This window comes from Chryseobacterium bernardetii, from assembly GCF_003815975.1.
GTDB lineage: Bacteria > Bacteroidota > Bacteroidia > Flavobacteriales > Weeksellaceae > Chryseobacterium > Chryseobacterium bernardetii.
Genome location: NZ_CP033932.1, coordinates 4585633 through 4643303, shown reverse-complemented (window position 1 = coordinate 4643303; position 57671 = coordinate 4585633). Strand labels below are relative to the sequence as shown.

53 protein-coding genes and 1 pseudogene (2 of these 54 only partly in view) are annotated in these 57671 nt (G+C 36.9%); 37 read left to right on the top strand and 17 right to left on the bottom strand.

Going from position 1 to position 57671, the window contains the following annotated elements; all coding sequences use genetic code 11:
* The 4 genes from EG339_RS21190 to EG339_RS21175 form a co-directional block, all read left to right on the top strand.
* A protein-coding gene (locus tag EG339_RS21190) for a phosphatase PAP2 family protein (protein WP_228459662.1) crosses the window boundary here: on the top strand, positions 1–257 show its 3' end. Its footprint begins 778 nt before the window's first position; only the last 257 of its 1035 coding nucleotides appear in the window; its start codon lies off the left edge, out of view; the stop codon is at positions 255–257.
* 102 nt (positions 258–359) lie between these two features.
* Positions 360–2864, top strand: coding sequence for a PIG-L family deacetylase (locus EG339_RS21185; RefSeq protein ID WP_123871867.1), 2505 nt, complete (start codon positions 360–362; stop codon positions 2862–2864).
* Positions 2865–2964: 100 nt separating this feature from the next.
* Positions 2965–4656, top strand: a complete 1692-nt coding sequence (locus EG339_RS21180; RefSeq protein ID WP_123871865.1) for a sodium:solute symporter family protein — start codon at positions 2965–2967, stop codon at positions 4654–4656.
* A 34-nt stretch (positions 4657–4690) separates the two neighbouring features.
* The gene (locus EG339_RS21175; protein WP_123871864.1) at positions 4691–5209 is read left to right on the top strand and encodes a DUF2911 domain-containing protein; all 519 of its coding nucleotides are present in this window, start codon (positions 4691–4693) and stop codon (positions 5207–5209) included.
* A gap of 181 nt (positions 5210–5390) precedes the next feature.
* On the opposite strand, the gene EG339_RS21170 is transcribed toward EG339_RS21175, so the two are convergent.
* The 4 genes from EG339_RS21170 to EG339_RS21155 all read right to left on the bottom strand — a co-directional run bounded on the left by EG339_RS21170 (position 5391) and on the right by EG339_RS21155 (position 11113).
* On the bottom strand, positions 5391–6809 hold the full coding sequence (locus EG339_RS21170) for an MFS transporter (protein ID WP_123871862.1): 1419 nt from the start codon (positions 6807–6809) through the stop codon (positions 5391–5393).
* Entirely contained in the window at positions 6806–7456 is a 651-nt protein-coding gene (locus EG339_RS21165; RefSeq protein ID WP_123871860.1) for a hypothetical protein, read from the bottom strand. The genes EG339_RS21170 and EG339_RS21165 overlap by 4 nt, the downstream gene beginning before the upstream one ends.
* A 40-nt stretch (positions 7457–7496) precedes the next feature.
* A complete protein-coding gene (locus tag EG339_RS21160; RefSeq protein WP_123871858.1) occupies positions 7497–8624 on the bottom strand; it encodes a glycoside hydrolase 100 family protein in 1128 nt (375 codons plus the stop codon).
* 65 nt (positions 8625–8689) lie between these two features.
* Entirely contained in the window at positions 8690–11113 is a 2424-nt protein-coding gene (locus EG339_RS21155; protein WP_123871856.1) for a TonB-dependent siderophore receptor, read from the bottom strand.
* A gap of 242 nt (positions 11114–11355) precedes the next feature.
* On the opposite strand from EG339_RS21155, the gene EG339_RS21150 reads away from it, so the two are divergent.
* The gene (locus EG339_RS21150) at positions 11356–12291 is read left to right on the top strand and encodes a LacI family DNA-binding transcriptional regulator (protein ID WP_123871855.1); all 936 of its coding nucleotides are present in this window, start codon (positions 11356–11358) and stop codon (positions 12289–12291) included.
* 610 nt (positions 12292–12901) lie between these two features.
* On the opposite strand, the gene EG339_RS21140 is transcribed toward EG339_RS21150, so the two are convergent.
* The 6 genes from EG339_RS21140 to EG339_RS21115 form a co-directional block, all read right to left on the bottom strand.
* Positions 12902–13336: a Crp/Fnr family transcriptional regulator gene (locus tag EG339_RS21140; RefSeq protein ID WP_123871853.1), complete on the bottom strand. Its 435-nt coding sequence runs from the start codon at positions 13334–13336 to the stop codon at positions 12902–12904.
* Positions 13337–14101: 765 nt separating this feature from the next.
* Positions 14102–14365 (bottom strand): hypothetical protein, encoded by a 264-nt coding sequence (locus EG339_RS21135; RefSeq protein WP_047430076.1) that lies wholly within the window; start codon positions 14363–14365, stop codon positions 14102–14104.
* A 43-nt stretch (positions 14366–14408) separates the two neighbouring features.
* Positions 14409–15206: a hypothetical protein gene (locus EG339_RS21130; RefSeq protein ID WP_123871851.1), complete on the bottom strand. Its 798-nt coding sequence runs from the start codon at positions 15204–15206 to the stop codon at positions 14409–14411.
* Positions 15207–15213: 7 nt separating this feature from the next.
* Positions 15214–15444, bottom strand: coding sequence for a hypothetical protein (locus EG339_RS21125; protein WP_123871849.1), 231 nt, complete (start codon positions 15442–15444; stop codon positions 15214–15216).
* Positions 15437–15775: a cupin domain-containing protein gene (locus EG339_RS21120; RefSeq protein WP_123871847.1), complete on the bottom strand. Its 339-nt coding sequence runs from the start codon at positions 15773–15775 to the stop codon at positions 15437–15439. The genes EG339_RS21125 and EG339_RS21120 overlap by 8 nt, the downstream gene beginning before the upstream one ends.
* 138 nt (positions 15776–15913) lie before the next feature.
* Positions 15914–16132, bottom strand: coding sequence for a hypothetical protein (locus EG339_RS21115; protein ID WP_047430084.1), 219 nt, complete (start codon positions 16130–16132; stop codon positions 15914–15916).
* Positions 16133–16601: 469 nt separating this feature from the next.
* On the opposite strand from EG339_RS21115, the gene EG339_RS21110 reads away from it, so the two are divergent.
* Entirely contained in the window at positions 16602–17699 is a 1098-nt protein-coding gene (locus EG339_RS21110; RefSeq protein WP_047430088.1) for a calcium:cation antiporter, read from the top strand.
* 1404 nt (positions 17700–19103) lie between these two features.
* Here the strand turns inward: EG339_RS21110 and EG339_RS21105 are convergent.
* From EG339_RS21105 to EG339_RS24675, 3 genes are read right to left on the bottom strand one after another with little or no spacing between them, the layout of a single operon-like run.
* Positions 19104–21371: a glycosyltransferase gene (locus EG339_RS21105; protein ID WP_123871845.1), complete on the bottom strand. Its 2268-nt coding sequence runs from the start codon at positions 21369–21371 to the stop codon at positions 19104–19106.
* Positions 21372–21415: 44 nt separating this feature from the next.
* A complete protein-coding gene (locus tag EG339_RS21100) occupies positions 21416–22444 on the bottom strand; it encodes a glycoside hydrolase family 130 protein (RefSeq protein ID WP_123871843.1) in 1029 nt (342 codons plus the stop codon).
* Positions 22445–22576, bottom strand: coding sequence for a hypothetical protein (locus tag EG339_RS24675; protein ID WP_262484585.1), 132 nt, complete (start codon positions 22574–22576; stop codon positions 22445–22447).
* A 166-nt stretch (positions 22577–22742) separates the two neighbouring features.
* Between EG339_RS24675 and EG339_RS21095 the strand changes: the two genes are divergently transcribed.
* From EG339_RS21095 to EG339_RS21040, 12 genes are all read left to right on the top strand, one after another.
* The gene (locus EG339_RS21095) at positions 22743–23303 is read left to right on the top strand and encodes a helix-turn-helix domain-containing protein (RefSeq protein WP_225718514.1); all 561 of its coding nucleotides are present in this window, start codon (positions 22743–22745) and stop codon (positions 23301–23303) included.
* Between the two features lie 508 nt (positions 23304–23811).
* Complete coding sequence (locus EG339_RS21090) at positions 23812–24081, top strand: hypothetical protein (RefSeq protein ID WP_052187039.1); 270 nt, start codon at positions 23812–23814, stop codon at positions 24079–24081.
* 53 nt (positions 24082–24134) lie between these two features.
* Positions 24135–24629: a CinA family protein gene (locus EG339_RS21085; RefSeq protein ID WP_123871841.1), complete on the top strand. Its 495-nt coding sequence runs from the start codon at positions 24135–24137 to the stop codon at positions 24627–24629.
* Positions 24630–24858: 229 nt separating this feature from the next.
* Complete coding sequence (locus tag EG339_RS24585) at positions 24859–25203, top strand: ISAon1 family transposase N-terminal region protein (protein ID WP_123871140.1); 345 nt, start codon at positions 24859–24861, stop codon at positions 25201–25203.
* The gene (locus EG339_RS21075) at positions 25137–26171 is read left to right on the top strand and encodes an ISAon1 family transposase (protein WP_449384914.1); all 1035 of its coding nucleotides are present in this window, start codon (positions 25137–25139) and stop codon (positions 26169–26171) included. Before EG339_RS24585 ends, EG339_RS21075 begins: the two co-directional genes overlap by 67 nt.
* 695 nt (positions 26172–26866) lie before the next feature.
* A complete protein-coding gene (locus EG339_RS21070; protein ID WP_076394191.1) occupies positions 26867–27070 on the top strand; it encodes a hypothetical protein in 204 nt (67 codons plus the stop codon).
* Positions 27071–27511: 441 nt separating this feature from the next.
* Positions 27512–28354: an RteC domain-containing protein gene (locus EG339_RS21065; RefSeq protein WP_076352060.1), complete on the top strand. Its 843-nt coding sequence runs from the start codon at positions 27512–27514 to the stop codon at positions 28352–28354.
* A gap of 317 nt (positions 28355–28671) precedes the next feature.
* A complete protein-coding gene (locus EG339_RS21060; RefSeq protein WP_076350974.1) occupies positions 28672–28971 on the top strand; it encodes a helix-turn-helix domain-containing protein in 300 nt (99 codons plus the stop codon).
* Positions 28972–29043: 72 nt separating this feature from the next.
* The gene (locus EG339_RS21055; RefSeq protein ID WP_123871839.1) at positions 29044–30456 is read left to right on the top strand and encodes a DUF3945 domain-containing protein; all 1413 of its coding nucleotides are present in this window, start codon (positions 29044–29046) and stop codon (positions 30454–30456) included.
* Between the two features lie 11 nt (positions 30457–30467).
* A complete protein-coding gene (locus EG339_RS21050) occupies positions 30468–32552 on the top strand; it encodes a type IA DNA topoisomerase (RefSeq protein ID WP_123871837.1) in 2085 nt (694 codons plus the stop codon).
* 175 nt (positions 32553–32727) lie between these two features.
* Positions 32728–33165 (top strand): DUF1896 domain-containing protein, encoded by a 438-nt coding sequence (locus EG339_RS21045; RefSeq protein ID WP_123871835.1) that lies wholly within the window; start codon positions 32728–32730, stop codon positions 33163–33165.
* Entirely contained in the window at positions 33152–38485 is a 5334-nt protein-coding gene (locus EG339_RS21040; RefSeq protein WP_123871833.1) for an N-6 DNA methylase, read from the top strand. The genes EG339_RS21045 and EG339_RS21040 overlap by 14 nt, the downstream gene beginning before the upstream one ends.
* Before the next feature lie 50 nt (positions 38486–38535).
* On the opposite strand, the gene EG339_RS21035 is transcribed toward EG339_RS21040, so the two are convergent.
* Together EG339_RS21035 and mobC are read right to left on the bottom strand one after the other, a co-directional pair.
* On the bottom strand, positions 38536–39378 hold the full coding sequence (locus EG339_RS21035; protein ID WP_123871831.1) for an ADP-ribosyltransferase-containing protein: 843 nt from the start codon (positions 39376–39378) through the stop codon (positions 38536–38538).
* Positions 39379–39494: 116 nt separating this feature from the next.
* Positions 39495–41480, bottom strand: a complete 1986-nt coding sequence (mobC, locus tag EG339_RS21030; RefSeq protein ID WP_123871829.1) for a conjugal transfer protein MobC — start codon at positions 41478–41480, stop codon at positions 39495–39497.
* Between the two features lie 231 nt (positions 41481–41711).
* Here mobC and EG339_RS21025 point away from each other — a divergent pair, with 231 nt between their 5' ends.
* Both EG339_RS21025 and EG339_RS21020 read left to right on the top strand, forming a co-directional pair.
* A complete protein-coding gene (locus EG339_RS21025) occupies positions 41712–41966 on the top strand; it encodes a hypothetical protein (RefSeq protein ID WP_076350988.1) in 255 nt (84 codons plus the stop codon).
* Positions 41967–42030: 64 nt separating this feature from the next.
* On the top strand, positions 42031–42318 hold the full coding sequence (locus EG339_RS21020) for a hypothetical protein (protein WP_123871827.1): 288 nt from the start codon (positions 42031–42033) through the stop codon (positions 42316–42318).
* Positions 42319–42354: 36 nt separating this feature from the next.
* Here EG339_RS21020 and mobB read toward each other — a convergent pair whose 3' ends face one another.
* Positions 42355–43632, bottom strand: a complete 1278-nt coding sequence (gene mobB / locus EG339_RS21015; RefSeq protein WP_123871825.1) for a conjugal transfer protein MobB — start codon at positions 43630–43632, stop codon at positions 42355–42357.
* Positions 43632–44057, bottom strand: coding sequence for a conjugal transfer protein MobA (mobA, locus tag EG339_RS21010; RefSeq protein WP_076350994.1), 426 nt, complete (start codon positions 44055–44057; stop codon positions 43632–43634). Before mobA ends, mobB begins: the two co-directional genes overlap by 1 nt.
* A gap of 705 nt (positions 44058–44762) precedes the next feature.
* Here mobA and EG339_RS21005 point away from each other — a divergent pair.
* From EG339_RS21005 to EG339_RS20925, 17 genes and pseudogenes are all read left to right on the top strand, one after another.
* The gene (locus EG339_RS21005; RefSeq protein WP_123871823.1) at positions 44763–45530 is read left to right on the top strand and encodes a ParA family protein; all 768 of its coding nucleotides are present in this window, start codon (positions 44763–44765) and stop codon (positions 45528–45530) included.
* Between the two features lie 11 nt (positions 45531–45541).
* A complete protein-coding gene (locus EG339_RS21000) occupies positions 45542–45943 on the top strand; it encodes a DUF3408 domain-containing protein (protein ID WP_123871822.1) in 402 nt (133 codons plus the stop codon).
* 6 nt (positions 45944–45949) lie between these two features.
* On the top strand, positions 45950–46246 hold the full coding sequence (locus EG339_RS20995) for a DUF3408 domain-containing protein (protein WP_076351002.1): 297 nt from the start codon (positions 45950–45952) through the stop codon (positions 46244–46246).
* Positions 46247–46252: 6 nt separating this feature from the next.
* Positions 46253–46870, top strand: coding sequence for a conjugal transfer protein TraD (locus EG339_RS20990; protein WP_123871821.1), 618 nt, complete (start codon positions 46253–46255; stop codon positions 46868–46870).
* A 161-nt stretch (positions 46871–47031) separates the two neighbouring features.
* On the top strand, positions 47032–47823 hold the full coding sequence (locus EG339_RS20985; RefSeq protein ID WP_123871820.1) for a hypothetical protein: 792 nt from the start codon (positions 47032–47034) through the stop codon (positions 47821–47823).
* A 202-nt stretch (positions 47824–48025) separates the two neighbouring features.
* Positions 48026–48334: a DUF4134 domain-containing protein gene (locus tag EG339_RS20980; RefSeq protein ID WP_076351006.1), complete on the top strand. Its 309-nt coding sequence runs from the start codon at positions 48026–48028 to the stop codon at positions 48332–48334.
* Positions 48335–48341: 7 nt separating this feature from the next.
* Positions 48342–48668, top strand: coding sequence for a DUF4133 domain-containing protein (locus EG339_RS20975; RefSeq protein WP_076351008.1), 327 nt, complete (start codon positions 48342–48344; stop codon positions 48666–48668).
* A gap of 7 nt (positions 48669–48675) precedes the next feature.
* On the top strand, positions 48676–49317 hold the full coding sequence (locus EG339_RS20970; RefSeq protein ID WP_123871819.1) for a hypothetical protein: 642 nt from the start codon (positions 48676–48678) through the stop codon (positions 49315–49317).
* Between the two features lie 22 nt (positions 49318–49339).
* Positions 49340–51906, top strand: a pseudogene (locus EG339_RS20965) (TraG family conjugative transposon ATPase).
* Positions 51907–51964: 58 nt separating this feature from the next.
* Entirely contained in the window at positions 51965–52570 is a 606-nt protein-coding gene (locus EG339_RS20960) for a DUF4141 domain-containing protein (RefSeq protein ID WP_378114386.1), read from the top strand.
* Between the two features lie 15 nt (positions 52571–52585).
* Positions 52586–53605, top strand: a complete 1020-nt coding sequence (traJ, locus tag EG339_RS20955) for a conjugative transposon protein TraJ (RefSeq protein ID WP_076351014.1) — start codon at positions 52586–52588, stop codon at positions 53603–53605.
* A gap of 2 nt (positions 53606–53607) precedes the next feature.
* Entirely contained in the window at positions 53608–54231 is a 624-nt protein-coding gene (gene traK / locus EG339_RS20950; protein WP_123871817.1) for a conjugative transposon protein TraK, read from the top strand.
* Positions 54232–54295: 64 nt separating this feature from the next.
* Entirely contained in the window at positions 54296–54583 is a 288-nt protein-coding gene (locus EG339_RS20945; RefSeq protein WP_123871816.1) for a TraL conjugative transposon family protein, read from the top strand.
* The gene (traM, locus tag EG339_RS20940; RefSeq protein WP_123871815.1) at positions 54564–55916 is read left to right on the top strand and encodes a conjugative transposon protein TraM; all 1353 of its coding nucleotides are present in this window, start codon (positions 54564–54566) and stop codon (positions 55914–55916) included. Before EG339_RS20945 ends, traM begins: the two co-directional genes overlap by 20 nt.
* Before the next feature lie 14 nt (positions 55917–55930).
* Positions 55931–56818: a conjugative transposon protein TraN gene (gene traN, locus EG339_RS20935; protein ID WP_076351020.1), complete on the top strand. Its 888-nt coding sequence runs from the start codon at positions 55931–55933 to the stop codon at positions 56816–56818.
* A gap of 11 nt (positions 56819–56829) precedes the next feature.
* The gene (locus EG339_RS20930; protein ID WP_123871814.1) at positions 56830–57387 is read left to right on the top strand and encodes a conjugal transfer protein TraO; all 558 of its coding nucleotides are present in this window, start codon (positions 56830–56832) and stop codon (positions 57385–57387) included.
* A gap of 39 nt (positions 57388–57426) precedes the next feature.
* Positions 57427–57671, top strand: partial view of a DUF3872 domain-containing protein gene (locus tag EG339_RS20925; protein WP_394343411.1) — the 5' portion only. 205 nt of this gene lie beyond the right edge of the window; 245 of the gene's 450 nt are visible here — the first part of the coding sequence; its start codon is at positions 57427–57429; its stop codon lies off the right edge, out of view.

Sequence of the window (57671 nt, the reverse complement as noted above, 5' to 3'; positions counted from 1 at the left end):
ATGAGAATTTTTGGCTTGCTATTTCAGGCTATCCGATTGCCATTTTTACAGGGGTTTACAGGATGTTGAATGACAAGCATTGGCTTGGAGACATTATAGGGGGAGCAGGATTTGGGATTCTGAGTACGGAAATAGCTTATTGGTTATTTCCTACAATCAATAAAATGCTTAATAAAAAAGATTCCAAAAGTATTGCTTTTATTTATCCTGTTTTACAACCTAAGAACAGTGGAGTGGGATTAGTTTTCAATTTTTAAGTATGGTAAGACCCCTCTTAATGTTTTTGAATTTGCTAAGTGCTTTTTTGAGAGGTTGAAAGAAAGATGATTTACTTATATTTGCCTGCAAAGCAAATTCAAATGTTCAAAAAAGTAAGCACTGTATTTATTCTTGGCTTTTATACGGTTTTTTGTTCGGCCCAGCAGGTCCGGCCTTCCAAATCATCTGAAATTTACCGCGAACTCAAAACGCTTAAACATCTTCCTAAAGTTTTATACCTTGCGGCCCATCCCGATGATGAAAATACGGGATTGCTCTCCTGGTTAATCAACGAACAGAATGTAGAAACAGGCTATCTGTCTTTAACCAGAGGTGATGGTGGTCAGAACTTATTAGGTACAGAGCAGGGTGCTGCATTGGGCTTAATTAGAACACATGAGCTTTTGGAGGCAAGAAAATTAGACGGTGCCCAACAGTTTTTTACCCGTGCAATTGATTTCGGGTTTTCCAAAAACACGACAGATACCTTTAAACAATGGAATGCAGACAGCATTACAGCGGATGTGGTTTGGGTAATCCGTCAATTCCGTCCGGATGTTATCATCTGCCGTTTTCCTCCTAATGCTGCGGCAGGCCACGGGCAGCATGCGGCTTCAGCGGTGATTGCGGAAAAAGCTTTTAAGCTGGCAGGAGATAAAACCGCTTTCCCGGATCAACTGAAATATGTTAATGTATGGCAGCCAAAACGTGTATTATGGAATACTTTCCGCTTTGGTGGGGTTAATACAACTGCTGAAAATCAGCTGAAAGTTACCGTTGGACAATATGATGCGCAACTGGGGATGGGCTATGGTGAACTGGCAGGATTAAGCAGGAGTTTGCATAAAAGCCAGGGTGCAGGAACACAGTCTGTAGCCGGCATCAGAACAGAATATTTTGCCCATGTTGCCGGTGAGCCTGCAAAAACAACACTTTTTGACGGAGTGGTTAAAACATGGACTTCACAGGGAAATGCTGATATCGACCAGGCATTGGATAAAATCATTTCGGCTTTCAATTTTAATGAACCAGCCCAGAGCTTACCTGCATTGCTTGCTTTGCGAAAAAAGGTCATGGTGCTAAATGATTCAGACCAGAAAAAGGATAAAATTAAATCTCTTGACAACATTATTTTAAGTTGTGCAGGGTTTATGGGTGAGGTGGTTACCCATCAGGCTGAAGCGGTTGCCGGAGATCATTATAATTTAAGGTTAAATCTGATTTCAAGAGCTGCCAATCCTGTCGTTTTAGATGAGGTTAAATGGTTAAATCAATCAGAAAATTTCAACAGAGTGTTATCAAAAGATTCTTTAATTACCATTCAGCATGACATTCAGATTCCTACGGAGGCAGCCCTTACAGAACCTTACTGGCTGGCAAAACCACCTGTGAACGCAGCTACTTTCTCTGTTCCGGATAAAACTCTAATCGGTTTGCCTGAGGCAGAATCCCCACTGAATGTTTGGGTTGGTTTAAAAATCGGTACGGAAAAGTTTCAGGTTAAGCTTCCTTTATCATTCAAGAAATTAGATCCGGTGCGCGGTGATGTGGTTGAGGCCTTGCGTATTGTTCCTGCTTTGGAACTGAAATTCACGCAACCGCTTTATCTGGTTAAAGAAAATGAAGATTTACATCTGAGCTTAAATCTTAAGGTTAATTCCAGCAAACAGTTCAATAAAGGTGTTCTGAACCTTATGTATAACGGAGAAAGGGTAGGAGGCACTGATGTCAATTCGTTCAATGGAAAAGATTTTACCATTGATTATATTATTCCAAAAACTAAGCTTGCCTCAATAAACTCATCCCGTTTGCAATTGGATGCCAATTTTGTTGCAGATGGAGTAATTTATAATAAGAAGCAAGTATTAATCCAGTATCCGCATTTACCTTCCTTACAATATTTCACCCCTGCCACGGTAACCGTAATGAAAGGGGATATTCAGGCGAAGGTTAAAAAAGTTGGATATATAGAAGGTGCAGGAGATTTTATTCCTGAATTCCTGCGCATTGCAGGCGTTCAGGTAGATGTTTTGAAAGACGGAGATTTTTATGGCAGCATAGATGAATCCGGGGAGAATGGTACTCAAAACAAACTGTTGCAATATGATGCTATCGTGCTTGGTGTTCGTGCCAATAATACAGAGAAAAAGTTAGGTCGTTGGATGCCTTTTTTATGGTCTTATGTGAAAGCAGGAGGTAATCTGGTGATGCAGTACAATACCAATCAGGATACTACCGTTGACCAATTGGGAATGTATAATTTCAGTATTGCCAATAAACGCGTTACTGAAGAAAATGCTGCGGTTACATTTTTAAATCCCAATCATAAATTACTGAACTTCCCGAACAAAATTACTGCGGATGATTTCAAAGGCTGGGTACAGGAGCGTGGTGCCTATTTCCCTGCCCAATGGGATACAGCGTATGAACCGCTTTTTGAAATGCATGATACGGATGAAGAGCCGCTGAAAGGATCCACTTTATATGCCAAATACGGGAAAGGTAATTTTATTTATACCCCGTTGGCATTTTTCAGGCAGCTGCCTGCGGGAAATGTTGGGGCGGCACGTTTATTTTTTAACTTTTTATCCGCACAGAAAAACTGATGAACAAGAAACTTAAAAATTGGAATACCTGGTACGTCTTATTAGCCGTTGCATTGGTAGTTCAGATCGCATTTTATTATTGGTTTACTAAATTCTGGGCATGAGTAGTATAGATTGGACAGTTCTCATTATTACACTGGTTGCAGTGGTGGTTTACGGTGTATTTATCGGCCGTGGCCAGAAAAGCAACGAATCTTATCTGAAAGCAGACAACAAAATGCCGTGGTATATTGTACTTATCGGGATTATGGCTACACAGGCAAGTGCCATTACATTTCTTTCAGCACCGGGCCAGGCTTATACAGACGGCATGCGTTTCGTTCAGTATTATTTTGGTCTGCCTCTGGCGATGATTGTGATCTGTATTACTTTCATCCCGATTTTTCAGCGCTTGAATGTTTACACGGCTTATGAGTATCTGGAAAACCGTTTTGATAAAAAAACAAGGGTACTCACTTCACTGCTATTTCTTTTTTCGAGAGGCTTGTCAACAGGAATCAGTATTTACGCTCCGAGTATCATCTTATCAAGCGTTTTAAACTGGAATATTTATGTAACCAATGTTTTAACAGGCGGTATCCTGATGATTTATACCTATGTTGGCGGGGCAAAAGCGATTGCTCATACCCAGAAATTACAGTTTCTCATTATCCTGGGAACAATGGCTTTTGCGGGGTATCTGCTGATTCAGAATATGCCGGATGGAATTGGTTTTAATGATGCACTGTATCTGGCGGGAAAATCTGGAAAGCTCAATGTTATCACCACAGAATTCGACTGGAAAGACAAATACAATATCTGGAGCGGATTGATTGGGGGTTTTTTTCTGGCACTTTCTTATTTCGGTACAGATCAGAGCCAGGTGGGAAGATATATCACGGCGAAAGATAATACCAACGCAAAAATGGGTCTGCTGTTGAACGGTTTGGTTAAAATTCCGATGCAGTTTGCTATTCTTCTGATTGGTGCTTTGCTTTTCGCTTTCTTTTCTCTGAAGCCGGCTCCGATTTATTTTAACGAACGCTCTTATCAGTATTTAAAGGAAAGTCAACCTGAACAGGCTGCGGTTTTTGAAAAAGAGCATCAGGATTTACAAATAAAATTTAATGCAGAATCGAAAGAAATCCTAAAGCTGAAAGAAACTCATTCTCCGCAACTCCCAAAAACAATTCAGGATTTTAAAAATACACAAACGCAGGTAAAAGCATTACATGGAAGAGTAGAGGAAGCGATCAATAATTCAAACTATAATGCAGAGAAAACGGATACCAATTATATTTTCCTGTATTTCGTAAAAAATACCTTGCCTGCAGGGATGATCGGTTTACTGTTTGCCGTCATTTTTCTGGCCAGCTGGGGTTCCATTTCGGCAGCGCTGAATTCCCTTGCCGCCTGCTCGTTAAAAGATGTTCATTTAATATTCAGCAAAGAAATTCCTGATGAGAAAACTGAATTGAAATACAGCCGCCTGCACACTTTAGCCTGGGGGATTTTCTCCATCGGCGTAGCTATGTTTGCTACTCAGATGGGTTCCCTTATTGAGGCGGTTAATGTATTGGGTTCTCTTTTCTACGGTCCGATATTGGGGATCTTTCTTGTGGCATTTTACTATAAAAAAATTACCGGCTCAAATGTATTTATTGCTGCAATACTATCAGAAATTGTGGTTATTGCCGTGTATCAGTTCGATATCGTTTCTTTTCTTTGGCTTAACGTAATCGGGGCTGCAGCGGTCATTATATTTTCTGCAATTGGTTTACTGTTTTATAAACAGAAAACAGTAAATTCGTAAACAAACAATAATAAAAACAAATAAATAAAATATTATGAAAACGATTATTAAATCTGCAACTGTACTTCTTGCTACCATGACGCTTTCAGTAAATGCCTTTGCACAGGACACTAAAAAACCTGCCAGCCCTCCGGCTACTGCTACAGGAAAAATTAAAGATGCCACCATTACAATAAACTATAGTAGTCCTTCTGTGAAAGGACGTACTATCTGGGGAGGTTTGGAAGCTTATGATAAAGTTTGGCGTGCGGGGGCCAATGAAGCAACAACTTTTGAAACGGATAAAGACATTACCGTTCAGGGTAAAAAACTGCCTGCAGGAAAATACAGCTTTTTCTTAATCCCTAAACAGTCCGGAACATGGACTGCGATTTTTAACAAAGAGCCCAAACAATGGGGTGCCTATAAATATGAACAGGCAAAAGATGCTTTACGTGTTGATGTAAAAACAAAAGCTTTACCAGCTACGCAGGAAAATTTAGTGTATAAGATAAACAGTAATGGATTCACAATGGATTGGGACAAAATCTCGGTTCCTGTAGAGATAAAATAATTTGAATGAGCAATGAAATCCCGGTTTATCCGGGATTTTTTGTTTAAAGTTTCGGCTTTGTGTAATACACTGGTATTGAGGCAATTTCAGTCTGTTTATCCAATAGAGTAAGAATTTCGTGAATGATGTATTGAATACCAGATTATTGATAATGAATCTTAAAATAAATGAAGGGTGAATTTTATAATAAGGTATGATTCGCTTTAGGGATATCAGGTTTAATAAAAAATACACATCCTCCTGCAGTCAAAAATAATATTCCGGAAACCATAATTGCTGTGGAAGGGTTATTATTCAAAAGAAAATTAAAAATAGGCCCAAAAGACAAAGTCTGGATAAGCATCGGAATGACGATCATCATATTGATCACGCCCATATAAATCCCTCTTTTGCTGTGCGGAATTGATGGAGAAACCATAGAATACGGCAACCCCATCATTGAAGCCCAGCCAATTCCCAATGCGATCATAGGAAGCAGGATCAAATATTCATTTTTAATAAAAGGCAGGGTGATAATGCCTAAGCCTGTGAGTAAAAGACAGAATATGTACGTGTTTTTAGAACCGAATTTTTTCGCAAAAGGAACCAGAAGCAAAGCAGAAAGCATCGTAACAATATTGTATGAACCATTCATTAATCCTGTTTGCCCTACCGCAACTTCCACCTGGTGAAGAATTCCTTTAGCCCAACTTAAGTCGGAAACGGCAATAGAAGCTCCTTTTTTAGCACTTTCGAGTAAATTATTGGCTTTTGTTTCTTCGGCTTCGGAAATTCCGTACAGTGACCATTTGAGCATTGGCGTAATGAACTGCCAATACACAAAAAGTGCATACCATTGGAAAAGATACACCAAAGCAAGCTGCCAAAGAACTTTCGGCATTTCTCTGATTGCGACAATGATTTCTATAAAAGGTGTAAAAAATGTACTTTTTTCTTTTGCTATTCTTAGTTCTTCAATTTCCTCTTCCGTTGGTGGAATTTCAGGCGTTTTATACACAGACCACGCTACAGATGCAATTGAACAGAAAGAACCCAGAAAAAAAGAATAATAAACCCATACAGGAATTCCTCCGTTTGCAGAATTACCGCCTAAATATTTCTGAAAAACAAATAAGGAAAGATTTGCAAGCGTGATTCCCGCACCTACAAATAAACTCTGCATCTGAAAACCAAAAGTCTGCTGATCTTCGGGAAGTTTGTCTCCGATAAAAGCGCGGTAAGGCTCCATTGCTGTATTGTTTGCCGCATCCAGAATCCATAAAAGTCCTGCGGCCATCCAGATTGTAGAACTGAAAGGAAATAAAAACAGGGCAATACTGCAAAATAATGCTCCTAATAAAAAGAACGGTTTTCTACGTCCCCATTTTGGGCTCCAGGTCTTATCGCTGATTGCTCCAATTAAAGGCTGGATCAGCAAACCCGTAATAGGGCCCGCCAGATTGAGGATGGGAAGCTGCTCTGCGTGGGCTCCCAGAAAAGAATAGATAGGATTAACCGCAGTCTGCTGAAGTCCAAAACTGTACTGAATCCCAAAAAATCCGACGTTCATATTCCAGATCTGCCAGAAACTCAGCCGCGGAATGATTCTTTTTACGTTCATAAATCTGTGTTTACAAGTTCATAGTTTTTTCCAAGAATAAGGTCTGCATTATTTTTGAAACTACGGATAATCTGATGTTCAATTTCCAGAACTTTTTCTACAAACTCGCTTTGCTCATCACGATTGCGCTTCATACGGTTTTCGTGGGTATCTTTATAATTGCGGTCTATGAAGATTTTAAAATCAAATTTTTCGATCTCAAGAATATAGGTTCCCTCTACAATAATAACTTCGTACTCCGAAACATTAATTTTTTCATTGCTGATTATATTATCGCTGTAATACACCAATGGTTTTTCAATTTCCGAAACTCCTGTTTTAAAATCTTTTATATTCTGAGACAGCTTTTCAAGATCCACTTCCTGGATGCCCACATTTTCAAGAGATTTTAAACGGTTTTCATGGTTGGTTTTCGGGGGCAGCTTAAAATAATCGTCCATCTGTAAAACCAGACTTTTTATATTCTCCTGCTCCAGAATTTTTTGTATTGCAAAAGCTGTTACAGACTTTCCGCTTCCGCTTTCTCCCGCAATTCCTATTGCAATTTTCTGTTTTCCGTTGAATGAAAAACGCTTCTTCAATATTGCTGTTATCTCTTTGGCTGTTGCCAGATGTTTTTCTTCTAATTGTATAATATCGCCAACCATTTTTGCTTTTTTAAGATGAAAAAAATTGAAAGTAATTCTTTTAATAAGTCATTAAAAGATATCCTGATGCAGAAAAGCAAAGCTGTTCTGTTCCCAATGGCAATAACTGATCTGTGGAATAATATTCCCTGAAATGCTCACCTTTTTCAGCCATTAATTCTTCGTATTGTTTGAGAATCATTTGAGGAATATCTTTTACTCCTTTATGTTTCAGCCCGAGACAGAGCCAGCCTAAAAATATTGGCCATGAACCACCGTTATGGAAATGGTACGGTTCGTTTTTGAAACTGTAGCTGTAGTTGTTTTCCAGCAGACGCCAGTCATCATCTCCGGGGAAAATTACCGGATAAAATGCGGGAAGCATCCAATGTCTGAATTCATTCTTTACTTCATTTAGAAATTCCGAAAAAGCATTTACATCAAGGTCAAAGCCAAGCAAAAGAGCGAGCGCATTTCCTGCCAGATCGAAACGTACGTCATATCCGTTTGCATTCAGTGAAGCGCAGAAATAGGGTTTTGCTGCAACTTTTGCATAAGCTGTTTCATGATATTTAGCTGAATCTGAGCTGTTTTTAGTTTTATAAAAATTCTCCTGAATCAGATTTTTTGTGTTTTCGGCTAAAGTTTTTAATGTTCTATCATCATACATTTCAGCGGCATTTTTTAGAGCCCAATATCTGAGAACGTTGTCATACAAAGTATATCCGGAAGTTACATATTCGTCTGCCCAGTTTCCGCCCAACGGACTGTAAACCAATCCTCTCTGATTATATTCCCAGCTTTTAAGGCAGGAAAGGGCTTTATAAATATTTTCTTTCAGCCCTTTTTTAAGCTCCTGGTTTCGTGTTATTTTAAGGTATTCACACGTTGTAACGACCCACCAGGTGGTGGCATCGGTTCTTCCTACGTGTGTTCCGTAGCTTGCCTTATCATTAACTACGTTGGAAGGGATCTGCCCGTTTTCCGCCTGATGTTTAGCGAGTGTAAGAACAGATTTTTCCAATCCGGCGAGAATTTCCTCATCATGTATTAAAATTCCGGCATATCCCGTCATCATAGAATCTCTTGCCCAGACTCTTGCGTAATTGTCTCTCTGTTGTGCAGATGCCAGAATTCCTTCTTCTGTAATGGCCTTCTTTATAATTTCAATGGCTTCCCGTTTAAACATATTTTATTTTTTTTTGAAGAAATGCGGAATAAACTTTCATTCATTCCACATTTAAGGTAAAAGTATTAAAAGTCAAATTTTACAGTTGCGCTGTAGCTGCTTCCCGGAAGCGTTCTTGCTCTTACGATTCCGTTTCCTCCTGCGATAGATCCTTCTTCAGCTTCTGTAACTGCAATTGTGTTGAAGATGTTGTTTGCGTTTACGCTTACCGAAAGATTTTTCATCAGCTGATAAGAAATATAAGGGTTTACAATCGCATAACCGGGCATGATCAGTTTGTTTGAATCCTGAGTGTACGCTTTTGTAGCGCCAATCAGGTAGAAACCAACGTTCAGCTTATCAACATTGAAGTTAGGGTTTACAGAGTACATGAATTTAGGGGTTCTTCTGGGCGTGTTTCCAACAATAGTAGGATCAAGTGCATTTTTAATTTCTGCGTGGGTATAGGTAAGTCCTGCTTTGATGTCAAAACCTTTTGTAATTCTGTAATATCCGTCTAATTCTATCCCAAGAGACTGGTATTTGTTTTCTGTTTTTCTCTGCGTAGTTGCTTCATAATTCGCTTCTTTAGTTCCTGCATAGAAAAGAGTAGTGTTCAGTAAATATCCTGCTCCTCTCAGTTTGTAACCGGCTTCCACCTGATTTACTTTGTTTACTTTTACTGCATCCAGCCCAGGGTCGTCATTATTGGTATAGTTGTATGCTGAGAATAAAATTCTGTCCGCAGAAGCACTTCCGCCCTGGCTTACTCTTGCAAATACTGCATTTTTACTGTTCAAAGCGTAATTAGCACCTACTGAATAACCGAAAATTCCATATCTGTAGTTTACGGGAACATTGATGTTATCATTGGAACCAACCATTTGTTCAGGAATATCAATGACTCCGTTTCCGTTCATATCACGGCTTGTGTACGTAACTGTTCCTCCTGAGAAAGTACCAGTTACTTTTCCGATATCGTATCTTGCTCCTGCGTCAATTGTTAATTTATCAGTTGCGTTAATTTCGATCTGTGCATGAGGGGCGGTAATATCATATTTTGTATTGTAGTTTCTTTTTAAATTTCCCCAGTCTTTCATTCCATAATTAAGCAGCCCCTGATCTGTGATGAAAGCTCCTGAAAGGTTCTTAACATCTACCAGCCTTGCATTGCTGTCGCTTACTTCCTGGATATAATTGTTCCACATCCAGTCCATATTGATGTTTTGTGTAGCTTTGTACAATCCTGCATTAAACTTCACATTGCTCCATTTTTTGCTGATGTTAAAATCGTTCACAAAATTATTGAAGTTATTAAGCTTTACATTGAAAAGTGCCAATTTCATATAATAAGCATTCATATCAACCGGAGTGTTGGTTCCTGAGTAAACTGCACTTCCAAAATTGGTAAAGTTAGCTGCTGTAAAGAAATCGCTTCCTTTGCTTACGCTTGCAGGGAATGGGGCTATAAATTGTCCATTGTTTGCTGAATAACGGATTCTATCTTCAAATTTCCAGCCTTCTCCCAGATCATAATTGAATTCAGCGCCTATCGTTTTTGAAATGGAATGCATTCCGTCTGAAATATCACTGTTGAAGATATTTCCGTCGTTCCCTAGTGTTCTGTCGTGCTGTAAATTGATGGTCTGTAAAGCGCCATTCAGGATGTTGTAGTTGGATAAAGAAGACCATTTCGGGTCTGCATCTGTTCCTGAAACGGCAACCGGCATTGGCATATAGGCTGCAGTTCTGTCATCCAGAAATTTAGCATAAATTCTGAAACTTCCTTTCCCGAATTTTCTCAGTATGGAGACTCTGAACTGTCCGCCGTTATTAGAATTGAAACCTGTTTTTCTTGGCCCGTCCCCGATTCTGTAGAAACCTCCCAAAGCTAAAAATGTATTGTCTGCGATTTGTGTTCCGTAATCGAAATCTGTTCTGTAATTTTTATAGTTCAGACCTAATTGCTGAGTGATGCTTCCGCCTTCCTTTTCCCCTGTTTTGGTAATAAAATTGATAATTCCCGCAGGAGAATTACTGGCAAAAACTGATGCAGAACCTCCTCTTAATGCTTCCACTCTGGAAACAAAAGAATCGAATCTTGTAAACTGGTCCTGGGTTCCGAAAGCAATATCTCCGAACTGCATAACTGGTAGGCCATCTTCCTGAATCAAAAGATATCTGGAGCCTCCTGCTGAAACCGGAACTCCTCTTACTGTAATATTGGAGTTACCTTCACCACCTGAAGATTCTGAACGGATTCCCGGAATCGTGCGGAAAATTTCGGCTGTAGTTCTGGGAGCTGAGTTTTCTATATCTTTCATTTTTAAAGTGGATATAGAAGTACTGGTTTTAATAGAAGCTTTAGGATTGGAATTTCCTGTAATCACTACTTCATCAATTGCTTTACCTTTTGCAATTGTATCATTTTCTGTACTTTGGGAAAACATAAATGCAGCTGTATTCATAGCACCCAAAATGAGAAGTCTGGTAAAAATCTTTGATTCCATATTTTTTAGGAGTTTTTAATTATGGTCTAAAAGTATTTTTTTTACCCTATGTAAAATGAACTTTATCCTCTATGTTAAATTATTATTAAATTCAAACGTTTGCGCAAACGTTTGCGGTGGATAACTTAATTTAATTTTAACTTTTATTTAACTTTTGTTTTGTTTAAATTAACATTTTTTAACTTAGATTTACCTCCAAAACATCACTAAATTAACCCAAAAATTGCCTCAATTAACTTAAAATGAAAAGAGTCACAATAAAAGACATTGCTGAAATGCTCAATATCAGTATATCTACAGTATCCAGAGCGCTGAAGGATCATCCTGATATCAGTAATGCTGTAAAGCTTAAAGTAAAAGAGGCAGCAGAGGCTTTTAATTATATCCCGAATGATTTCGCCATCAATTTCCGAAAGAAATCATCAAAAGTGATTGGGCTTATTATCCCTGAAATGTCAATGTTTTTTATTCCTTCTATTATTAAAGGGATATCTCATGTGCTTCACAGAGAAGGATATCATTTTTTTTTGTTATCATCGGAAGAATCTTTAAAGATGGAAAAGGAAAATATTATGACCTGCATTAATTCCCGTGTAGATGGTATCCTTATTTCTCTTACAAAATATACAAAAGATCTTTCCCACCTGCAGAAAGCTAAAGACATTGAGCTTCCTATTGTTATATTTGATAAGACTATTTCGCAAAATCATTTCGATGAAATTGTTTTTGATAATGGCCTGAATGTAAGGATGGCTGCTGAAAAGCTGATAGAAAGTAACTGTAAAAGAATACTTGCCGTTTTTGGTGATGAAAACTTGAAAATAACACAAACCAGGAGAGATTTCTTTCTTGAAAAACTAAAAGAACATCCGGAAATAAAATGCAGGGTTATATACTGTAAATCTGCTGAAGATGTAAAATATCAACTCAATACAATTCTTAATGATGAACATTTTGATGGCTATTTTGCCATGAGTGATGAAACTCTTGCAGGATTACACAGTTCATTAATTAAAAGTAAATTACAAACATCTGCAATAAAGGTAATTGCTATCACAGAGGGGATTCTCCCCAAGTACCTTGATGATTCTTATGAATGTATCATTAATGATGGTTATCATATGGGAGCAATGGCAGCATCAAAAATTTTGGAAATAATAAAAGGAAGCAAAATTTAGACCGGCATCAAAGAGTGAAATCTTCAAATGTTGGTCTTGTGAGTTCAACGAGCATATCTTCAAACACTTTTGTTGATGATTTGTTCGTTTGAGCCAAATTAATAATGAATTACCAAGTTCATTTCTATCAGATAATTTCATTTTAGGCGTTTAAAACAATCAAAGTTGATATTCAGTTTATTTCTAATGCCTTTTACACCAAAACTGCTGTTGTGTATTATTTGTTTTTAATTTACACTGATGTCATTGTTCCCTTATGTTTGAAGTTCAGTCTGCTCCTACCGGGCTTATGTTATTGGTGATCCAGAAGAAGTTGCAGAAAGATTTTATGGCATAGTGAGGCGTTAGGCGGTATATCAAGATTTACATTTCAGATGGATAATCCCGGACTGAATCAAGATGATATGCTTAGGGGCATTGAATTAATTGGGACAAAGGTAATTCCTATTGTCAATAAAGCCTGATTATTTTTTGACCGCTCGGGATCGAATTCTGCTCAGCGTTTCCTGCGTAATACCTAAATATGATGCAATCAGATGCTGTGGAAATCGTTGCGAAAACTCAGGGTAGCTATCAATGAGCATATTATATCGTTCTTCTGCTGTCATACTTATGGCAGCATTGATTCTTTTCTGAGTGGCGAAAGAATATTTTGGTCTAAATGACGGGTGAGTTCATGCATAATAGGAAGTGTGAATACTTCTTCTCCGGCTTGTTTTGTTAAGACCAATAAATCAGCATCTTCACATGCCTCAATATTGAAGGAAGAGGGTGAAAGTTTTTCAAAACTTTCACGATCACCTACCCACCAGCCTTCAATATAAAGGCTTATGATATGTTCGGTACCTTTAATATCTGTACTGTATTTTTTCATGGAACCCTTAGCAAGAAATCCCATATAACTACTTACATCCCCTTCATGCAAAAAGAATTCCCGTTTTTTGAGTTTATAAGGAACAAAATTATTTTTTATAATGTTAATTTCATTAGCTGCTAAAGGTCTAGAGACCCGTGAATTGATGTATTCAATTAAAGTGTCGTACATTAGTTATAATTGTAAATATAAATATACTGAAAGTTATCATTACAATCAAGATTGTTAAAAATAATCTATATTAGGAAATTGATTATTAATTATAATTTCTGATCATGAAAGAAAAATTGAGAATACCGTCTGAATTGCTGAAATAAAGAACATTGTTACATTTCCTTTTGTCCATTATGATTTTAGATAATAAATATTGGATAGTTCAAAATAGAAAATTTGCAGAATAGTATATTAGAAATGGCGCCACTTGTCTTAAAGTGACGCCATTTGGTTTTTTGTGTGACCTTAACGAGCGTATCTTCAAACACTTTTATTGATTATTTGGTTAGATTAAGCAAAATTAAAAATGAATTATGTCCCCCCAATTTATCATACAAATTCTATTAGACTTTTGTTTAATGCAATTAAGTTTTAAACACTTGTAGAAATTAATGTTGGAATAATAACTGTTTATTTGGCTGTTCGTTCTTGTACCCATAAACGAAGAGATTTCGAAACATTTGGTGGGAAATTTAGAAAGGACCTATAGAAATCCTTATCGTTTAATAAGTCTTCTTTGTCTATCATAACTATGTAATGGTTAAAAAATAATAAAAAGTTATTTCCGTAAAATTTTTTGAGCTCTAAGGGGCTCAAAATTTTCCAGAATAACTTTTTAACTTACACAGTTAATGAGACACTACCAAAAAAATAATAGTAATGATAGTATATTGGATTAATTCCATTTAATTCCTTATCTGAATAAGGTTTGATTAGTAATTGTCAAATAACATCATAACCATTAACTCCTAAAATAAAGTAATGTTCAATTATTCTTTGAGCTTTCTTGCACATCGATAAAAGATCATTTACTGATGTGTTGTCGAAGCTAAAGTCATCATGGGTTTTCACAATATATTCAGTTACTATTTCAATATTCATTAAATCAATTTCTGTTACATCGGTTTTCAGCCTATTTTCTTCTTTGAAGAAAGGAATTTTACGGAAAATAGAATCGTTAAACCGGAAGAGATGTATTGTTTTCATTGTAAACTATTTAATAGGATGTAAAATTTAGGTTGAGGCTTTGTCAAGAAAGCTTATCTTTTATTTTTCTGTAGATCCTTTTTTTAGTTAAGGTACGTTCTGATGGTAATGGGTACAAGCCGCCTGAAAGGATATACAATAAGCTGCCCCAAAAATTATTTTTCCTACATAATTCATGACTGTAGTTAGTTAATATTTTTATGTATTCGTGTTCATATTCCTTTGCTTCCTGTAATGTGTAATTTTCTGGAATATCTTTAATAATATCCATAACATTTTGGTTAAAGGTTTTAGGTGAATATTTTTCTACAATGTCTAATTCAAGCCTGCACATCCCGATAAGTGGAGTAAGTAAAGAAAAAATTTCATCATAAAAATTATAAATATTTACCTTCCAAGATAATCTTTCTTCTTCCGGTAAAATCTGAATAGTCAACAGAATAAGTTTTTTATGGATTACTTCCATTTCATCTGTGTAGAGTTTGTTTTGCTGCCAGAATATGAGTGAATTGATTTTATTTTTTTTAATAATATTTCCCAGTATATATTCAAACTGGATTCTAATATTCTTTATGTTCTCACTCAGGTCTTCTAAAACAGACTGCCACAGGTTATGCTGGCTTAAACTGCAATATGTGCTAAATATCAATCTTGATTTGTTAATAAGCTGTTGTAATTCTTTTAACATTCTAAGAATTTCTTTAGCGTCTCTTTCTAAGGTTATGTTGGTATTTCGCAGATAGAACAGAGAAGTAAACTGGGAATAATAGGCTCTTCGTGAAATATTTTTTTTATTTCTGAGTCCCGATTTGCTCTTTGAATGCTTGATTAACTTTTTCATTAGAATTTTATTGTAGATCATTTTTCTTCATAGTTCCTTTTTCAAAGGATTTTTGTTGTATGATAAGGGAAACAAGATATTGTCTTAAATCTTTTATCGTAATATTTTTTTCTTTCCCAGAAAAAAATAATGGAGTTTCATCTAGAAGTTCATACAGTTCAGGAAATTCTTTTTGGATTTCAACTGTTTTTTTTAATATCTTTTTCGTTAAAATAGATATAGTGTTTAGATTATTCATAGCCGCTTTTTATTATTGTTACTATTATCTTAAAGCGTTTATTTCCTTTTATCGAATGAGATTTATGGGCTGGAACGATAATGCATTCACCTTCTTCCATAAAATAAGAAGTTCCGTCTATAATGATTTCTGCTTTGCCTTCAATAATTTGTGCAAAAGCATCAAAAGGAGAAGTTTTTTCGGGTAATCCTTCTTTTTCATCAAACGATAAGGCATTGATATTGCCCATTGGCTTTTCCAGTATAGTCCTATTGAATACAGAATTTGATATGCATTCCACTATCTGACTGGTAATATATACTTTTGATTTTTCAAATTCTTGATGATTCATTGCAGTTTGTTTAAGTATGTAAGATTAAAATCTATTGTAAACAAAAGGGATAGAACTGTCTAATATCCCATCCCTTTTTTCAGTTAAGCTTTTGATAAATATTGTTCATCATAGGCTTTAACTGTCCTTGAAAACAATTTATGAAAGATTGATTTCTTTGATAATATTGAGAACTTCTTCACGGTTTTTTCTTAATCTGTTTCCGATTCTTTCCAGCATTTCCTTTTCTTTACCTTCTTCAAGCTTCAGGTCGTGGTCCGTTAATGTTGAAAATTTTTCTTTCAATTGTTTTGATTGCACATCCCAGTCTCCTGGAATTTTGAAAGATTGGTTGCCTTTGTTGTGGTTTGTGTCCATAAGGTAGGTTTTAGTGTAACTTCATTGCTACAATACAAAGTTGGGTGTTTATTAATCTATTGTATTACAGATTGTTTCTTTTATGTTGCACATATCACACTTTTACAAAATTTCAGCTTATTTTTGAGAATCTGAAATACGGTTGATCATAAAAACAGTGTTTTGATGACTCCTTATGAAGTAATAAAGGTTATTAAGTTTAGGAAATCATTACAAACTTAAAATACTACTCAATAATTCCAAATAAGTGATTAATTATTTGTACCTTGCTGAATGATTGCATTGAGCTGACAATCTGGACTCTAAGATCCAGCGTATTCACTTCTTTTCTTTTCACTATTTAATACCTCCGGCATACCTCTCTGTTCCCATTCAAATCATTTATAAAACTGTTTTTGATAAAGAGAATATAAATCTGCTGATTCTCTCCAAAAGAGAATTCAACGGTAAAAAAATTATTAATGTTTTTATGTATATAAAAAAATATTTAAGGATGTGGACATTTTTGATTCCTATCCTGGCATGGTTCTCTTATGTTGGAAATTCTGTTTTTTCTTCAGGGTATTACTCTGTGATTCTTACTTTATTTTTAATAGGAAGTGTTTTAGCTGCGGTGTACCATTCCGAAGTTATTGCGCATCGTTTGGGGGAACCATTTGGAACTTTGCTTTTGGCATTTGCCATTACGGTAATAGAAGTAGGGCTTATTATTTCCATTATGATGGGAGCAAAAGGTTTAGAAACCATTACTCTTGCCAGAGATACGGTTTTTGCTGCAGTGATGATAATCCTTACGGGAATCATTGGAAGCTGTATTGTCATAGGATCCTTACGATATAGAGAACAGAGCTTTACCTTACAGGGAGTAAGTACGGCACTGATTACACTGACCTCTGTTATTATTTTTGTGCTTATTCTGCCCAATTATACGGTAAGTCACCTCGGAGGCGAATACACGTCCCTCCAACTGCTTTTTATCGCCTTGATTTCTTTAGGGCTTTATCTTGGATTTACCATGATCCAAACTTTTAGACATCGGAGCTTTTTCATTTCTCCACAAAACAAATTATCCGAGAATCTGCCTGTAGAAAGCAATAATAAAATAATTTCCACAAAACAATTGTATATCAATTGTATATTGTTAATTTTATCCCTGGGAATAGTCGTTTTGCTGGCAAAACTTCTTTCAAAGGATGTTGAACATATAGTTGTTTCTGTGGGTGCCCCTAAATCTCTTGTAGGTATCATTATTGCTGGTATTGTTCTGCTTCCGGAAGGTCTGGCTGCATTCAGAGCTGCAAAAAGTGATCAGATTCAAACTTCATTAAATCTGGCTTTTGGTTCAGCTTTAGCGAGTATCGGACTAAGTATTCCTGCGATTGCCATTATATCTGTAATAACCGGTATAAGAATGACATTGGGGATAGATATCAAATCAACAATACTTTTAGGGCTGTCTCTTTTTATTATTACTGTTTCACTGGCAACAGGCAGAACTAATATCATGCAGGGAATTGTATTGATCGCTATTTTTTTAATTTATCTTTTTATTACAATTGTACCATAAACCTATTTAAGTTATGCATTATATAGCTTGATATATAGTGAAACGGCCATCTTTAGTTTATATGATATGATGGTTGATATAGAATATATTTCATCAAATGAAGCCACAAAAAACGTTTGAAGGCTCATGATTATAAAGGTATTGCCCAAATATTGAAATATCAAATAAAAACTAATGAGATAACATAGAAACTGGTTCACAACTTGGGTTAAGCCAATACTTTAAAAGTTTGAAGAAGTACTCTGAACAGAAAAAAGATTTTGCAAATAAAAATTATTTATCGATATGACTAGTAAAAAATATTACTTCCACGATAAAAGTCAGAATATTATATCAGAAGATCAATTAATTGGAAAAAATATAGATGATATAGAATGTTTTCTGACTGATTATCAGTTACAAAAGCTACATACAATAGAGCGTGTCTATATCTTGAAAAAAACATTTTTAGGAATTTTTAAGACAAGATTGTATTTATATCTTAGTGAAGATACAATATATAATTATGCTATTGAGAAAACATAACATTTCTATACTTTATCATTCTTCCCTCAGATAGCAATTATAATTTCCCATACAAAAGTCATTACATCTTGCAAAAGAAATCGAAAACTGTGTAAATAAAAAATCCTCGCTATTATGTGTGGATTTCTGTAGAGGTATAATCACATTCATATCCTGGAAAGACTTATATAGTAAACTTGTTAAGGTCCTATTTAATTATCCTACTGATATTAACCTTTGTAATGCCTAGGAGGAATGTGTATAATAAAACCCTCCTTTTTAGGGGAGAGTCAATTGTACTAATGAGAATGTACAACTATTATGAGCAGTAAATGTATATCTAAATAAATTACATTAATATACTGCAAGTCATGTGATTCTATTTATTATTGTCGTATATGGAGTAGAAATAATACATTTATTTTTAACGCTCTTAGGGTATTTTTTAAGCATAACTTTTTAATGCGTCAATTCTGTGGTAATATTTAATTTTCTTTGCAAGAAAGTTATAAATTTATTTTGACTGTAAATTCAAGTTTTCAGGAATTTGAAAGATTTTTCACCTTTATGATGATTTGTGTTCATGACGTGGAATTTAATATAACTTAATTGCTGCAGTACAAGGTGGTGTTTTTATAACCTATGTATTACAGCTTGTTTTTTATATTGCAGTTATCACACATTGTTAGTAGCCGGAGTCTTTTTCTTACTGAGAGAGTGATGTTTTATAAAAGGGAAAAAATCTGTGATTATGCCCATAATTGTATAAATTTGGAACTGGAAAAAGAAGAAATCTTAAAGATCATAAACCTAAGGTCTTATTACAGAGTTGCAGATAAATGACTGATATCAGAGTTTTTATCATAGGGTTGGCTGCTGGTTGAAAAACAAGTAAACTAATTATTTTGGAAAACAGAGCCTTGCCATGAGGTAACTTACTGTGGATTCCGCTCCCTGATTGAGATTCACATTTTTCTCTTCAAGACCATCATAACACCCTCCTGTTGCAGGGTTATAAATAATCTGATGCAAATGATTTTTTCCTAAAAACCAACTAAAAGCATTTCTCATCATCTGCAAATATTTTTCGTCTTTAAAAACCTTGTAGAATGTAGATAAGGCCAGTATGGTGTAGGCAACATCAATAGGCTGTTCACCACCAATTGATTCTGGACTTTTAATCGTTTCTTTGTGCAGCCATCCTTTATTGGATATTACTTTGATGCCGCCCTTAATAAATATTTTAGAAAGCAGAAATCTGAATGATTCATTGGCAATTTGCTTGTACATTTCGTCTTTGGTAGTAATCCATGCGCATAATAAAGCCTCGGGAAGTAAACTGTTTCCATAGGTCAGATAGCTTTCAAACCAATGCCAGTCTTTGTGTTTTTCGTGCTGGTACATTTTCACCAGACGATTGGCCAGCTTTTTCAATAATGGAATATTGATTTCTGAATTTTGATAATGCAGTCCTTTGATGATAAAGCCCATTGCCCGGGTAGAATGGATTTTCTCAATCAATGGAAGGCTTTTTTCAATTACTGATTCTGCTTCATCAGAAAACTGCTGCGGTAAGATTGCTTTTATTGAAAGAAGATATCCCAGTGCCCAGATAGCTCTTCCATTGGAATCTTCAAGATTGGTTTCATAATTCTGTTGAGCAAATTCCTTGTTTTGATTTACATAGTTAAGAAAACTACCATCCGGTTGTTGACAAAATTTAATAAATTTTAGATAGGTTGAGATTAAATCTAGGTCAGATTCATCTCTGTTTAGTCCGTAATGTCCGCAGGCTACAATCATAGCACGGGCATTATCGTCTAAAGTATACCCGGAATTGATATCAGGTTTATTGATTTTAGAAAACTGGATCATTCCAAAATCTGTTGTCATATTTTTGATATGGCTGAGATTGATGATGGGGAATGCATAATGTAATGTCATGTTATCTTTGCTATATTGTTGAAATAATAGGGCATGTGAAATAGAGGAATTCTCCCAGGCTGTGGGAGCCATTTTTTCCAAACTATTTGACCGTAATTTTTCCTGTGCAGTTTCATTTTTTAGTAATGTATTCACGGCAACAGCAAGCTGTTTCGGAGCTTCAAAATCAATAATGATTCCCAGGTCTTCATTCAGTACTTCCAAAGCATGGGGAATAGGAGTGGAAACCACAGGGCAGCCACAACTGATGGCGTAGGAAAAAGTACCACTTACTGCCTGATTTCTGTCTTTTGAAGTGAAAAGATAAATATTGGTAAGCTGAAGATAATCCAACAACTCATCTAAAGGCAGGTACTGGTTGATAAAGTAAGTATGTTTTTCCAGATGGAGCCTTTTAATAGTATCCTGCAAAAAATCACGATATTTCTCACCTTCATATTTAATGATGCCGGGATGCGTTTTTCCAATAATCAGAAACATTACATCGGGGTTTTTTGTAATAATTTCAGGCAAAGCTTCTAAAGTGGTTTCAATATTTTTCCCAGAACCCAATAAACCAAATGTTGAAAGAACTTTTTTATCATTAAATCCGTATTTCGCTTTCAGTGAAATTTTATCGATAAATGGCAGTAAATGGGTGCCGTGGGGTATCACTTTAATTTTATCAGGTGGTATATCATAATCATTGTTCAGTATATCCGCAGAAATACTGGTCATTACAATAATAGATTTTACAAAACTGCTGATTTCTTTTACCTTTTCTTTTAATTCCCGATCCGGTTTTGGTAGAACGGTGTGAAAAGTAATGATGATATCTTTTTCTGTATTTTGAAGAAAAAGCAGTAATCCGTTGGGGGTTTCGTTGAAAAATCCAAATTCATGCTGAAGCATAACCAGTTGAATATTGTTATTCTTATTGATTTTATCAGCCAACTCCAAATAAGATACGGCATCGGATGTATTTAAGCGATATTCTGGATCATCTTCATATTGATAATGCTCATCCTCAGTTTCCATTGGGCAGATGCTGATGCTAAATGAGTCTCTGAATTTTAATTTAAGGGATTGTACCAAGTCCTGACAGTATGTTGCAATACCGCATACCTTGGGAGGAAAAGTGCTTATAAAGATAATTTCAGGTATATGATAAATTGTGTTTTTATTACTTTGTAAAGATTGTCTTTTTGTCTTTTCCTCCACTTCTGATTTTATATTTTTATTCATATTGATATTTATTTTAAATCTGACATTCAGTATAGAATAGTCAATTATGATGTGTACTGTAGTAATTCCTTCAGTAATTCAGGGATGCTTAAAGAAGCAATAGCTATTCTTTTGTCTGCAGCGCCATAGTAAATATGGAGTGTATGTCCTTCTACGATGGCTCCGGTAGGGAAGCAGACATTGTTCACTTCTCCCTTCTGTTCCCATTCTTCATCGGGCTTGAAAAGAGGATAAGGAAGTCTTGAAATTTCTTTTTCAGGAGTATCAAGGTCTAGTAAAGCAGCACATGCGCTGTAAACATATCCTTCAATGGTATCATGTACACCATGGTAGATTAAAAGCCATCCATGTTCAGTTTCTATAGGGGGGCATCCACCGCCAATATAGCTTACTTCATGCTCATATTTGGGAGATAATACAATATGTTCTTTAAAATGAAGGAAGTAGTCTTTCCAGAAATCAGGATTCAGATCTTCAATATTTTCTATCCTTACAATTTGGATATCAGGCCTTATGCGCTGTAGAAAATAAAGCTTACCATTAATTCTTCTTGGAAAAAATATCACATTTTTATCCCAAAGGAAGACCTCTTTATCCTTTATATGAGTATGCGGGAGTTTGTTGAAACGTCTGTACTTTTCTCCTATTTCACCTTGAGATTCTGCTAAAAGCTTAAACTTTTTGTATGGAATTTTTGGCACAATGATTCCTAGCTTTTGCCATGATATTAGATCCTTAGATACGGCAAGTGCACCCAATGCATTTACCCCGTCATAACTGGTATAAGTAAGGTAAAATAAGTGATCGATTTTGACAATTCTTGGATCTTCAACACCATGTTTTTCGTATTCAAATTCAGGGATAATAACCGGATTGCTGAGCCGTATTTCAGGAGTCTTATAATCCGATAATATACAGTATCCGATACTCGATAAGTTATTCCTGGCAAGAGCCCTGTATAATAAATGTATTTTTCCGTTATCCTGAATGACTGCAGGATTTAGAACTCCTTCACTCTCAAAGTCTAATGTTGTTTTTCTGAGTATAATTCCATCTTTTTTCAAGGATACCATTTAGTTGCCGGTATTTCGGGCTTCTTGTTCCCTTTCTCTTCGTTTACTCATTTTATCCTCCCGTTTCTCTTTTGCAGATTTTGCGGGTGGAGTTTTATCTGATTTCTTTTTTCCGTCTTTTTCTTTTGACATTGTGAAATATTTTTTTGTTACCTGTAAATTTCAATCATTAAAAAAGGAAAGCTTTGCAATTGTCTTTTAATTTGTTGTATAAATCATAGATATTTCCGATTTAATACACTAACTTTGGATAAATGACTGTTAATGAAATAATTGACGGATGTAAACAGTAAGGGAGATGAAGTTGTATGTAAAATATATGGTAAGTTTGCGCTGCAAAATGGTTGTCCATCAGGAACTGGAAAGATTGGGCATTAAAAATGCTGTCGTTGATTTAGGGACAGTAGAATTATTGGATGATATTAGCTCAGAACAAAGACAGATCCTTAAAGAAAATTTGCTTAAAACAGGACTTGAAGTATTAGATGATAAAAAAAGTATCCTGATAGAGAAAATAAAGAATGTAGTGATAGAAATGATTCATTATTCAGATGAATTCCCAAAAGAAAATTTCTCAGACTATGTAAGTGAAAAATTAGGTTATGATTATACCTATCTGGCTAATACCTTTTCAGAAGTGAAAGGAATGACACTCCAGCATTTTATTATTATTAATAAAGTAGAAAAGGTAAAAGAACTACTGTTATATGATGAACTTAATCTTACAGAAATCTCTTATAAACTCAATTACAGCAGCGTGGCCCACCTCTCCAATCAGTTTAAAAAAATTACAGGACTTTCCCCTTCATTTTATAAACAGCTGAAACAAAGACGTCTTGGAAATCTGGAAGACTTATAATGTGTGATATATGTAAAATTATACCGGATATATATAGCTTAGTATAACACTTAAACGGCCATCTTTGTAGTATAATAATCAGGAATTCACAAAATCCATAAAGCTTATATCACTATAAATAGTGCAATTTTAGATAGGAAATATAGTGAACAGTTGAAAATATTTATCAAACAACAGGCTGTTCTCCCGTATTTGAAAACATTGTAGTAATAAAGAAAGATGTGAAAAAGCGAATATACGACATATAAAATTAGTAGGCTTAAGGATTCTCAATTTTGACAATGAGCATATTAAATCCCGATAAAATAGTAGATATGTTTTCGAAAGGGTTTAATTAATCAAGGATGGAGACCCATGGTTTCTGTCGTTTTCGTCCATATTATAGGAATTGATAGATATATAAAAATTTTCATCAACTGAGTCCATAAAACTGTTTGAACATTTATGAGTAAACAACATGTTTAAATACAAAACAGACTTTCTTATTATCACTTTAACATCATAAGTCATGAAAACAATACACCTTTTTCAGTTTAAGAATTCCATTACCCGGAAACTTCCTTTTTTTAAGGAAGAATGTAGATTAGATAATTTAAATGATTTAATGGCCTATGATCTGATGAACACCGAAAAAGTGACTGAGTTTATTATTGAAGTTCATGATGATTTTATTTTTGAAGATATGACCAGAGAAGATCTTTTGTCAATGTGTAGAAATGCCAGAGAAATGATTGAGCATTATTTTGTTACAACCATGAATGATTATGACGTTATCTGAATATCGATTTCAGCAGCATAAAAGTTTTTTTGATCAACATAAATAATAGCCCCATGAAATTTCAGCAAAATTTACTTGATTATATCAGTACTTCACTCATTACAATGAATGAAACGGTTTCTATAGCAGAAAGCGTAACCTCGGGATTAATACAGCTGGCTTTTTCCCAAATGGCTAATGCAAAACTGTTTTACAAAGGAGGAATAACGACTTTTACATTACCTGAAAAAGTTCAATTTTTAGATATAAATCAAATCGAAGTTAAGGAAAATGGTTTTGAAACCCAAAAAATGGCTGATACAATGGCTGTAAAGGTCGCTGAATCATTTGGAACAGATTGGGGAATTGCTTCTACTGGATATGCTGGATCTGTAAGAAATTCGGGATTTAAAGTGTATTCATTCTGTTCATTCAGTTACAAAGGAGAGATTGTACTTTCCAAACGCATAGAGCTTCATGATAAGACCCAGGCACTGGATGCACAGTTGTATTATACCGAATTTATTTTAGGGTGTTATAAAAGTGCATTGAATCAAATATTAATTTAACTTACCATTTACCATCAGTTTAAAAGTATAGATTTTTAATTTTTCGCTTTTATTTATGTAAATCTCTACGAGTTTCCAACTCTGTAAAATTCTTTGTCAACCCTTTATTTGATTTTATGCTTAAAAATTATTAGATTCTAAATTTTTTGAATAATTTATATCCAACATTTACAAATGGCTCAGTCTCAAAAGTTGGGGGGGGAATGTTAAGTAGTTTTATCTTTGCATCATGTTAAGCGATCACGACCTTCTTAAATTATTACTTCCGGAATTTTTAGTAGAGCACTTTGATATCCTCAAAGCAGAAACTCATGATGCAGAACTTCATATTTATTTTGAAGAAAGAAACAGTATTCCCCATGAATTTAAAGAAAGGAGATTTGAATCCAAGGGCTTTTTACCTGAAATCATTGTAGATGATTATCCATTACGGGGTAAAATCGTAAAGCTCCATGTGAAAAGAAGAAGATGGACAGATAAATCCTCCGGTGAGATCCTTCAGAGAGACTGGCAGCTTGTAGCGAAAGGCACACGCATGACAAAGGATTTAGCAGGCTTCTTAAAAAAAAATTAGCAGACACTAAAGCTCTTCCCCTAAAAGTTATAGCAGAATTTTTCGGGATCAAAGGCAAGAGCTTCCAGAGGCAATACAAGAATAAGCTCAGCGAATATCATAGCTGGGAACAAAAACCGCACGCAGAGGACTGGATCATTTACCCTGAAAATGTCTCAGCCTCCTTATCTTTAGACGAAGTAGCATTATCTGATGGAGAACTTTATACCGTTCTTACCTCCAAAAAAGCAAAAGGGAGAAAAGGAAGTATTGTTGCTATGATAAAAGGTACCCAAAGTGATTTTGTCATCACACATCTTTTGAAGATCAGCAGAAAACTTCGGATGAAGGTAAACGAAATTACATTGGATATGGCGGGTTCCATGAAGCGTATTGCCCAACGCTGCTTTCCTGATGCAGTACAGGTTATTGATCGTTTTCATGTTCAGAAGCTGTCCATAGAGGCCCTTCAGGAGATCAGGATCAGGCATCGCTGGGAGGCTATTGAAATGGAAAACAATCCTTTTAACAGTCACTCAGCTGAAACAGAAGTTTTTGCAAACGGAGATACCCGGAAACAGCTCCTGGCAAGAAGCAGGTATTTACTATATAAAAGCCGTGAGAAATGGACTCTGTCCCAGAAACAAAGAGCTTCGATCCTTTTTACCCAGTATCCTGATCTGGAACAGGCATATGAATTGACTGATGGACTTAGAAAAATTTATAACCAGAATATTTCGAAATCTGTAGCAATGACTAAACTGGCCCATTGGTTTAGAAATGTGGAAGAAGCAGATTTTAAATCTTTTTCTACCTTAAGAAAAACAATAATGAATCATTATAGAAATATTCTCAACTACTTTGATCAAAGAAGCACCAATGCTGCTGCTGAATCTTTCAATGCGAAAATAAAAAACTTCAGAATGCAGCTCAGAGGAGTAAAAGACAGAACCTTTTTTATCTTCAGATTAGCTAAACTTTTTGCCTAGCCCCCAACTTTTGCACTTGATCCTTACAAATTTATTCATTCTTATGCAAAATAAAAATGGCGCTAACTGTCTTTAGTTGGCGCCATTTAGCTGTTTGTGAACTCGCTGGTAGGCTATCCAAACTATTTTTATAACGATATTGAAAATATCTTAGAGTTATGTGGTTGAAAATAAAGTGTTTATGATTTTGTTCTTTTTGTTTGATTCCTGTTAAGTTATCTTCATGAGATTGTAATTTTAAAATATTTCAATTCGTAGTTCGAATCTTTCGCGCGCCTACTAACCAATTATTTTTATCTGTAATGGTAAATTTTTAGTGTGATTATTTGCCAGCACTGATTTGGCCTTTCTTTTTTATTCATAATTTTAAAATTAATCTGCAAGAGTTTTGACTTATAAAATATTTGTCCTTTTTATATGGATGTTTGCTATATTTTTAGAGAAGTAGCACTAATTTAACAAATTGGCTGTCAACAAAGATAGAATTGAAATTCTTATCCTATTTAGTCTAAAGATTTCCTAATCAAAAAAGGAATTTTTCTCCGTATGAATTGGAGCACTTGGACGAAACAGCTTTACATTTTTTAGGGCAGATCGATCTAAAACCTAAACCATCAAAATTCAAATTTTAATAAAAATTATAATCTTACGGGTAACCGTAAAAATAAAAATATCTGCAAATGTAATTTAGCAATATGATTAAAATAACATTACCAAGTAGCGATGCGATCAAGGCTATCAACGACGCTAAAGAGGACTGCCTCCAACCAATTGGCTTTTTTATAAAGTACAAGGTTACATTTAATAAATTAACAATGGAAATCGAGCCAAATGAAGGATTTGAATATGATCCATCTGATATTTTTCATCTCGCATGGTACGCTAGAGAATACAAGTAAGGCTATTAAATTCTTGAACGGAAAGATTTAATTACAAAAATTCCCAGATTAGATTAGGGTACAATAGAAGAGATTACTTAAATGGTGGTCTCTTTTATGCATTAATTCTAACCAGAATTTTGATTAAAAATCTTTTGTTTCATTTTATATTAGATAAAAGGAATAAATTTCAATGGTTTAATTTTTACAGTATCTTAAAGAATAATCTTTGTTTTATTGGAGAATAATAATTTTTTAATGAGCAAACATATTTCATTCAATTGCAGATTATGAGTATATTGGTACGAATTCTGATTTAGTGTCGGCGAATAATAACTGGCCTAAACTATTGATTATTAGAAAAAAAATATATTGTATATTTAATTTTATATCTCAACGTGGAGAGATATAATTTAAAGGGAAAACGACTGTGTGGAGGTTATTCACTTTAAAAAAGTAACCATGAAACAATTATATAAAAATATTCTATTATCAATCGAACAACAGGAGAAGAATCTAGAACGAAGTACGAAAAGCACCATTGAAGAAGCTTATCATATGGTTTCTTTTCTTCGCCAATTATTAAGCGATCTTAAAACCCAAATTGCAAAAAATGGTTTTGCTACAGCCGACGACGAAGTAGTCTTTTTTAAGACTGTCAAGCCCGAGATTTTAGGAAAACTCATTTACTACAATAAGCTTGTCCGTTTGGAAGTTATTAACCCGGAACTTTATGATTTGGTACAAGCTTATTACAACGAGCAGATCAAGCTTTTAAATAAAGAATATAAAAAGCACCTGGAGAGTTCGGATTTTTACTGGTATTATCGTTCTGGTCGCTGCGATAAAGACAATTCATATTTTAGATTAGGTAATATTAATTTCTTCGATGGTGTAGACAGTTTTTTCTTTGAAGTTGATATTGACTTTTCTACCTATTATGATTATAAAGTCGCTCAGATCATAGCGATGGACTTGCTTTTTTCCTATTATTTATCGAAAATTAGTCAGAAAGACTCCAATAATACCGGTAGTTCCCCTATGCCTGAAAATGGAAGTTTTTCTTGGACGGATTCCAAGAATGCGTTAATTGAACTGATTTATGCGCTACATGCAGCAGGTAGTGTGTCTAATGGCAGAGCTGGCCTGCGAAAAATGAGTAAACTATTTGAGGAAGTGTTTGAAATCAAATTGGGGGATATTCATCATGCATTCCATCAGATGAAGTTCAGGGCAGGAGAGAAAACCAGCTATTTACTTTTCTTAAAAAGTTCTCTAGAACAATATATGGATAGAGAACTTTAAGGTAGGTAGTAAATCTATTGTACAAGACAGGTAATCATATCGATGACCTGTTTTTTATTGCCGAAATTTATACTGTCCTGTTATACTGAATTCATTCGTAGAATAACTAACCTGAAATTTACACAACTGGCTTCGACAGTTCATACTTTTAGTATGTACCAATATACTAGTCATAGGATACCAATGCAAACTGGCGCCACTATTAAAAAAATAACGAAAAAAAAGTTCATTTCTCTTGGTACATCCTTGGTAGTACCTTGTACGATTTAGCGGAAAATCAAGGCCAATTTTGGTATGTAAACCAAATGTAAAAGGCTATGAATATAGATCGAGTTGAATTCCTCGCGTGGATGGATCGTATCATGAAGCGATTTGATATACTCGCAGGGGATCTTGAAATCCGCGACAAAAAGAGATTGAGTATCGACGGTGATGAACTGCTCGATAATCAAGACGTGCTTCAAATGCTAAAGATCACTTACCGATGTCTTCAGCGTTACCGTACAATCGGCAGAATAAAGTTTTTCACTATCAGTGGTAAAATTTATTACAAGAGTTCTGATGTGCAACAGTTTATTAGAGACAGCTATCACGGCGGAAAATATAGGCAAAAATAGGTTTCTAACGGAATAGATATAAAACTGCAACAATTCCCATTCTACTTTCGATAATCTTAAAACTTTTTTATTATGAACGAACAAACAATCACTGACGAAAAGGTAGCCAAAGCGTTAGAACCGCTGTCCGATATCCTATTGGTTCTTGACAAAGTTAAGAACAGGATTGAAGCAGTAAAAGGAGTAGATAAGGATGGGAAACTGGAAACAGGAGAACCTAAGCAGAAGAATTTGCTGGATTTTATGCGCGTAGACAAAAATGACATTTTCAGCAATTTCTTTTCTAATTTCTGGCGAAAGCTCAACGATCCCACAGGATACAAGTTCTTTAAAATTGCGGACATTGATATGGAGGCAGTTGCAAAAAGACTACAGTCCGCGCTCGATAATCCAACACCAGAAGGAAATAAATTGCTGGAGGCATTGGAAGTGAAACATGACAATAAACAAAAAAAGCAGGATATGGAAACGAAACAAGAAGTAAATCAAGGGAAAACCAAAGATGATACAAAAAATGTGTATCGTTATAATGCAGATGAAATTGACTGGAATACAGCTCATAAATTTGGCTTGAACAGGGAGCTGTTAGAGAAAAATGGACAATTGGACAAATTGCTAAAAGGATACAAATCAGATACAATATTTAAGATTGAAGGAAATTTTGAAGGGCTGGCATTAAAAGGTGATGCTCGCCTTTCTTTAAGACAAGTCGATAATAAGATTGTTATTTTGACGCATGGTATACGACATAAAGCTCCTTTGGAAAATCCTTTTTATGGCCATAGATTTACTAGAGAGGATAAGGAGAACCTGATAAAAACTGGAAATATGGGACGGGTGGCTGAACTGACGAATACACAGGGTATTTCAGTAAAGTCCTTGATCAGTTTGGACAAATATACAAAGGAGCCGGTATCATATCCGCTTGAATGGATTAAAATCAATGATAAATTCGGTGGTGTAAAGTTAAGTAAAGAACAAAAACAGGAACTCATGGAAGGAAAGCCGGTGCTTGTTGATGGTATGGTAAATACAAAAACAGGGGAACTGTTCAGCCAAACGTTGCAGTTCAGTGCGGATGACAGAAAAATTGTATTTGCTGGCAATAAAGAAACCCTAAATATTGAGCAACAGCTTACAAGGGTAATTCCACCCGTCTTCAGAGATCGACAGCTTAGCGAAAAAGAACAGGATCAGCTAAAAGAGGGTAAAGCTATTTATCTGGAAGATCTTGTCAATAAGGATCAAAATAGAATATATTCAGGTTACGCCTTCTACAATGAACAAAAAGGAAAGGTTGACTTCTCCTTCCAGAAACCTCATTTGGAAAATCAGCTGGAGCAAGTCCTTGGTGATACAAATCAAGAGAAGAAACAGCGACAATCTCCGGTGCAAAAAGATGATTCAAAACAGGCCGCACGTAATACTGCAAAGACTGATGCGCAAGAAAGAAAGACACCTACAAGACGACCGAAACTTCACTAAAGTAAGCCATTATGAAAGCAATCTTAGCAGAAAAGCCTTCTGTAGCACATGAACTAGCCCGAATTGTAGGAGCGACTGAAAGAAAAGATGGATATTTTTTGGGGGGTGATTTTATGGTCACATGGGCTTATGGACATCTTGTAGGACTGGCGATGCCTGCGGACTATGGAATAAAGGGATTCAACAGGGAATCCCTTCCTATCATACCAGAAAATTTTATGCTTACCTGTAGAAAAGTAAAGGCTGGTAATGGTTATGTTTACGATGAAGGTTCAAAACGGCAATTAGAAATAATTGGCGAAGTTTTCGAAAAGTGCGACAGCATTATTGTTGCTACCGATGCAGGTAGGGAGGGTGAAGTAATTTTCCGATACATATATGAATATTTAGGCTGCCATAAATCATTTGAGAGGCTTTGGATCAGTAGTTTAACAGAGAAAGCAATCATAAGCGGATTAAACAATTTGAAGTCCGGGGCTGATTTTGATGGTCTTTATTATGCGGGACGCGAGCGGTCACAGTCTGACTGGATGATAGGGATCAATGCCACGCAAGCCCTTACGATCAGTTTAGGGGATGGTTTATATTCTTTAGGACGTGTTCAGACACCTACTTTATCGCTTATCTGCAAAAGATATATAGATCATAAATCGTTTGAAGTAAAAAGCTATTTCCAGATTGAGCTGGAACATCAAAAAGAGGGGATTATTTTCAAGAGTTTATCGGTTGATAAATGGGAAGAACGAACTAGAGTAGAATCTGCAATAAGATCTATTGAGCGTGCAGGAACTGTACTTGTTGTGGATGTTGAAAAGAAATCCGGTTCCTTGCAGGCACCATTACTTTTTGATTTGACAGGCTTACAAAAAGAGGCCAACAGGAAGCTGGGTTTTTCCGCGGAAAAAACACTGGAAATAGCGCAGATCTTGTATGAGAAGAAATTGATAAGTTACCCCCGTACGGGATCAAAGTACATTCCCGAAGATGTCTGGAGCGAAATTCCAAATCTGATTGTCGCTTTAGGGGCTTCCAACGCTTTTAAAGAAAAGGTTGAAAAAGTTAAATGGGAGAGATATAACAAACATATCGTCAATGATGTGAAAGTGACTGACCATCATGGAATTTTAATAACGGAGAATATACCTAGTATTTTGAATGCGCAGGAAAATGCACTGTATGATATGATCGCCTGCCGAATTCTTGAAGCTATTTCACCAGCCTGCCATAGGGAAACTACTTCGGTAACGTTAGAAATCCTACATTATAATTTTGCAATTAAAGCAATAAAGATTACTTCCCCAGGCTGGAAGCTGATCAATGGAAATTTTAATGAAGACGAGGAGGACAATGTTTTTGACCTGCCGGAACTCCACAATGGCGATCTCTTACAGGTAACCGCTGCGACGCTTCTTTCCAAAAAAACAAAGCCACCTGCATTATATACTGAAGCAGAACTTTTATCAGCAATGGAAAATGCCGGTAATACCATTGCGGATATTGAGGAGAGAAAGGCACTTAAAACCATTGGAATAGGTACACCAGCTACCCGTGCTTCGGTTATTGAAACGCTTTTCGACAGGGATTATATCCGCCGGGAGAAGAAGTCGATCATTCCTACTGAGAAGGGCCTTCTTGTTTATCAGATCGTAGCGGATAAAAAGATAGCAGATGTTGCTATGACGGCGCAATGGGAACTTGCATTTGAAAAGATACAGAATAATGAAATGTCTGCTACGGAATTTCATGCTGAACTTGAGAAGCTAACACAAGAGGTTACCAAGGAGCTCCTGACCGAGAAAATTACGGAAGCGGGTCCTCAAGATCTATACTGCCCAAAATGTAGTAGTAAAGCCTATTTGCGTGAAAAGGTAATCAAATGCTGTAGTGATGAATGCGGATGGATACTTTTTCGAAAGGTGTGCGGAATACAATTAACATATAAAATTGTAGAAGCTTTGCTTACCAAGAAAAGAACACCATTGATCCGCAAGATGGTCGGTCACAGTGGAAAGCCATTTGATGCCTATATTGTGTTATCGGAGGACGGTACTACTTCTTTTGAATTTGAGCAGAAAAAGAAACGAAAGTTCAGATAATTTTCATGATGTGATTTGGTGTGAAGCCTGAGATCCCCGGTGATTTCAGGCTTCTTTTTTTTTAACTCATTTTTTCAATTAGGAAAATGACGGACTTCTTAGGTTAGAATACCCCCTAAACTGCATTACGAGGGCTTCTGTGGCTAGGTTTACCTAACAAGTAAACAATTGACACATGAAAAAAGTGCAAAAGGATTTTTCCTACTACCAATTAAAGCTACAGGAACATATAGAAGCGAGTTTTCCTGAGAAATTAGAGGATACGAAATTTATCGGCCAACGGGCGCGGTGGGCAGCTAATGCGTATGAAGGAGCATTCAGGTCTGGCAATGGCGTTCACAAATGTGATGAAATAGCCGACTATATTTTGTATGAAGGTCTACATTTTTCAAAATACGACAGTCTATTTGATGTCCTGACCAATGAGTTTACAGATCTGTTCTTTGACTTTGAATATCGGGACTTTGCATTAAAAATACTTCCTATCTGTGCAGAGGTTTTTGCAAAGTATGATCTAAGCGATGATTTTGCATATTCAAATGATTATGACCTGCTATATACGGAACTGACAGGTTTCATCGCCATATGGATCGAAAAGAATGGCATTCAATAAGAGGCAGCACCTCCAGCAGAATATTGATGCCCTGAAAATTGCTTTTCTGTTGCACAAAGAAAAAAGGGAAGGAAGTTCGGAGGAGCTAAGACAAATGTCGTTGTATGCCGGATTTGGAGGACTGAAATTTATCCTAAATCCAGCAGAGTCTGTTGATGACATTGAGAAGTGGAGTGTGGCTGACCGACCTCTTTTTGAGTTAACGAAGACACTCTACGATCTGATATTGGAGAACAGCGAGAATGACAGAACATATAAGCAATATATAGATGGAATAAAGGCATCAATTCTGGATGCCTTTTATACCCCTGTACCCATTTCAGAAACGATTTCAAAGGTTTTAATTAATAATGATGTAGAGATTCAGACATTGTTGGAACCATCAGCGGGTGTAGGTTCATTCATCAAACCATTTTCAAACCTTCGTGATCTTGAAATTACAGTATATGAACAAGATCCACTCACAGGTTTGATCCTAAAATTATTGTACCCACAGTCTAAGGTCAATGTCGAAGGTTTTGAAAATATAGGTATAGAGGAAGATAGTAAGTACGATGTGATTCTTGGGAATATTCCATTTGGAAAAACTTCTGTGTTTGATCTTTCTTATTCAAAAGGAACGGATCTGGCCCGAAAAGCTTCTATTTCAGCAATTCACAATTATTTTTTTTTAAAGTCCACAGATAAGTTACGAGAAGGAGGAATTTTGGCATTCATCACCTCTCAGGGAGTGATGGATAGTCCCTCCAATCAACCGATCCGGGAAGTGTTGATGAAAGAACATCATTTGGTTTCTGCGGTAAGATTGCCAAATAACCTATTTGATGAGGCTGGCACATCAGTTGGAACGGACCTCCTTATTTTACAGAAAAGAACTGAAAACAGGGAATTGTCCCAAAGGGCCAGAGATTTTATAAAAAGCGGAGTCAAACCGGGCGGAGAAAACTGCAATCTACTTTTCTATAATCCTAATCACATTGTTTATACAAAAGCTGTTGTCGGTACCGATCAATATGGTAAACCCGGCACAGTATATCTACATGAAGGCGGACTGGCTGGTATCGGTGAAGATCTTGCGAAAAAGCTTGAAGCTGATTTTAAAAATTATTTTAATCCTGATTTGTACAGAAAATTTCAAAGAGCCAAATTATCAGATGTCAGTGGTTCGGAGAAAAAAATAACTTCTACGGTAAGAGATAAATTATCATACAATCTACTTGATACGACCACATCAAATGCAGTTCAGCTCAACCTTTTTACAGAAGATGAGGTTGCTCAGTCTACAAAGTCACCAACAAATAGGAAAAAGCGAAGCAATACGCCAAATAAGCCCATGGTGACTGAACAGTTGTCACTGTTCGCGGAGAATTTGGATGAACAGGTGCGGTCACAGAATACTACAGTAAAAATAAAGCCTTCCAGCGTAGATAAGAAGCAAGATGGCGGGAACAAACACGTTAAAGCAGTTTCCATGCTTTCCTTATTTCAAGATAATGAGGAACAGCGTAGTTTGGAACCGCAGGTTTTTGATGCTGAAGTTAAAAGCTACTATCGAGAGGATACCCTAGTTTATTATAGGGGACATGTTGGCAGGATCAAACGAAATGCACACGAGGGAAATCATAGTTTTAAACCAATAGCGCTTAGCGAGATCCAGCGAAAACGAATTGATGCCTATATAAAAGTAAGGGACTGTTATAATGACCTGTATCATTACGAAGCTAAAAATCAGGAAGAGGATAGTACCAATCGGGGACTTCTGAATAAGCTCTATGATGATTTTGTCAGAAAATATGGTCATCTAAATGCTGCCGAAAATATTAAGGTTATAAAAATGGATCCCTCGGGCAATGAAATTCCCTCACTTGAACGGGTTGTCGGAGGTGTAATCCATAAGTCGGATATTTTTGACCATCCGGTTAGTTTTGCAAGAATGAAAATCTCTGAGGCTTCTCCGCAAGAAGCTTTGTCGGCTTCTTTGAACCGCTCCGGTAATGTTGATATGAGGTATATGGAACAGATCAGTGGTCTGTCTTCCGATGCATTAAGAGAAAGCCTACAGGGAAGTATTTACTATAATCCGATAAGTGGCGAGCAGGAAGTCTCTCAAAAATTTCTTTCTGGTGATGTCGTTGAAAAAGCAAAACAAGTAAAAGCTTACATTGTCGATAATCCTAATGATCAGGAAGCTCTAGTAAGTCTTGAAGCGCTTGAAAAGGTACGGCCTGAGCCTATTAAGTTTGAGGCTCTTGACTTTAATCTGGGAGAACGCTGGATCGGAACCGATATCTATAATCGTTTTGCTACCCATCTTTTTGACACAACGATTAGTATTCATTATTCTGAAAGTAGTGATGACTATTCTGTCAGTGCAAAATCCAGCAATCTGAAGATCACAGAAAAGTATGCGGTGAAATCCGAAAGCCGCAGTTTTGACGGTTTGAATTTATTGCGACATGCACTTGTTAATACTACCCCAGATATTACAAAAACAGAATATTTGGCTGATGGTACGGCTGTGAAGGTGCGGGATATGGAGACTATTCAGGTTGCCAATACGAAGATAGATGAAATCCGTCACGAATTTACAGAATGGCTCTATCAGCAGGACGATGCGTTCAAAAATGAACTGACAGAACGGTATAATGAATTATTTAACTGTTATGTACGACCGCAATATGATGGTAGCCATCAGAGATTTCCCGGACTGGATCGGAGGGCGGTGAACATTGAGGACCTCTATGACAGCCAGAAAGATGCTATCTGGATGATAAAATCCAATGGCGGAGGAATTTGTGATCATGAAGTGGGAGCTGGCAAAACGCTGATTATGTGTGCAGGGGCCCAGGAGATGAAACGATTAGGGCTTGTCCATAAACCGATGATTATTGCATTAAAGGCAAATGTGCATGATATTGCCAAGACCTATCGGGAAGCTTATCCCCATGCAAAAATACTTTATCCCGGAAAAAAGGACTTTACCCCACAAAAGCGACTTAAGATTTTTGGCGATATCAAGAATAACGATTGGGACTGCATTATTCTTACGCATGATCAATTTGGGATGATCCCCCAGTCGTCAGAACTTCAAAAGGATATTCTACAGGCTGAACAGGATGGCGTGGAGCAAAATCTTTCAGTCTTAAGAAGTCAGGGTAAAGATATTTCGGGTGCTATGCTTAAAGGAGTAGAAATCCGTAAGAAAAACCTGAATGTTAAACTAAAGACCTTAGAACATGATATAGAAAACCGAAAAGATGATGTTGTGGACTTCAAAATGATGGGGATCGATCACCTTTTTGTGGACGAGAGCCATAAATTCAAGAACCTTATGTTCAATACAAGACATGAGCGTGTTGCCGGTCTGGGCAATTCGCAAGGCAGTCAAAAAGCACTTAATCTTCTTTTTGCCATAAGAACAATCCAGGAAAGAAGCGGTAAGGACTTAGGGGCAACTTTTCTTTCGGGAACGACCATTTCCAATTCACTGACCGAGTTATACTGTCTTTTTAAGTATCTACGTCCAAAAGCATTGGAACGTCAGGGTATTAATTGCTTCGATGCCTGGGCTGCGATATTTGCGCGAAAGTCCATTGATTATGAATTTTCTGTTGCAAATAATATTGTGCAAAAAGAGAGATTCCGTCATTTTATCAAAGTACCCGAGCTGGCACAATTCTATGCAGAGATAACCGATTACCGTACTGCTGAAGACATTGGTATTGACCGGCCTGTAAAAAATGAGATATTGTATAATATCCCGCCAACTCCGGATCAGGAGATTTTCATCAAAAAATTGATGGAATTTGCTAAGTCTGGAAATGCAGAATTGCTTGGAAGGCCACCATTAAGTCCGACAGAACAAAAAGCCAAAATGCTGATTGCTACAGATTACGCGAGAAAAATGTCGCTGGATATGAGGTTGATTTCATCTAAATATGCCGATGATGCTGGAAATAAAGCCTCTGTATGTGCCGCAAACATAGCTAAATATTACAGAAAGTATAATGCTCAGAAAGGTACGCAGTTCGTTTTCTCAGATTTAGGAACCTACAAGCCTGGTGAATGGAATATCTATTCCGAGATAAAGCGAAAGCTTATGCAGGATCATGATATTCCAGTTGATCAAATTCGGTTTATACAGGAGGCCAAGACGGAGGATCAACGTAATGAATTGATAAAGGCCGCGAATGATGGAAGGGTAAGAGTTCTTTTTGGTTCTACAGATATGCTCGGAACTGGTGTTAATGCACAGAAAAGAGCAGTTGCAGTACATCACTTGGATATTCCATGGCGACCGTCAGATCTTGAACAGCGCAATGGCCGCGCTGTCCGCAAAGGAAATGAAATCGCGAAATTCTTTGCCAATAATACGGTGGATGTCTTTATTTATGCTGTTGAAAAATCGCTTGATGCTTATAAGTTTAATACGCTTGCTAACAAACAGCGATTTGTTGGTCAGTTAAAAAGTAATAGTCTAAGTGTGCGTACTATCGATGAGGGAGGGATGGATGAGGTTTCCGGGATGAACTTTTCGGAGTATGTTGCCTTACTCTCAGGAAATACTGATCTATTGGAAAAGGCAAAAGTAGAAAAGAAGATTGTGGCGATGGAAAATGAAAAAAATGCTTTTTTACGGTCTAAATGGAGTGCAGGCTCCAAACTTGGATTGTTGCAAGAGGAGCTGGAAGGGCGAATTTCAAAGTTGGAAAGATTTATAGTTGATAGGGATAATCTTCAAAATCGTATTCTTAAATCTTCTGACGGTACTCTATTAAATCCTATACAATTAAATGGGCTGGCAAAAAATGCAGGAATTACCGAAATTGGTTCATATCTTAATAAAATTGCTTCAAACGCCCGAACAGGCGGTGATTACGAAGAAATTGGTTCTCTCTATGGTTTTCGTATTCTTGTAAAAACGGAGATTCGGGAAAAGGAGAATATAATGGAAAGGGATAACCGTTTTTATATCTGTGGAGAGGGGAATATAAAATACACTCATAACAATGGAATTATTGCTGCAGATCCTGAAAAGGCTAGCTTGAATTTTCTTAATGCCCTAAAAAAAATACCACGTTTAATTGACGAAGAAAATGTACAGATAGAAGTCATAAAAAAGGACAAAACTATACTGGATGATATTGTAAATGGTGAGTGGAATAAGGAAAAGAATCTAGCTGGTTTAAAGACTGAACTTGCAGCAGTGGAGCGTAACATTCAGATTTCGTTGGATGAAAGCAAAAACAGAATTGTTAATTCAGAAGACGGACAAAACAAAATAGAAAATACTAAAGTAGTCAATAAGCATAAGATCTAATTTTAAAGTTCCTTTAGAAGAAAAATGTGAATTGCTGTACAATTAATGGTTTATCGTGAGATTCCTAAGCCGTTCTTTTTGACTTTATCGGCAGACAGCTTTAGAACCGGTGATTTTCCGTCCAGCGTACCAGGCAACTCTCGATATAGTTTCCCCTTATTTATAGAATAGCACAGAGAACCTTCTGTATTATCTTTCCCAGCCAGTATCTTTAGTTTTTTAATATTATCTATTTCAAAACCGTCTATTTTGTTGGGAATACTATTGATATTTTTAAACAGTTGCTTATACAGTATATTTAATTCCCGATCATTCGTTGATTGTAGAGCTTTTAAAATATTTTCAATCTGACGGGAATTCGCTGGCAATACGGAAAGGTACGCATTCTTTGGAAAAAGAGAAATAAAATCCTTATTAAGAATTGAAATTTCAGCAGGTTCAAAAATGCAATATTCTACTTTATCCCTGGCGAATCCAGCTATAATATGATCGTAACCACGTTCTTTAAACATATTGAGGTTATCTTGTGAGTTAAAGGCTTCCATAAATTCCATATATTCCCCTAATCCGATATTATCATCTATAAATTCCAAAGCTTCATTAGGATCGGTAATATCCTCTTCAAATATAATATTAACAATGTCGGGTGCTTGGTCAGTGCAGCCAAAGACATCATCCAAATTCAGGCATTTTTTTAGGTGAACCTGACACTCAAAAACTTTTTCACCAAAAAGTTGTGCTATACCAATTTCCTCCGTTAAATGAATACCCCGATGACAATTGTCTCTATCTGTATTTTGGCCTAGATATTCTAGTGAAAATTCATTAAAATCGCTGTTGGTTCCGTGATATAAGATTTTAGTTGTAGATTGTTTAGGTTTGATTGAATCCATATTAAATTTATTTTTTTTAATTTCTATTAGTAAATGGTAGGTTCGTTATGATCAGTGGGAGATAGGAGGGTACATTCTCAGCCTATGCTCTCGGGTTATCCTTCATCGTATTGAAATCATTCCTGTCGGATTAAATGAGCCAGTTCAGGATCATTTTCAATTCTCGTCAATTCGTTCGAAATTATAATCGAAACATCCAATTTTATCTGCCGGTAATTTTCGTTAATTTCCTGTTCCATAATATCTGCCCCAGATTCGGATAGAAAGGATCGTATCTGTGGAATAGGCTTATAATTTTTCGTTTCATTAGCTACCTTTTCTGTATCGACTATGATCTGGGCGTGAAATATCTTTTGTTCTATTTTTTCACCAAAATTGTCCGCTACGGCTCCGACGAACATGCCCTGTGATAAGGTTGAAATCTTTGATGCAGGAATCAGACTATCGAGCTGTGTGGAAATGGAAGAACTGGTATCATTTCTGTTTATACTGATGGATTGTCTTTTTTGTACAATTTTCCCGAACCTTTCTGACAATGTTTTTGCAGTGTCGCCAACCACTTGTCCCGCGAAAATATTACCTACTATATTTTGGATTACTTTAGATTCTTTATCGCCATAATCTCTCGTTAACATTGAAAAGTCTTGTAATCCCAAGCATACGGATATTAAATTACTTCTGGCGGAGGCAATCAAGTTATCCAAGCCTCGAAAATAAATTTGGGGAAGCTCATCGATAATCAGGGAGCACTTTAGCTGCTTTTTTTTATTTATTAGACGAACAATTCTTGAATTATAAAGTCCTAGCGCAGCGGAATATATAGTTTGCCTGTCCGGGTTACTACCAACACATAAGATCTTGGGTTCATTTGGATTATTTATGTCAAGTGAAAAATCATCTCCGGTCATTACCCAATATAATTTTGGAGATATAATTCTTGATAATGGTATTTTTGCGGATGCGATCTGACCCTGTAGCTGGTCTTGCGCTCCACCCTCCCACGCATCCAAAAAAGGGCTTAAGTAGTTCTCAAGTTCTGGATAGCTTGTCAGAATCGTAAATAGATCGGAGTATTTCTTATTCAGAAGTTCAATGGCATGGGGAAACGTACAATAGATACCGTTTTGATATATCTTGAGGAACCAAATAATGGAGGCGAGCAGAATGATGGGTGATTCTACAAAAAAATCTCCCTGTTTCTGAATCCATGTCCTGTTTAAATTTAACATTATCGTATATGCAGATTCGTACGCATCGGAAATATCACTCAAAAATGAGGGGCTTAACGGATTACATCGATGACTGCGACGTGGATCATCAAAGTTTAAGACGTAAAACTGTGGTTTGACGTTATACTTATCATAATGTTTTAACAAATGGTTATATACGATTAATGAAAGATCGTCGAATTTGAAATCGAATACATACATAGAGAATCCTTTCTCAATGTGCTGCTTGATATAATTGTTTATAATAGCATAACTTTTTCCTGATCCAGGAGTACCGGCGACTATTGCAGCACGGAAAGGATTAATAACATTTATCCATCCATCGTTCCATTTTCCTTGATAATAGAATTGTGTAGGTAGATTAACGGAGTATTCATTTTCGATAAGACGGCTTTCCTGCATGAAACTTTCATTTTCGTTGTTGAAAGGGTCGTCCATTAACCTGTTTTTTAGTAGCCTGCTCATCCATAAGCCAGCTACCATCAGCAGGATAAATCCCGCTGAAGTAGTAAGTATATAAAGAGGATTTGAAATTTTAAGGAGTGGAAAATTTAAAAGAAAAAGAACTGAACCGGATATCAGGTATATGTAAATGTTTTTCCATTTAATTTTTTCATTTTTTACACCTTTGGTCCCAAGGCAACTGAGCGCTAATAAGATCAACGCAAATACTTTACTATATAGCGAATTGTCGAACAGGCCGGCTGTCCTTTGAAAGTTCTTTAATATCCTTTCCAGAACCTCAAGTGTCCATCCCTGGTCGTAGAAAAAAGAATAACAGAACCAGTAGAAATTCATAAGTACCAATAGGATACTAACTGCACGCATAAAGGCCATAATTTTGGCTAATCCTCGCAAATCGTCTTCTTGCATAAGTGAAAATTTTCACCATAGATATTATCTCTGCGGATGAAAATTTGGGAAGTTGTTCCAAGCGGTATAAGTTGTCCTGTAATGTCTTATATCAAGGATAAAAACAAGTTTTTAGAGACACGAAAAATTGGTTTGAATGTGGGTTTTTAAAATTGGAATATTTTCAGAGAATTTCTATTTTGAGACAAAATTCATATTATTAAAAAGAATTTCGAAAGTAAATATATTATCATGCTGGATACAATCGGACAATATGAAGAACATTTTAATAAGCAGACTTTTAGGATTACATTTAAAAACCGTGATTTCCAGATTGTTTTATTGAAAAAAGATTTAACGAAGGACCAAGAAGAATTTTCCGTTTTATTAGATGGGCTGGTTCAGACTCTTATTAAGCGAGATGGAAAATGGCATTTTGCACATGGCGAAGATAAGGATCTGGCAGAAGACATCTGGCGCCAAATAGCTCTTCGTTATAGGTTATGATATCCAAGTTAGCCTAATCGTCTACATTTTTGGGAATTCAGTCAATAAAAATTATAGGTCATTTATGAAAGTAGATTTGAGGATACCTAAAAAGTTTGTTATATACCAAAAATGGTCGGTCTTTTCAAATTTTGATAATGAGGTGGATCATAATGTGGCATCGTGGATACAGGGAAAGAATTACTGTGCTGAATTTACGGCCAGTAATTTTCACGGGCTTGTATGGTGGAATGATGAACTGGGATATTGGTGCGTTGAAATTTGGCAGGATCGCGTCTATATAAGTTCATATATGGCAGAGAGATTAGAAGACCGTATTCAGGAAATCTGGGCCACTTACGGTTTTTTGTAGGTTGTACCATCTTTCTGACGCTTTTGCTGGCGATTATCAGGTGGGGCGTTTTTTTCGTTTTTTCTTCATCTGATATTCAAAGGCTTGCTCTTCGGGATCTTCGGCAAATGTGCCAGTGAGTAGTGATTCGAGGAACCCAAAACCATCAATGTTAGGAAGATTTACCATAAAATCAAAAAACGGATGTAAGTTATCTGATGTGGCCGTATTATTAGTTGAATTTGTCTGATTTATAATAATTGGCTGTACTATTTTATTTTGGTTCAGTTTTAAGTCGTGACTAGAAAATAGTTCTTGAAAGACATTCGCTGAGAATTGCTTTCCTAGTTGGGAACCGTTAAACACATTCCTTGTATTATGGTCTATGAAGGTAATGCCGTAAATTCGGTCTTGCTCATTTCTCCTGATAACAGTGTTAATTCCATGTTGGATCAAATATTCCTTAAAGGTCTTTTCGTTTGAATTTAGCTGCATTGCCTGCTGGATAGCTTCTGTAATGGAAGATTTAGCTGATGCGCTGTTCGGTCTACTTTTATCAAAATGAGCCCTGAGTTCTTTTAGTCCTGCCTGTTTACCAAACAATGAAGATTTAAAGGGATTGCTTACTTTATTTCCATTTTCATCTGTAGCGAAATAAACCAATCCCTCTTTGATTTCCCCTCGGTGTTCCTTTTTGATGTACTCAGACGTTATATTAAAAAGTGACAACAATGCATTATAACTTCCTAAGGTCTGGAAATGGTAGTACTTGGGAAGATAACGAACAATAGATGCGATCTGAGCTTTAATGTTTCCTGTCATGTAATGAACTGGATTTAATGGGATGCTGGGATCGCCAAACTGCTTTTCAGGTGCAGGCGATAGGTTAAACTTTGTTTCGAGTTCTCTACAGATATCCATTGATTTTTTCTTTTCAAATGAATCCGGAATTTTAATACCCTTACAATCAACTGTTGTTGATACAACGTGTATATGCGTACGTTCGATGTCAGTATGCTTGAAGACGACATAAGGTTGTTCGCCATAGCCCAATTTCTGCATGTATTCCTCAGCAATCTTTATATAGTCCTCATCAGAAATACTATCGTTTGGATCTGGATTAAGTGAAATATGAAGGGCTGTTTTTTCGGTGTTTTTATTTGCCAGTAAATAAGGGGCAAAAGAAGTTAAGAGTTGCATTGCCGTATAATTTCCGTCAGCAGTTTCCTTCATATGATGAAGGTGCAAAATCTCGCCATTATTATTGAGAACTTTGCCGTGGTTGTACTGTAAAGCGCCATAGATATTAGTTCCTCTTCCTATTTTTGCGACCATTAATTTTCTTTTTTTAGCAGGTACTCTGTTTCAAACTGTTTGGTGAGAATCAGTATTTCCTTACATAAGTTGGCTAATTCAAGGGTGTACTTTTCCAATTTACCAACATATAGTATCGTTTTTTTATCACTGAAGTTCGTATGTATCACCTTCACTACCTGATTGTAATTTACACCGATGGCTCTGAATTGTGCGAAGAAATGCGATAATTTGGTTGTGTATTCATTTGCGCCAGCATCTATTTTAATTGATTTTATGCGTCTCTCAAATAATAGTGATACAATAAACTTTGCTTTTGTATCCAATCCGCTCTGCTCAAAAAGTGATAGAAACCTTGTGTTTTCGGTTTCTGTTAATCTGAAAACATAGCGGTGTACCGCCCTGTTTAATTTTGGATTTCTCCCGCCTTTGTGTTGTGCATTCATATCTTTTTGACAAAACTTATCTGTTTTGAAAGCAACAAACCAGGTTTTTGCTTATTCTTTCCTAAGTCGGCGTTTGATAGCCGAAAGGAATACAATAATTAATAAAATATTCAAATAGTACATCCGACTTCGGAGGATGTACTGAGCTCTCGGCAGGAGCAAGTCGTTTTGGGGCACAAAACGAGTTTTGAGGCACTCAAAACACAACTTGCTCTGTTCACGGGAACAGAAATAAAAAAAATACTACAGTAGAAGTTAATCCTAAAAGGATTAAGTCAATTTCGGAAAAGATAGGTTAGTATGTCCCTGATAGCATTAATACCTATTAAAACTGTTTTCCTTTACAACAAATGGGGAAGATTGGTAAACCTGCATTTTGGTCAGGAATGTAACATGTCAATAAGTAGGTAATAAAAGTATTAGGTTTTAAAAACATAAAAACATAAAAACATAAAAACATAAAAACATAAAAGTGTAAAAGCGTAAAAGCGGTAAAGTTGGCAAAATGTCTTTTGTATCTACCTGTGAATGGTTTTACATTTTCATTTATGGTCATATTTCCACCTTGGTAATCATATAAAAAGTAATATAACAACTTGTATACAAGGTATTACACACTGCAATTGTCGAAGTAAAGAGATAAAATATGTTTCTGCATTCCCGCTTTTGGGGTTAAATGGTAAAATGATTAATAATATATAAGCAATGGAAAAAAAGAAGAAAACTTTAAAGGTCAGCATTTATACGCAAAAAGGAGGAGTGGGGAAGTCCACAATCACAACTTTGCTGGCAAGTGTGCTGCATTATCGATTAGGTTTTAATGTTTTGGTTATGGACTGTGACTTCCCACAGCATAGTCTGAGTAATATGCGAGAAAGAGATAGAGTAAGTATCATGAATAGTGAATATCACAAGAAGGCAGCTATGAAGCAGTTCCAGACCATTAATAAGAAAGCGTACCCGATTATAAAAAGTAAGGCGGATATAGCTCTGGAAACAGCTTTAGAGAATATAAGTCAGCTTTCTGTTGAGCCAGATATTATATTCTTTGATTTACCGGGTACAGCCAATACAAAAGGCGTGTTAACCGCGTTAAAGTCTATGGATTTTATTTTTTCTCCCATTACAGCTGATCGTCTTGTTGTGGAGAGTACACTTGCGTTCAGTAAGGCCTTTCTTCAGCTTCCTACCTCAGATGATCACAATGAAGGGTTAGCCCTCTGGCTGTTTTGGAACCAGGTTGACGGTCGTGAAAAGACAGGTCTCTACAAAGCATACCAAGAGGTGATTGAGGAGCTTAGTCTACTTATAATGAAAGCAGGTATTCGGGATAGTAAGCGGTTTAGAAAAGAGACGGATGACACGATTAATTACGTTTTTAGATCCAGTCTGCTACCAGCTGAGTTGCAGCTATTGAAGGTTACCCGCTTTGACCTTTTTATAGCTGAGTTTCTAAAGATCATTCACTTATAAATTTTAAAAAAATGACAAGAGGAAAGGAACGAAAAAGTTTTGAAAGACCTGTCGTCGATGAAGATTATCTCATGCAGATTATGAGTGGAGATGAGCCAGCTCCAGATAAGATTATCGTTAAACAGGATGAACAAAAAGAGAGTAAACCCCGCGAACGGGCAAAATCATCATTAGCTAAGAAAGTTGATTATGAAGAAACGTTTCTGGTCAACCGTTTTCCTTCGGGAAGAAGTGGTAAGGTTGTATACATTCGATCGGAATTCCATGAACGGTTGCTTCGGATCGTACAATTGACAAGGGAAGATAAAGTAACGCTGTACTCTTACATAGACAATATTTTGGAATATCATTTCAGGGAATTTGGGGGTGACATCACTGATTACTTCAATGACCGATTTAAACCAATAATATAATTGACAATGAAAAAGACACAAAACAAAGTTGAAGTTACGATTAAGGTAAATCAAGAAACAGGAATTGCTAAGGGAACGTATGAAAAGTTGTTCCTAGACAAAAAAAATATGGAAAAAAGAGGTGAAAAAAGTATCTATTTGCGGGAAGAGTACCACCAACGTTTATCCCGGATTGCCCAAATCATTGGCGGAGATAAGATCCCTCTCTATGCCTACCTCGACAATATACTTTCACATCATTTTGACCTATTTGAGTCGATGATAATTGAGGAATTTGAAGCTAACTGTAAACCTCTTTTTTGATGTGTTATGGAAGGTTTAATACAAATTGTGATCCTGGTCTGCCTTTTTACAATTATCGTTTTGCTTGCTATTGATAAGGTTAAAATAGTTAAGTCCGTGAAAACACCGGAACCGAAGGCGGTTTCTTCCCGATTACCTGATGTTATGGGCAAAACCCATAAGGACACAGATCATAGGTTAAATGAAGACAGAATTAGCGGTAGGCCATTGATAAAACCTAAAACTGATGAATTGGATCAACCTAACAAAGTTTTGGAAAATCAATTAAATGCACAACTGGAGGACGAAGTACCTATTGATCCGATCGAAGATGAAGAATGGTTGGAGGATGAATTTCCACCTTATGATGAAAGATTCAGTCAGGGTGTTTCCCTTGAAGAGTTGTTGACGGTAGGAAAACTTCTCCAGCAAAATGATCTCGAATCGGAGCAGCAAAATAAGGTAATTGATATTATGCAAAAAATACAGGGGACGGATTTATACAATGTTTTAGAGAATACAATTGAAGGTGCTTCCCAAAGGGTAGCAATTTTACTTGATAAAACTTTAGATAGCAAGAACTTGAACGTTGTGGCACCATCTGAAGGCCAGTTGGACGATTTTGATATTGGTAATTTTTTATGATAGTATCAATTTCGATTGCAAGGTAGAGCTTGACGAAAACAATGCATCAATGGGACACTATAGGAATAATTAGTACTTCATTATCTCATTCTGTGCATCCTTTTCCTGTTTCCGCAGATTTTAGCAGTCTTGGAATTAAGAAAAACTAAAATCAAAATGTTATGGAAACAAACCTGCCTATTTACAAATGGGAAAATTTCGAATTTCTTGTTGATGTTGAAAATAATTCTGTGCGAGAAACGTCAAATCCCAGAAATACTTATTCTATGTTTCAAATGAACGATCTAGGGAAAGAAGGCTATTCGTTTGAGCACTACGATGAATCTACCGGTAAATCCTTTATGGTCGATCTGCCTCCACTGGTAACCTTGGATCCGAATGGTATGGCATTAAAATACAATAAGTCAGTGGAAGAAATTCAGGGGTCAAGTGATTTTGAGGTTATGGTTGATCAGGACTTGCTTAAAAAGCGAATTTCTTCCGGCCAACTTCCAACTATTACAATTGCCGATAGTATTTTCTATGCAGATGCCCGAATAGATTTATTAAGGCCCAAAGATGATTTTTCAACACTGGGTATCCGTTTTGACGACCTTGACGATTATTATGTTGTGGAAACCAACACTTATGCATTTCCCTACAATCCACGCACGCATGAAATTGGAAAGCTGGACTATGAGAATATCACTGAATATCCAAAGGATCTGTTATTCGTTGAAATTCCAGATGTGAAGGTACTCGATCCTGTCGGCTGGAACAGGCGAAACGGATGGCCTGAAACAGATGATCTAAAGTGGGTTGGATTGAAGCTTGAATTTGACGCTAAGATCGTTCCCTGGAAACAAACAGGGATAGATGATCTTATTACTGAAAACAGATTAAAGAAACCTATTCAGAAAGCCGTCAAAGCACAGGAAAATTCTTTCAAAAATAAAAGAGGACCAAAGCTATAGATATATAAATGGCTAATAGTAAGGAGCCGCCAAAGTTGAGTACTTTGGCGGTTTTTTTTGTATCAAGAATATGTTCAATTAGGAAACCTTAGGCCAATTTAGTCCGCTCTATACCACACTCCCCAATTTCATTTCATTCCCGTGACACCTTTGTTTCCAAGCCCGCACAGGCGGGGATTACGAACTAAAAATGTAATGAAACATGAAAAATCGAAGACTAAAAATTCTGTTAGTATTTGCCATTTGCTTTTCCTTCCAAAATGTGCTCCTCGCCCAAGGAAATGGTGTAGCAGGTATATCAGAAGCAACCCAAATGGTAACCAGCTATTTTGATCCTGCAACCAAGCTGATCTATGCGATCGGTGCTGTCGTCGGACTGATTGGAGGGGTGAAAGTGTATAATAAATTTTCATCTGGAGACCCTGACACGAGTAAAACGGCGGCGAGCTGGTTTGGGGCATGTATTTTCCTGATTGTGGCTGCAACAATATTGCGTTCATTCTTTCTATAAAATTGCTATGAAGTATCATATTAATAAAGGAATAGGGAGGACGGTTGAATTCAAAGGTTTGAAAGCTCAATACCTTTTTGTTTTTGCCGGTGGGCTGCTTACTGCTCTCATCCTTGTGATGATCATGTATATGGTTGGAATCCACATGTACCTGTGTCTTAGTTTCTGTCTCAGTACTGCTTCACTTATTATCTGGAAAACTTTCGCGCTTAATGCAAAATATGGCGAGCATGGCCTGATGAAGCTTGGCGCAAAAAATAAGCACCCAAAGTATATCATCAGCAGAAAGATTATTACCAAGTATCTAGTATGTAAGTCACCTAATGGAAAATAACATGGATATGGCGAATGAAGAAAGATTGTTACCGATGATCAGTTTAGTTCCAGGGTCGGACTTTTATGTGGATGCATTGAACTATCGGTTGATTGATACGCAGGATAGGAACAACATAATCAGTGGACGAAATATTAATCACTGTGGTCGTGAGCTTCACTTTCATTTTGATGAAGAGACCAGAAATGTCGGAGAGCTTTCGTGCGGTAACAAGGATCAGTATAAGGAAATTCATTTGCAGCAACTTGAAATTTACGACCGCGAGGGATCGAGGTTACTATGGGCATATGTAGGACAGATGCATCCACGTGTCAAAGCAATCGAAGTTGAAATAGCAGAAATAAAGTTTCTCTATGAGTTTCAGAACATTTGCTTTCGCGAAAAGGAAAACCCCTTCAACTTGTTGACTCGCCAGGATCTTCACTTGGATATTAACAATGACCAGCTAGGATTCTACATTGACAGAAAACTTCGATGCCCACCACTGTGTAAGGATCTTCGGGATCATAAAAACGGTCAACAGAATCCTGATTTAATCTTTGTAGACACGGTAAAGATTGGCAGGTCAATCGAGTTGGTCCGAAATGAAAAATGGGTTGCCAGTCAGCGGCTTCGAGCCCAATCAAGAAAACTGCGCAACCGTAGATAATAAAAAAACAAAAATCTTTACAATGAAAAATATTAGCAAGGCTACCACCTTGGAAAGTAGATTTCCATTGCTGGCCGTAGAAAATAACTGCATCATCTCAAAGGAAGGGGATATCACGTTATGTTTTCAAATTATTCTTCCTGAGCTCTTCACCGTAGGAGCTGATGTTTATGAGTCTATTCATTCTACCTGGAGCAAGGCTGTTAAAACACTTCCTGATTTTACCATTGTACATAAGCAGGATTGGTACTTAAAAGAAGAATATAGACCCGACTTAGAAAATGCTGAACATAGTTTTTTATCGCGTTCCTTTCAAATGCATTTTAATGAACGCCCCTTTTTAAATCACTACTGCTATGTTTTTATAACTAAAACTACTAAAGATAGGATGCGCATGCAAAGCAACTTTAGTAGTCTTTGTAAGGGAAACTTAATCTCAAAGGAGGTCAGAGATAGGGAAGGTATGCGACGATTTGTAGAGAACGTTTCGCAATTCCAGCGTATCATTAATGACAGCGGATACATCAAAATGAATCAGCTCGAAGAGTCTGACATTATCGGAACTAAGGATGGAAGTGGAATACTGGATCAGTATTTCACACTGTCACGCGAAAAAGATGTGCCCTTAGAAGACCTGGCACTAGGTGCTGAGGAACTACGAATAGGAAGCAACCGAATGGTTTTGCATACGCTTTCAGATACCGATGATCTACCTGGTGTCGTTTCTGAATCGCAACGGTATGACAGATTATCGACCGACAGAAGTGACTGTATGTTATCGTTTGCCTCCCCCGTTGGGCTAATGTTGAGCTGTAATCACATTTATAATCAATACCTCTTCATTGACAATAGTTCCGATAATTTACGAAAGTTTGAAAAATCTGCCCGTAATATGCATTCACTTGCAAGGTATAGCCGTGCCAATCAGATAAATAGGGAATGGATCGAAAGGTATTTGAATGAGGCACATTCTCATGGGTCTCCTTCTATTCGGGCGCATTTCAATGTATTTGCCTGGTCTGAAGATCGAGAAGAATTACGACAAATAAAGAACGATGTAGGAAGTGCCTTGGCATTGATGGAATGTAAACCACGTCATAACACAGTTGACGCTGCCACATTATTTTGGGCGGGGATACCCGGCAACTCAGGTGACTTCCCTTCTGAAGAATCCTTTTACACCTTCATTGAACCAGCTCTTTGCTTTTTTACGGAGGAAACGAACTATAAGGATTCATTGTCGCCATTTGGGATCAAACTCGCAGATAGGCTGACGGGTAAGCCAATCCATTTGGATATTTCGGACTTGCCTATGAAAAAAGGCATTATTACCAATAGAAACCGTTTCATTCTGGGGCCATCTGGGGGTTGGCGGGCTACCCTTAATTGAGTAGCCCGCCAACCCTTCAAAAAAATGGAAGTGGAAAATCATTCTTCACCAACCATATGGTGAGGCAGTATTATGAGCAGGGGACGCATGTGCTTTTAGTGGACACTGGAAATTCTTATCAAGGTTTATGCGAGCTTATCAAGGGAAAGACGAAAGGCGGTGATGGCGTTTATTTTACTTACACCGAAGATAATCCGATTTCGTTCAACCCTTTCTTCACGGAAGACAATGTATTTGACATCGAAAAAAGAGAGAGCATCAAGACGCTTATCCTTACCCTTTGGAAACGTGATGATGAAGCTCCGAGGCGTAGTGAAGAGGTGGCTTTGTCAAATGCGGTTGCGGGTTATATCGAGCAAATAAAATCATCAACTGTTCAACCAAGTTTTAATGGCTTTTATGAATATGTGAAAGGAGACTATAAAAGGGTACTTCAGGAAAAGGAAGTCCGCGAAAAAGATTTCGACCTTGCAAATTTTCTAAATGTGCTGGAACCTTATTACAAAGGTGGAGAATATGACTATTTGCTGAACTCAGAAAAAGAGCTTGATTTGCTTAATAAGAGATTTATTGTCTTTGAAATTGATGCTATCAAAGATCATAAAATCCTATTTCCTGTTGTGACAATAATCATAATGGAAACCTTTATTAATAAGATGCGCAGGTTAAAAGGTGTTCGTAAAATGATACTAATTGAAGAAGCCTGGAAGGCCATTGCTAAGGAAGGAATGGCGGAATATTTAAAGTATCTCTTTAAAACGGTTAGGAAGTTTTTTGGCGAAGCGGTAGTGGTAACCCAGGAAGTGGACGACATTATTCATTCACCGATTGTACGTGAAAGTATTATTAATAATTCAGACTGCAAGATTTTGCTCGACCAACGAAAGTACGCTAATAAGTTTGATGACATTCAAAAAATGCTGGGTCTGACCGAACGCGAAAAATCTCAGATTTTAAGTATTAACCAGGATAATGACCCCACACGCCTCTACAAAGAAGTTTGGATCGGTTTAGGTGGAACGCATTCCGCAGTATATGCCACAGAAGTGAGCCACCACGAGTATTTGGCGTATACAACGGAAGAATCTGAAAAATTAGAAGTGATGAATCTTGCGCAGGAAATGGGTGGCGATGTTGAGGGAGCGATCAAGAAAATATCCCTACGAAGGATCAAGGGACTGTCGAGAGAAGACAATTAACTATTTAATAACAATCCTAAAAATTTAGAAAATGAAAAATTTTATTATCACCGTAGTAATGGTGTTAACAGTAGCCATTACCCAAAAAGTACAAGCACAGTGGGTTGTAACCGACCCGACAAATCTGGCTTCGGGAATTTTAAATTCTGCCAATGAAATTGTACAGACCTCCAGCACGGTATCAAATGTTGTGAAAAATTTTAACGAAGTCAAGAAAGTTTACGAGCAGGGGAAGGAATACTATGATAAGCTAAAGGCCGTAAACAATTTAGTCAAAGATGCCAGGAAGGTGCAGCAGACGGTATTGCTGGTCGGAGATGTCAGTTCAATGTATGTAAACAATTTTGGGAAAATGTTGAATGACAATAATTTTTCTCCGAATGAACTTATGGCTATCGGTAACGGCTATTCTGCACTATTAAATGAGAGTACTGAGCTGCTTAAGGATCTCAAGCAGATCGTCACTTCAAGCAGTCTTTCATTAAATGATAAGGAACGAATGGAAATTATCGACCGCGTATATAAGGAGGTCAAAGAATACCACAGCCTTGTTCGATACTATACGAGTAAAAACATTTCTGTCAGTATTCTTCGCGCAAAGAAGCAAAACAATACCAAAAGGGTAATGGAATTATATGGAACAGATGGGCAAAAGTATTGGTAAATCAAAAGAAAAATTATGGAATTTAATAATCTACATGAGCTCCTTCGGGGGCTCTACGATGAGATGCTTCCGATGTCTGCTACAATGGCAACTGTTGCCAAAGGTGTTGCCGGATTGGGTGCATTGTTCTATGTCGCACTAAAAGTGTGGCAGGCATTGAGCAGAGCGGAACCTATCGATGTTTTCCCTTTACTTCGACCGTTTGCGATTGGAATGTGCATCATGTTCTTTCCAACCATCGTATTGGGAACCATTAATGCGGTTTTAAGTCCGGTTGTGCAAGGAACACATAGTATGCTGGACAATCAGGTGCTTGACCTAAATAAGCTACAGGAGCAGAAGGACCTATTGGAAAAGGAAGCAACACTGAGAAATCCAGAAACAGCCTATCTGGTCAATAACGAGGAATTCGACAAAAAACTGGAAGAGTTGGGCTGGGCGCCAAATGATCTGGTTACTATGGCAGGAATGTATATGGATCGCACGGCTTATAATATGGAGCAGGCAACAAAAAAGTGGCTTCGGGAACTGCTGGAAATCCTCTTTCAGGCTGCTGCTTTGGTCGTCGATACAATTCGAACATTTTTTCTGATCGTGCTTTCTATATTAGGCCCCATAGCATTTGCGATCAGCGTATGGGATGGTTTTCAGAGTACATTAAGCCAGTGGCTGACACGGTATATAAGTGTTTACCTATGGCTTCCTGTGGCGGATATGTTCAGTGCAATGCTTGCGAAAATCCAGTCTTTGATATTAGAGCGGGATATTGAAATGCTCAACGATCCAACATTTATTCCCGACACCAGTAACACCGTATATGTGATATTCATGATCATTGGAATTGTTGGTTACTTCACCATACCTACAGTGACGGGCTGGATTATCCAGGCTGGAGGCGCTGGGAACTTTACCAGAAATGTTAGTCAAATGGCTATGCGTAGCGGAAATGTCGCTGCTGCTGGTGCTGGAGCTGCCATCGGCGAAGTTGGAGGTCAACTTATGGGTAATAATCAAGGTGGGCAAAAAACGAAATAGTTATGGAGTTTAAAACTTTAAGAAATATAGAGAATAGCTTTAGACAGATCCGGCTATACGCTATTGTTTTTGCATTGCTTTGCTTTGGAGTGACTGGATTTTCAGTCTGGAAATCCTATTCTTTTGCAAATGTGCAGCGGGAAAAGATTTATGTTTTGGATCAAGGTAAATCCCTAATGCTGGCTTTATCACAGGACGCTGCCATTAATAGGCCGGTTATGGCCAGAGAACATGTGCGTAGATTTCACGAGCTGTTTTTTACGCTTGCTCCCGACAAAGCTGCCATTGAAAGTAATATGAAACGCGCATTTGATCTGGCGGACAAAAGTGCCTACGACTACTACCATGATCTTGCAGAGAAGGGATACTATAATCGGATTATCTCTGGTAATGTGCAGCAACGTATTGAGGTTGATAGCGTTGTATGCAATTTTAATTCTTACCCCTATGCTGTGACTACCTATGCCAAGCAGTTCATTATAAGATCCAGTAATCTGACCAGGCGAAGCTTGGTTACTTCCTGTACACTCTTGAACAGTGTGAAATCAGATAATAACCCACAGGGATTTCAGATTTTGAAATTCGGTGTATTAGCAAATAAGGACGAAGAGGTTATCGAGCGGTAGAAACAAGTAGTAGACGAATGAAAAATCTGCACAACGAAGGTTCATTATAGCTAAAAAAAATAACATGAAAAATTTTAGAAATACAATCGAAAGCGAGTTAGAAAAACTCGATAATAGGTGGCAAGCACTACCGCTAAAGACCCAATGCAGGTATGTCCTTATTCTTTTTGCTTTTTACCTCACAATGGGCATTGGTGTGCTTGTCAAGGTATGCTATGATCTGGGCAAAGAGGATCGACAAATGGAAATAAGTCATATAGAATCTCCCTCCATTAATGATGGTTCATCTGCGAGGAAGGATTCTATCCTAATTAACTATAAAAAATATAGAAATGGAAGAGAGAGAGAATAAACGAATAAGTATAATCGTCGATGATGAAACTGGCAGTAATAGTTCCAATTTAACCGATAGTAAATCAAAAGTTGACAAGTTCAAAAAACCGTTGATTTTTGGACTCATGGGAATTGTTTTTATTGCGTGCCTGTATTTGATATTTAAGCCAAAAAGTTCTGGTAGCGCGATAGATGAAAAGGGATTAAAAAATGTTGTTCCCGAAGCTACGGACAAAGGTTTGCAGGCGGATAAACAAAAGGCATACGAGAAAGAGATGTTGGATGAAAAGGAAGCTGAAAAAAGAAGTTCATTGCAATCACTGGCTGATTATTGGAATAACAACGGCGATAGCACTACAGCCGGAGAATTTCCTGGGTCTACCGCAAGTGTTGGAAATACATCAGGAAATATTGGAAACCCAGGTTACCAAAATAATTCGTTAACGAGCTACAGAAATGCACAAAGTACACTGAGTTCCTTTTATCAAGATGATGACAGGGAGAAATTGGAATTGCGCAGGAAAGTTGATCAATTGCAAGAGAAGCTTTCTGCAAAGGATGTTCCGGCTGCTCCTACCTTGAATGACCAGCTAACTTTAATGGAAAAGTCGTATCAAATGGCATCAAAATATCTTCCCAGTGGAACCCAAGGAACTGATATGACAGCAGCAGCATCTTTTAAAGATTCAGCAAATTATAATTATCATAAAAGTCCAAGCAAAACCGAAAAAACGGAAAGTCTAAAGGTACTACGAAAAAGTATCGTCAGCGCTTTGTATCGCGAACAAGATGACAGCACTTTCCTAGCAAGTCTGGACGGTGAAAGGAATCATTCCTTTTTAACGGTAGGGGCAAGAGAAAAAATGGGGATTGCAAGGAATAGTATACGTGCTATAATTATGGAAACTAAAACTGTTACGGCGGATGGCTCTGTAAAGCTGAGATTACTGGAAGATGCAACGATTGCGGGCTACAGCGTTCCCAAAGGGACAGAAATGGAGGCTGGTACAAAATTTCAGGGGAATAGGTTACAGTTAAAAGTTTCATCAGTTGAGGTCAAGGGCAATATCCTGCCTGTTGAGATACTTGCTTATGATGTGAATGGTCAATTAGGGTTATCCGTTCCAAGGTCTGATGAAATCAATGCCGCTGGTGAGATAGCTGCTAATATGAGCCAAAGTTCCGGTATGAATATTTCCATGTCGCGTTCAGCAGGACAGCAGGTTGTTGGCGACCTGACACGCGGTCTTGTGCAGGGAGTTTCGGGATATTTTTCAAAAAAAATAAGGACTGTCAAGGTGACCCTTAAAGCCGGTCAGCAAGTCTTGCTGGTTACGAAAAAGAATAATTAACAAAAATCAAAAAGATGAATATCATAAGGAATACAGTTTTAATAGTCCTTTTGGTGGGACTATTTATAAAAACTTTTGGACAACAATCCGATCTTGAAAAGGGAAGGGTCGAAGCCTATAGGCTTGAGGTAACATACAACAAGACTACTCATTTAATCTTTCCTGTTGCGATAAGATATGCAGATCTGGGTTCAGAGTTGCTTACTGCTGGAATCGCGGAAGATGCTCAGAACGTGCTGCGTGTTAAAGCTGCGGTAAAGGATTTTAGTGAAGAAACTAATTTTAGTGTAATTACAAAGGATGGGCAATTCTATAATTTTAATGTGACATACAATGGTTATCCGCAAACATTAAATTATGACCTGCATAAAATGCAACAAGAGGGGGAACGTGTCGAGCAAAAAAATGTCCAGTTTGAGGAACTTGGTTTTAACCCACCATCATTAACGGAAACGGTGATGAAGACCATTTATCAGCAAGACAAACGGTACATCAGACACATAGGATCTAAATCGTATGGTGTGCAATTTATCCTGAAGGGCATATTTGTGCACAATGGTAAATTTTACTTTCATACGGAGGTCAAGAATAAATCGAACGTTCCTTACTTAATTGATTATTGCACTTTCAAGATTGTGGATAAACAGGTTGGTAAAAGGACAGTATCGCAGGAAAAACAGCTTGCACCATTACGTGAATATCCGATGATGGAGATCGTTTCAGATGAATCATCGGCAGCAAATGTCGTGCTTCTCGATCAATTTACCATTAGTGACGATCAGGTTCTAAAGATCGCATTGTATGAGAAGAATGGAGGTCGAAATCAGGTGTTAGAAATAGAAAATTCCGATCTGGTGAATGCGAAATCTGTGTCGGATATGAAAATCAAAATTAGTCAGTAAAAAAATATCTTATGAAAAAGTATATCATTGTTTTGATACTTATGCTTATAAGTATTCATGGATATTCCCAACGCATGGTCTATAAACAAAAAGCGCTAGAGGTAAGTGTCGGAATGCTGGCAAGTAAAGATGTAAGTTCTAATTACTACGTCAATTTAACCCTAAATAGCTTCGGCAGGCGCGGGAACTACTGGATTTGGAGTGCAGAATTTCAGCGTCGTACTACAGATTATAAGCAGTGGACGCTCCCGTTGGAAAATTATTTGGGTGAGATTGGATATAGTACACAGTTGCTTTCGGATGCGAGAAAGTTTATCACATTTAATGCGGGATTGACCGGTGTTGCCGGATATGAAGTTTTGAATCGTGGCGATAGAATCCTTTCAGACGGCGCGCTGTTATTGAATGATGGTGGTTTTATCTTCGGTACAGCAGGTAGATTATCTCTTGAAACTTATTTGTCGGATAATATCGTTTTGCTTTTACAGGGACGAATTAGAGTGCTTTGGGGAACAGATTTGGATCAATTCAGACCCTCTTCAGGGATTGGATTACGCATTAACTTTTGAAAAAATAATGTTATGAAAAATATAATGCATATTAGTCAAATGTCATTTGGTACGCTTGTACTGGGGTTGATGGCGATTGTTGGAATTATCTTCTTGTCAGGCTGTACAAAAGATACTTTGGATATCCAGGAGAATTTTCCTTTTGATGTAAAGGTAATGCCTGTACCAAAAGATATAGCACTTGGTGAAACAGTGGAAATGAGAATATCGATTATCTCCAGTGGTGAGTACGCTGAAAATAAGTATCATATACGTTATTTTCAGAACGACGGACAAGGAACATT

What these genes read in the sequence shown, in the direction of transcription:
- EG339_RS21185 (WP_123871867.1), top strand. Translation starts at nt 360, where the DNA reads ATGTTCAAAAAAGTAAGCACTGTATTTATTCTTGGCTTTTATACGGTT.
- EG339_RS21180 (WP_123871865.1), top strand. Translation starts at nt 2,965, where the DNA reads ATGAGTAGTATAGATTGGACAGTTCTCATTATTACACTGGTTGCAGTG.
- EG339_RS21175 (WP_123871864.1), top strand. Translation starts at nt 4,691, where the DNA reads ATGAAAACGATTATTAAATCTGCAACTGTACTTCTTGCTACCATGACG.
- EG339_RS21170 (WP_123871862.1), bottom strand. Translation starts at nt 6,809, where the DNA reads ATGAACGTAAAAAGAATCATTCCGCGGCTGAGTTTCTGGCAGATCTGG.
- EG339_RS21165 (WP_123871860.1), bottom strand. Translation starts at nt 7,456, where the DNA reads ATGGTTGGCGATATTATACAATTAGAAGAAAAACATCTGGCAACAGCC.
- EG339_RS21160 (WP_123871858.1), bottom strand. Translation starts at nt 8,624, where the DNA reads ATGTTTAAACGGGAAGCCATTGAAATTATAAAGAAGGCCATTACAGAA.
- EG339_RS21155 (WP_123871856.1), bottom strand. Translation starts at nt 11,113, where the DNA reads ATGGAATCAAAGATTTTTACCAGACTTCTCATTTTGGGTGCTATGAAT.
- EG339_RS21150 (WP_123871855.1), top strand. Translation starts at nt 11,356, where the DNA reads ATGAAAAGAGTCACAATAAAAGACATTGCTGAAATGCTCAATATCAGT.
- EG339_RS21140 (WP_123871853.1), bottom strand. Translation starts at nt 13,336, where the DNA reads ATGTACGACACTTTAATTGAATACATCAATTCACGGGTCTCTAGACCT.
- EG339_RS21135 (WP_047430076.1), bottom strand. Translation starts at nt 14,365, where the DNA reads ATGAAAACAATACATCTCTTCCGGTTTAACGATTCTATTTTCCGTAAA.
- EG339_RS21130 (WP_123871851.1), bottom strand. Translation starts at nt 15,206, where the DNA reads ATGAAAAAGTTAATCAAGCATTCAAAGAGCAAATCGGGACTCAGAAAT.
- EG339_RS21125 (WP_123871849.1), bottom strand. Translation starts at nt 15,444, where the DNA reads ATGAATAATCTAAACACTATATCTATTTTAACGAAAAAGATATTAAAA.
- EG339_RS21120 (WP_123871847.1), bottom strand. Translation starts at nt 15,775, where the DNA reads ATGAATCATCAAGAATTTGAAAAATCAAAAGTATATATTACCAGTCAG.
- EG339_RS21115 (WP_047430084.1), bottom strand. Translation starts at nt 16,132, where the DNA reads ATGGACACAAACCACAACAAAGGCAACCAATCTTTCAAAATTCCAGGA.
- EG339_RS21110 (WP_047430088.1), top strand. Translation starts at nt 16,602, where the DNA reads ATGTATATAAAAAAATATTTAAGGATGTGGACATTTTTGATTCCTATC.
- EG339_RS21105 (WP_123871845.1), bottom strand. Translation starts at nt 21,371, where the DNA reads ATGAATAAAAATATAAAATCAGAAGTGGAGGAAAAGACAAAAAGACAA.
- EG339_RS21100 (WP_123871843.1), bottom strand. Translation starts at nt 22,444, where the DNA reads ATGGTATCCTTGAAAAAAGATGGAATTATACTCAGAAAAACAACATTA.
- EG339_RS24675 (WP_262484585.1), bottom strand. Translation starts at nt 22,576, where the DNA reads ATGTCAAAAGAAAAAGACGGAAAAAAGAAATCAGATAAAACTCCACCC.
- EG339_RS21095 (WP_225718514.1), top strand. Translation starts at nt 22,743, where the DNA reads ATGAAGTTGTATGTAAAATATATGGTAAGTTTGCGCTGCAAAATGGTT.
- EG339_RS21090 (WP_052187039.1), top strand. Translation starts at nt 23,812, where the DNA reads ATGAAAACAATACACCTTTTTCAGTTTAAGAATTCCATTACCCGGAAA.
- EG339_RS21085 (WP_123871841.1), top strand. Translation starts at nt 24,135, where the DNA reads ATGAAATTTCAGCAAAATTTACTTGATTATATCAGTACTTCACTCATT.
- EG339_RS24585 (WP_123871140.1), top strand. Translation starts at nt 24,859, where the DNA reads ATGTTAAGCGATCACGACCTTCTTAAATTATTACTTCCGGAATTTTTA.
- EG339_RS21070 (WP_076394191.1), top strand. Translation starts at nt 26,867, where the DNA reads ATGATTAAAATAACATTACCAAGTAGCGATGCGATCAAGGCTATCAAC.
- EG339_RS21065 (WP_076352060.1), top strand. Translation starts at nt 27,512, where the DNA reads ATGAAACAATTATATAAAAATATTCTATTATCAATCGAACAACAGGAG.
- EG339_RS21060 (WP_076350974.1), top strand. Translation starts at nt 28,672, where the DNA reads ATGAATATAGATCGAGTTGAATTCCTCGCGTGGATGGATCGTATCATG.
- EG339_RS21055 (WP_123871839.1), top strand. Translation starts at nt 29,044, where the DNA reads ATGAACGAACAAACAATCACTGACGAAAAGGTAGCCAAAGCGTTAGAA.
- EG339_RS21050 (WP_123871837.1), top strand. Translation starts at nt 30,468, where the DNA reads ATGAAAGCAATCTTAGCAGAAAAGCCTTCTGTAGCACATGAACTAGCC.
- EG339_RS21045 (WP_123871835.1), top strand. Translation starts at nt 32,728, where the DNA reads ATGAAAAAAGTGCAAAAGGATTTTTCCTACTACCAATTAAAGCTACAG.
- EG339_RS21040 (WP_123871833.1), top strand. Translation starts at nt 33,152, where the DNA reads ATGGCATTCAATAAGAGGCAGCACCTCCAGCAGAATATTGATGCCCTG.
- EG339_RS21035 (WP_123871831.1), bottom strand. Translation starts at nt 39,378, where the DNA reads ATGGATTCAATCAAACCTAAACAATCTACAACTAAAATCTTATATCAC.
- mobC (WP_123871829.1), bottom strand. Translation starts at nt 41,480, where the DNA reads ATGCAAGAAGACGATTTGCGAGGATTAGCCAAAATTATGGCCTTTATG.
- EG339_RS21025 (WP_076350988.1), top strand. Translation starts at nt 41,712, where the DNA reads ATGCTGGATACAATCGGACAATATGAAGAACATTTTAATAAGCAGACT.
- EG339_RS21020 (WP_123871827.1), top strand. Translation starts at nt 42,031, where the DNA reads ATGAAAGTAGATTTGAGGATACCTAAAAAGTTTGTTATATACCAAAAA.
- mobB (WP_123871825.1), bottom strand. Translation starts at nt 43,632, where the DNA reads ATGGTCGCAAAAATAGGAAGAGGAACTAATATCTATGGCGCTTTACAG.
- mobA (WP_076350994.1), bottom strand. Translation starts at nt 44,057, where the DNA reads ATGAATGCACAACACAAAGGCGGGAGAAATCCAAAATTAAACAGGGCG.
- EG339_RS21005 (WP_123871823.1), top strand. Translation starts at nt 44,763, where the DNA reads ATGGAAAAAAAGAAGAAAACTTTAAAGGTCAGCATTTATACGCAAAAA.
- EG339_RS21000 (WP_123871822.1), top strand. Translation starts at nt 45,542, where the DNA reads ATGACAAGAGGAAAGGAACGAAAAAGTTTTGAAAGACCTGTCGTCGAT.
- EG339_RS20995 (WP_076351002.1), top strand. Translation starts at nt 45,950, where the DNA reads ATGAAAAAGACACAAAACAAAGTTGAAGTTACGATTAAGGTAAATCAA.
- EG339_RS20990 (WP_123871821.1), top strand. Translation starts at nt 46,253, where the DNA reads ATGGAAGGTTTAATACAAATTGTGATCCTGGTCTGCCTTTTTACAATT.
- EG339_RS20985 (WP_123871820.1), top strand. Translation starts at nt 47,032, where the DNA reads ATGGAAACAAACCTGCCTATTTACAAATGGGAAAATTTCGAATTTCTT.
- EG339_RS20980 (WP_076351006.1), top strand. Translation starts at nt 48,026, where the DNA reads ATGAAAAATCGAAGACTAAAAATTCTGTTAGTATTTGCCATTTGCTTT.
- EG339_RS20975 (WP_076351008.1), top strand. Translation starts at nt 48,342, where the DNA reads ATGAAGTATCATATTAATAAAGGAATAGGGAGGACGGTTGAATTCAAA.
- EG339_RS20970 (WP_123871819.1), top strand. Translation starts at nt 48,676, where the DNA reads ATGGCGAATGAAGAAAGATTGTTACCGATGATCAGTTTAGTTCCAGGG.
- EG339_RS20960 (WP_378114386.1), top strand. Translation starts at nt 51,965, where the DNA reads ATGGTGTTAACAGTAGCCATTACCCAAAAAGTACAAGCACAGTGGGTT.
- traJ (WP_076351014.1), top strand. Translation starts at nt 52,586, where the DNA reads ATGGAATTTAATAATCTACATGAGCTCCTTCGGGGGCTCTACGATGAG.
- traK (WP_123871817.1), top strand. Translation starts at nt 53,608, where the DNA reads ATGGAGTTTAAAACTTTAAGAAATATAGAGAATAGCTTTAGACAGATC.
- EG339_RS20945 (WP_123871816.1), top strand. Translation starts at nt 54,296, where the DNA reads ATGAAAAATTTTAGAAATACAATCGAAAGCGAGTTAGAAAAACTCGAT.
- traM (WP_123871815.1), top strand. Translation starts at nt 54,564, where the DNA reads ATGGAAGAGAGAGAGAATAAACGAATAAGTATAATCGTCGATGATGAA.
- traN (WP_076351020.1), top strand. Translation starts at nt 55,931, where the DNA reads ATGAATATCATAAGGAATACAGTTTTAATAGTCCTTTTGGTGGGACTA.
- EG339_RS20930 (WP_123871814.1), top strand. Translation starts at nt 56,830, where the DNA reads ATGAAAAAGTATATCATTGTTTTGATACTTATGCTTATAAGTATTCAT.